The organism is Kocuria flava (assembly GCF_001482365.1).
Classification (GTDB): Bacteria; Actinomycetota; Actinomycetes; order Actinomycetales; family Micrococcaceae; genus Kocuria; species Kocuria flava.
In genome coordinates, this window is the sequence record NZ_CP013254.1 from 1,191,185 (window position 1) to 1,247,089 (window position 55,905).

51 protein-coding genes and 1 tRNA gene (2 of these 52 only partly in view) are annotated in these 55,905 nt (G+C 76.2%); 19 read left to right on the forward strand and 33 right to left on the reverse strand.

What is annotated here, in order from left to right:
• Positions 1 to 1,608, reverse strand: the 5' portion of a protein-coding gene (locus AS188_RS05385) for an NADPH-dependent 2,4-dienoyl-CoA reductase (protein ID WP_058857990.1). 432 nt of this gene lie to the left of the window's left edge; 1,608 of the gene's 2,040 nt are visible here — the first part of the coding sequence; it begins with the start codon at positions 1,606 to 1,608; the stop codon falls past the left edge of the window.
• Positions 1,609 to 1,965: 357 nt separating this feature from the next.
• Positions 1,966 to 2,205 carry a hypothetical protein gene (locus AS188_RS05390; protein ID WP_058857991.1) on the reverse strand — a complete coding sequence of 80 codons (240 nt, stop codon included), beginning with the start codon at positions 2,203 to 2,205 and terminating at the stop codon, positions 1,966 to 1,968.
• A gap of 183 nt (positions 2,206 to 2,388) precedes the next feature.
• Between AS188_RS05390 and AS188_RS05395 the strand changes: the two genes are divergently transcribed.
• Both AS188_RS05395 and AS188_RS05400 read left to right on the forward strand, forming a co-directional pair.
• A complete protein-coding gene (locus tag AS188_RS05395) occupies positions 2,389 to 2,949 on the forward strand; it encodes a Dps family protein (protein WP_058857992.1) in 561 nt (186 codons plus the stop codon).
• Between the two features lie 80 nt (positions 2,950 to 3,029).
• Positions 3,030 to 3,854 (forward strand): endonuclease/exonuclease/phosphatase family protein, encoded by an 825-nt coding sequence (locus tag AS188_RS05400; protein WP_157570913.1) that lies wholly within the window; start codon positions 3,030 to 3,032, stop codon positions 3,852 to 3,854.
• A gap of 13 nt (positions 3,855 to 3,867) precedes the next feature.
• Here the strand turns inward: AS188_RS05400 and AS188_RS05405 are convergent, their stop codons facing one another.
• The 6 genes from AS188_RS05405 to AS188_RS05430 are packed head-to-tail and all read right to left on the reverse strand — an operon-like array spanning position 3,868 to position 11,095.
• Entirely contained in the window at positions 3,868 to 5,526 is a 1,659-nt protein-coding gene (locus AS188_RS05405) for an SLC13 family permease (RefSeq protein ID WP_058857994.1), read from the reverse strand.
• Between the two features lie 47 nt (positions 5,527 to 5,573).
• The gene (locus tag AS188_RS05410; protein ID WP_058857995.1) at positions 5,574 to 6,602 is read right to left on the reverse strand and encodes an ABC transporter ATP-binding protein; all 1,029 of its coding nucleotides are present in this window, start codon (positions 6,600 to 6,602) and stop codon (positions 5,574 to 5,576) included.
• Positions 6,599 to 7,654, reverse strand: coding sequence for an ABC transporter ATP-binding protein (locus AS188_RS05415; protein WP_058857996.1), 1,056 nt, complete (start codon positions 7,652 to 7,654; stop codon positions 6,599 to 6,601). Before AS188_RS05415 ends, AS188_RS05410 begins: the two co-directional genes overlap by 4 nt.
• A complete protein-coding gene (locus AS188_RS05420; protein WP_211268318.1) occupies positions 7,654 to 8,607 on the reverse strand; it encodes an ABC transporter permease in 954 nt (317 codons plus the stop codon). Before AS188_RS05420 ends, AS188_RS05415 begins: the two co-directional genes overlap by 1 nt.
• The gene (locus tag AS188_RS05425; RefSeq protein WP_058857997.1) at positions 8,604 to 9,560 is read right to left on the reverse strand and encodes an ABC transporter permease; all 957 of its coding nucleotides are present in this window, start codon (positions 9,558 to 9,560) and stop codon (positions 8,604 to 8,606) included. Before AS188_RS05425 ends, AS188_RS05420 begins: the two co-directional genes overlap by 4 nt.
• A complete protein-coding gene (locus AS188_RS05430) occupies positions 9,557 to 11,095 on the reverse strand; it encodes an ABC transporter substrate-binding protein (RefSeq protein WP_058857998.1) in 1,539 nt (512 codons plus the stop codon). Before AS188_RS05430 ends, AS188_RS05425 begins: the two co-directional genes overlap by 4 nt.
• A gap of 215 nt (positions 11,096 to 11,310) precedes the next feature.
• Here AS188_RS05430 and AS188_RS05435 point away from each other — a divergent pair, with 215 nt between their 5' ends.
• Together AS188_RS05435 and AS188_RS05440 are read left to right on the forward strand one after the other, a co-directional pair.
• Positions 11,311 to 12,036: a DUF1028 domain-containing protein gene (locus tag AS188_RS05435; protein WP_058857999.1), complete on the forward strand. Its 726-nt coding sequence runs from the start codon at positions 11,311 to 11,313 to the stop codon at positions 12,034 to 12,036.
• Positions 12,037 to 12,070: 34 nt separating this feature from the next.
• The gene (locus AS188_RS05440; protein ID WP_083529270.1) at positions 12,071 to 13,273 is read left to right on the forward strand and encodes a CapA family protein; all 1,203 of its coding nucleotides are present in this window, start codon (positions 12,071 to 12,073) and stop codon (positions 13,271 to 13,273) included.
• A gap of 66 nt (positions 13,274 to 13,339) precedes the next feature.
• Here the strand turns inward: AS188_RS05440 and AS188_RS05445 are convergent, their stop codons facing one another.
• The 3 genes from AS188_RS05445 to serA form a co-directional block, all read right to left on the reverse strand.
• Positions 13,340 to 14,248 (reverse strand): endonuclease/exonuclease/phosphatase family protein, encoded by a 909-nt coding sequence (locus AS188_RS05445; RefSeq protein ID WP_058858000.1) that lies wholly within the window; start codon positions 14,246 to 14,248, stop codon positions 13,340 to 13,342.
• A 163-nt stretch (positions 14,249 to 14,411) separates the two neighbouring features.
• Entirely contained in the window at positions 14,412 to 17,360 is a 2,949-nt protein-coding gene (locus AS188_RS05450) for a glycosyl hydrolase family 65 domain-containing protein (protein ID WP_083529271.1), read from the reverse strand.
• A 43-nt stretch (positions 17,361 to 17,403) separates the two neighbouring features.
• Positions 17,404 to 18,600, reverse strand: a complete 1,197-nt coding sequence (gene serA, locus AS188_RS05455; protein WP_058858001.1) for a phosphoglycerate dehydrogenase — start codon at positions 18,598 to 18,600, stop codon at positions 17,404 to 17,406.
• A gap of 152 nt (positions 18,601 to 18,752) precedes the next feature.
• Here serA and AS188_RS05460 point away from each other — a divergent pair, with 152 nt between their 5' ends.
• Entirely contained in the window at positions 18,753 to 19,751 is a 999-nt protein-coding gene (locus tag AS188_RS05460) for a M14 family zinc carboxypeptidase (protein ID WP_236945062.1), read from the forward strand.
• Here the strand turns inward: AS188_RS05460 and AS188_RS05465 are convergent.
• Entirely contained in the window at positions 19,724 to 20,641 is a 918-nt protein-coding gene (locus AS188_RS05465) for a ribonuclease Z (RefSeq protein WP_058858002.1), read from the reverse strand. The two genes, AS188_RS05460 and AS188_RS05465, sit on opposite strands and share 28 nt — an antisense overlap.
• 87 nt (positions 20,642 to 20,728) lie before the next feature.
• Positions 20,729 to 20,812: transfer RNA gene (locus AS188_RS05470), tRNA-Leu, on the reverse strand.
• A 156-nt stretch (positions 20,813 to 20,968) separates the two neighbouring features.
• On the opposite strand from AS188_RS05470, the gene AS188_RS05475 reads away from it, so the two are divergent.
• Positions 20,969 to 21,850, forward strand: coding sequence for a formate/nitrite transporter family protein (locus AS188_RS05475; RefSeq protein WP_058858003.1), 882 nt, complete (start codon positions 20,969 to 20,971; stop codon positions 21,848 to 21,850).
• Here AS188_RS05475 and AS188_RS05480 read toward each other — a convergent pair.
• Together AS188_RS05480 and AS188_RS05485 are read right to left on the reverse strand one after the other, a co-directional pair.
• Positions 21,837 to 22,619, reverse strand: a complete 783-nt coding sequence (locus tag AS188_RS05480) for a metal-dependent hydrolase (protein WP_058858004.1) — start codon at positions 22,617 to 22,619, stop codon at positions 21,837 to 21,839. The two genes, AS188_RS05475 and AS188_RS05480, sit on opposite strands and share 14 nt — an antisense overlap.
• Before the next feature lie 128 nt (positions 22,620 to 22,747).
• Positions 22,748 to 23,035: a hypothetical protein gene (locus AS188_RS05485; RefSeq protein WP_058858005.1), complete on the reverse strand. Its 288-nt coding sequence runs from the start codon at positions 23,033 to 23,035 to the stop codon at positions 22,748 to 22,750.
• A gap of 46 nt (positions 23,036 to 23,081) precedes the next feature.
• Here AS188_RS05485 and AS188_RS05490 point away from each other — a divergent pair, with 46 nt between their 5' ends.
• Positions 23,082 to 23,327 carry a hypothetical protein gene (locus AS188_RS05490; protein WP_058858006.1) on the forward strand — a complete coding sequence of 82 codons (246 nt, stop codon included), beginning with the start codon at positions 23,082 to 23,084 and terminating at the stop codon, positions 23,325 to 23,327.
• Between the two features lie 23 nt (positions 23,328 to 23,350).
• Here the strand turns inward: AS188_RS05490 and AS188_RS05495 are convergent, their stop codons facing one another.
• Positions 23,351 to 24,592 carry an acyltransferase family protein gene (locus tag AS188_RS05495; RefSeq protein WP_058858007.1) on the reverse strand — a complete coding sequence of 414 codons (1,242 nt, stop codon included), beginning with the start codon at positions 24,590 to 24,592 and terminating at the stop codon, positions 23,351 to 23,353.
• 172 nt (positions 24,593 to 24,764) lie between these two features.
• Between AS188_RS05495 and AS188_RS05500 the strand changes: the two genes are divergently transcribed.
• Positions 24,765 to 25,238, forward strand: a complete 474-nt coding sequence (locus tag AS188_RS05500; protein WP_058858008.1) for an acyl-CoA thioesterase — start codon at positions 24,765 to 24,767, stop codon at positions 25,236 to 25,238.
• A 16-nt stretch (positions 25,239 to 25,254) separates the two neighbouring features.
• Here the strand turns inward: AS188_RS05500 and AS188_RS05505 are convergent, their stop codons facing one another.
• The 8 genes from AS188_RS05505 to AS188_RS05540 all read right to left on the reverse strand — a co-directional run bounded on the left by AS188_RS05505 (position 25,255) and on the right by AS188_RS05540 (position 30,808).
• Complete coding sequence (locus tag AS188_RS05505) at positions 25,255 to 26,847, reverse strand: polyamine aminopropyltransferase (protein WP_204356478.1); 1,593 nt, start codon at positions 26,845 to 26,847, stop codon at positions 25,255 to 25,257.
• Between the two features lie 3 nt (positions 26,848 to 26,850).
• Positions 26,851 to 27,273, reverse strand: a complete 423-nt coding sequence (locus AS188_RS05510) for a DUF350 domain-containing protein (RefSeq protein ID WP_058858009.1) — start codon at positions 27,271 to 27,273, stop codon at positions 26,851 to 26,853.
• Between the two features lie 53 nt (positions 27,274 to 27,326).
• Positions 27,327 to 27,671: a hypothetical protein gene (locus AS188_RS05515; RefSeq protein ID WP_058858010.1), complete on the reverse strand. Its 345-nt coding sequence runs from the start codon at positions 27,669 to 27,671 to the stop codon at positions 27,327 to 27,329.
• Positions 27,668 to 28,228 carry a DUF2617 family protein gene (locus AS188_RS05520; RefSeq protein WP_169797985.1) on the reverse strand — a complete coding sequence of 187 codons (561 nt, stop codon included), beginning with the start codon at positions 28,226 to 28,228 and terminating at the stop codon, positions 27,668 to 27,670. The genes AS188_RS05515 and AS188_RS05520 overlap by 4 nt, the downstream gene beginning before the upstream one ends.
• Positions 28,225 to 28,716, reverse strand: a complete 492-nt coding sequence (locus tag AS188_RS05525; RefSeq protein ID WP_058858012.1) for a DUF4178 domain-containing protein — start codon at positions 28,714 to 28,716, stop codon at positions 28,225 to 28,227. Before AS188_RS05525 ends, AS188_RS05520 begins: the two co-directional genes overlap by 4 nt.
• Positions 28,717 to 28,820: 104 nt before the next feature.
• Complete coding sequence (locus tag AS188_RS05530) at positions 28,821 to 29,777, reverse strand: aldo/keto reductase (protein ID WP_083529274.1); 957 nt, start codon at positions 29,775 to 29,777, stop codon at positions 28,821 to 28,823.
• Positions 29,774 to 30,508, reverse strand: a complete 735-nt coding sequence (locus tag AS188_RS05535) for a tetratricopeptide repeat protein (protein ID WP_083529275.1) — start codon at positions 30,506 to 30,508, stop codon at positions 29,774 to 29,776. The genes AS188_RS05530 and AS188_RS05535 overlap by 4 nt, the downstream gene beginning before the upstream one ends.
• Positions 30,509 to 30,559: 51 nt before the next feature.
• A complete protein-coding gene (locus AS188_RS05540; RefSeq protein WP_058858013.1) occupies positions 30,560 to 30,808 on the reverse strand; it encodes a PLDc N-terminal domain-containing protein in 249 nt (82 codons plus the stop codon).
• Positions 30,809 to 30,952: 144 nt separating this feature from the next.
• Here AS188_RS05540 and AS188_RS17200 point away from each other — a divergent pair, with 144 nt between their 5' ends.
• The gene (locus tag AS188_RS17200; RefSeq protein ID WP_083529276.1) at positions 30,953 to 32,005 is read left to right on the forward strand and encodes a YsnF/AvaK domain-containing protein; all 1,053 of its coding nucleotides are present in this window, start codon (positions 30,953 to 30,955) and stop codon (positions 32,003 to 32,005) included.
• Between the two features lie 228 nt (positions 32,006 to 32,233).
• The gene (locus AS188_RS05550) at positions 32,234 to 34,480 is read left to right on the forward strand and encodes a catalase (protein ID WP_058858014.1); all 2,247 of its coding nucleotides are present in this window, start codon (positions 32,234 to 32,236) and stop codon (positions 34,478 to 34,480) included.
• 129 nt (positions 34,481 to 34,609) lie between these two features.
• On the opposite strand, the gene AS188_RS05555 is transcribed toward AS188_RS05550, so the two are convergent.
• The gene (locus AS188_RS05555; RefSeq protein ID WP_083529550.1) at positions 34,610 to 35,989 is read right to left on the reverse strand and encodes a TIGR01777 family oxidoreductase; all 1,380 of its coding nucleotides are present in this window, start codon (positions 35,987 to 35,989) and stop codon (positions 34,610 to 34,612) included.
• A gap of 169 nt (positions 35,990 to 36,158) precedes the next feature.
• Here AS188_RS05555 and AS188_RS05560 point away from each other — a divergent pair, with 169 nt between their 5' ends.
• The 5 genes from AS188_RS05560 (at position 36,159) to AS188_RS05580 (ending at position 43,853) form a co-directional block, all read left to right on the forward strand.
• Positions 36,159 to 36,437: a hypothetical protein gene (locus AS188_RS05560; RefSeq protein WP_058858016.1), complete on the forward strand. Its 279-nt coding sequence runs from the start codon at positions 36,159 to 36,161 to the stop codon at positions 36,435 to 36,437.
• Positions 36,438 to 36,484: 47 nt separating this feature from the next.
• Entirely contained in the window at positions 36,485 to 36,706 is a 222-nt protein-coding gene (locus AS188_RS05565; RefSeq protein ID WP_058858017.1) for a hypothetical protein, read from the forward strand.
• A gap of 90 nt (positions 36,707 to 36,796) precedes the next feature.
• Positions 36,797 to 37,384: a histidine phosphatase family protein gene (locus tag AS188_RS05570; RefSeq protein ID WP_058858018.1), complete on the forward strand. Its 588-nt coding sequence runs from the start codon at positions 36,797 to 36,799 to the stop codon at positions 37,382 to 37,384.
• Between the two features lie 162 nt (positions 37,385 to 37,546).
• Positions 37,547 to 42,415 (forward strand): NAD-glutamate dehydrogenase, encoded by a 4,869-nt coding sequence (locus AS188_RS05575; RefSeq protein ID WP_058859753.1) that lies wholly within the window; start codon positions 37,547 to 37,549, stop codon positions 42,413 to 42,415.
• Between the two features lie 10 nt (positions 42,416 to 42,425).
• On the forward strand, positions 42,426 to 43,853 hold the full coding sequence (locus AS188_RS05580; protein WP_058858019.1) for a phytoene desaturase family protein: 1,428 nt from the start codon (positions 42,426 to 42,428) through the stop codon (positions 43,851 to 43,853).
• Between the two features lie 15 nt (positions 43,854 to 43,868).
• Here AS188_RS05580 and AS188_RS05585 read toward each other — a convergent pair whose 3' ends face one another.
• Positions 43,869 to 46,652, reverse strand: coding sequence for a multicopper oxidase domain-containing protein (locus tag AS188_RS05585; protein ID WP_058858020.1), 2,784 nt, complete (start codon positions 46,650 to 46,652; stop codon positions 43,869 to 43,871).
• Between the two features lie 84 nt (positions 46,653 to 46,736).
• Between AS188_RS05585 and AS188_RS05590 the strand changes: the two genes are divergently transcribed.
• Positions 46,737 to 47,237, forward strand: a complete 501-nt coding sequence (locus AS188_RS05590) for a DUF456 domain-containing protein (RefSeq protein ID WP_058858021.1) — start codon at positions 46,737 to 46,739, stop codon at positions 47,235 to 47,237.
• A 61-nt stretch (positions 47,238 to 47,298) separates the two neighbouring features.
• Here the strand turns inward: AS188_RS05590 and AS188_RS05595 are convergent, their stop codons facing one another.
• The 6 genes from AS188_RS05595 to AS188_RS05620 all read right to left on the reverse strand — a co-directional run bounded on the left by AS188_RS05595 (position 47,299) and on the right by AS188_RS05620 (position 51,499).
• Positions 47,299 to 48,666: a molybdopterin molybdotransferase MoeA gene (locus tag AS188_RS05595; protein WP_058858022.1), complete on the reverse strand. Its 1,368-nt coding sequence runs from the start codon at positions 48,664 to 48,666 to the stop codon at positions 47,299 to 47,301.
• Positions 48,667 to 48,996, reverse strand: coding sequence for a DUF6457 domain-containing protein (locus tag AS188_RS05600; RefSeq protein WP_058858023.1), 330 nt, complete (start codon positions 48,994 to 48,996; stop codon positions 48,667 to 48,669).
• A 46-nt stretch (positions 48,997 to 49,042) separates the two neighbouring features.
• Positions 49,043 to 49,624: a molybdenum cofactor guanylyltransferase gene (mobA, locus tag AS188_RS05605; RefSeq protein WP_083529277.1), complete on the reverse strand. Its 582-nt coding sequence runs from the start codon at positions 49,622 to 49,624 to the stop codon at positions 49,043 to 49,045.
• 5 nt (positions 49,625 to 49,629) lie between these two features.
• Positions 49,630 to 49,887: a MoaD/ThiS family protein gene (locus AS188_RS05610; protein WP_112254885.1), complete on the reverse strand. Its 258-nt coding sequence runs from the start codon at positions 49,885 to 49,887 to the stop codon at positions 49,630 to 49,632.
• A 75-nt stretch (positions 49,888 to 49,962) separates the two neighbouring features.
• A complete protein-coding gene (gene moaA, locus AS188_RS05615; protein ID WP_058858025.1) occupies positions 49,963 to 51,057 on the reverse strand; it encodes a GTP 3',8-cyclase MoaA in 1,095 nt (364 codons plus the stop codon).
• Between the two features lie 106 nt (positions 51,058 to 51,163).
• A complete protein-coding gene (locus tag AS188_RS05620; RefSeq protein WP_058858026.1) occupies positions 51,164 to 51,499 on the reverse strand; it encodes a hypothetical protein in 336 nt (111 codons plus the stop codon).
• Positions 51,500 to 51,578: 79 nt separating this feature from the next.
• Here AS188_RS05620 and AS188_RS05625 point away from each other — a divergent pair, with 79 nt between their 5' ends.
• Positions 51,579 to 52,823 carry a molybdopterin molybdotransferase MoeA gene (locus AS188_RS05625; protein ID WP_058858027.1) on the forward strand — a complete coding sequence of 415 codons (1,245 nt, stop codon included), beginning with the start codon at positions 51,579 to 51,581 and terminating at the stop codon, positions 52,821 to 52,823.
• 69 nt (positions 52,824 to 52,892) lie between these two features.
• Positions 52,893 to 53,273 (forward strand): hypothetical protein, encoded by a 381-nt coding sequence (locus AS188_RS05630; protein ID WP_058858028.1) that lies wholly within the window; start codon positions 52,893 to 52,895, stop codon positions 53,271 to 53,273.
• 123 nt (positions 53,274 to 53,396) lie between these two features.
• Here the strand turns inward: AS188_RS05630 and AS188_RS05635 are convergent, their stop codons facing one another.
• A complete protein-coding gene (locus AS188_RS05635) occupies positions 53,397 to 54,605 on the reverse strand; it encodes a cytochrome P450 (protein ID WP_058858029.1) in 1,209 nt (402 codons plus the stop codon).
• 178 nt (positions 54,606 to 54,783) lie between these two features.
• On the opposite strand from AS188_RS05635, the gene AS188_RS05640 reads away from it, so the two are divergent.
• Positions 54,784 to 55,905 carry the 5' portion of a nitrate reductase subunit alpha gene (locus tag AS188_RS05640; RefSeq protein WP_058858030.1) on the forward strand. It continues 2,610 nt past the right edge of the window, so the window shows 1,122 of its 3,732 coding nt (coding positions 1-1,122); its start codon is at positions 54,784 to 54,786; its stop codon lies off the right edge, out of view.

Here is a 55,905-nt window from a genome sequence, read left to right on the forward strand (position 1 = left end):
CGTCGTGTCCACGCCCCACTGCGCGTAGAAGTCCCCGGGCGGGCCGCCGGGGCCGTGCACGAGGAACTGCGCGACGTCGAAGCCGATCCCGCCCGCGCCGAGCACGGCCACGCGGCGGCCCACCGGCGCACCGTCGCGCAGGACCTCGCGGTAGCCCACCACGCAGGGGTGGTCGACGCCCTCGAGCGCGGGCACGCGCGGGACCACGCCCGTGGCGAGCACGACGCGGTCGTGGCCGGCGAGGTCCCCGGGCCCGGCCGCCGTGCCCAGCCGCACGTCCACGCCGAGCTCGGCCAGCCGGACCGACCAGTAGCGCAGCGTCTCGGCGTACTCCTCCTTGCCGGGGATCCGGTGGGCCAGCAGGAACTGCCCGCCGATGCGGTCCTCGGCCTCGAACAGCGTCACGGCGTGGCCGGCCTCGGCGGCGCCGATCGCGAAGGCGGCCCCGGCCGGCCCCGCGCCGACCACGGCGATCCGCTCCGCCCGGCGGGTGGGCCCCAGGCGCAGCAGGGTCTCGTGGCCCGCCCGGGGGTTGACCAGGCAGGAGGCGGTGCGGCCCGAGAAGGTGTGGTCGAGGCAGGCCTGGTTGCAGGCGATGCACGTGTTGACGGTCTCGGGCCGGCCCGCCGCGGCCTTGGCCACGAAGCGGGGGTCGGCCAGCAGGGGCCGGGCCAGGGAGACCATGTCGGCGTCCCCCGCGGCGAGGATCCGCTCGGCCGACTCCGGGGTGTTGATCCGGTTCGCGGCCACGACCGGGATCCCGACCTCGCCCCGCAGCCGGCGGGTCACCCACGCGAAGCCCCCGCGGGGAACGGCGGTGGCGATCGTGGGCACGCGCGCCTCGTGCCACCCGATGCCGGTGTTGAGCAGGTCCGCGCCGGCCTCCTCCACGGCCCGGGCCAGCCGGACGACCTCGTCGAGGGTGGCGCCGCCCGGGACCAGGTCGAGCATCGACAGCCGGTAGACCAGCAGGAACCCCGGGCCGGTGCGCTCGCGGACCCGGCGGACCACCTCGACCGGCAGGCGCAGGCGCCGCTCGAGGTCACCGCCCCAGGCGTCCGTGCGCCGGTTGGTCTCCTCGGCCGTGAACTGGTTGAGCAGGTAGCCCTCGGAGCCCATGACCTCCACGCCGTCGTAGCCGGCCTGCTGCGCGAGCTCCGCCGTGCGGGCGAAGTCCTCGATCGTGCGCTCGATCTCCGCGGCGGACAGCTCGTGCGGGACCACCGGGCTGATCGGGGCGCGCAGCGGGCTGGGCGCCACGGCCCGGTCGCCGCGGGCGTAGCGGCCCGCGTGCAGGATCTGCAGGGCGATCCGCCCGCCCTCGGCGTGGACCGCGTCCGTGACCGTGCGGTGCCGGGCCACGTCCTCGGGCCCGGTCAGGACCGCCCCGCCCTCGCGCACGGCGCCCTCGGGGTTCGGGCCGATCCCGCCGGTCACCACCAGGCCCACGCCGCCTCGCACCCGCTCGGCGTAGAAGGCGGCCAGCCGCTCCGGCCCGTCCTCGCGCTCCTCGAGGCCCGTGTGCATGGAGCCCATGAGCACGCGGTTGGGCAGGGTCGTGGCGCCCAGCCGCAGCGGGGACAGCAGGTGCGGGAAGGCCGCATTCATCCGATACTCCTCGTCTCAGGTACCGGGCTCACGGTAGGCGAGAAGTGACCGGAGCCACAAGCGGGGGGCCGCCCGGTGCCCGTCAGAGCCGGCGGAGCAGGTCCCTCCACACGACCCGCCAGGGCTCGACCTCCGCTGCGGCCGCGAGCCCCTGGTGGGCGACGGCGAGCGCCGGCCGCTCCGGTCCCCGCCGCCGGCCCGCGCCGGCAGCGGCGCGCGGCGGGGCGGGGGGCCGCGGTCGGGTGCGGCACCGGGCCCGGGGTCCGTGGGGCCGGTGCTCATGGGCACAGGACGGCGGCGGCACCCTTCCGGGTGCCGCCGCCGGGGCGTGCCGTGGTCGTGCCGGCGGGGCGCCGGTCAGTCGGAGGTCGGCGGCTGGTAGCCGCCCTCCGCGGGGTCCTGGTGCTTCCCGGTGATCTCGTGCTCCGGCCGGCCGGCCTCGCGCACGCCCGAGACCTGCTGGCCGGCGTTCGTCTGGCCGGTGGGCAGGGGCTCGCGGGCCATGTCCTCGGCGGGGGTGTCGGGGGCCGAGCCGATGTCCTCGGCCAGGTGCGGGTCGTCGGGGAGCTGGTCGCCGGAGGCGGGGGTCGTGTTCATGCCCTCAGCCAAGCAGTGCGCCGGGGCCGTGACAAGGGGTGCGGATATCGCGCTCAGCGAATCGGCAGGGTACTGACAGTCGGTGCCGCCCGTGCCATAGTGGGGAGGGAACGGCTCGCCCGCCGAGCCGGTGACCCCAGCTGTCGAACGTGGCCCCCGCGGGGGCCGGAAGGAGTCGGACCCATGGCCGCCCAGAACCAGAGCAGCGCCCCCTACACCGTCCCGGGGCTGACCACGGAGAACGGCCACGAGGTGGCCCGGACCCTGCAGACGCGGCTGCACGCCCTCAACGACCTGCAGCTGACCCTCAAGCACGCGCACTGGAACGTCGTGGGCCCCAACTTCATCGCCGTCCACGAGATGCTCGACCCGCAGATCGAGCTGGTCCGCGGCTTCGTCGACGAGCTCGCCGAGCGCATGGCCACGATGGGCGTGGCCCCCTCGGGCCTGCCCGGGGACCTGGTCGCCGTGCGCACCTGGGACGACTACTCGGTCGGCCGGGCCACCTCGGTCGAGCACCTCGCGGCCCTCGACGTCGTCTACAACGGGGTCGTGGCGGACCACCGCGAGGCCATCGGGAAGGTCGGCGAGCTCGACCCCGTCACCGAGGACATCCTCATCGGCCAGGTCCGCGAGCTCGAGCTGTTCCAGTGGTTCATGCGCGCCCATCTGGAGAACAGCGGCGGCGCCCTGGAGCACGGCGGCGAGACCACCGAGCAGGGTGCGGCGTCGGCCGCGCGCTGACGCGGCCGTCCGTGCACGGCACCCCCCGCCCCGGCCCCCCGGACCAGCACGGTCCGGGGGGCCGGGGCGCGTTCACGGCCATGACCTTCAACGTGCGCCGGCCGCTGCCGCGCTACCGCCGCGGCGACCCGGACGCCTGGTTCGACCGGCTCCCCGCCGTCCAGCGGGTGCTCCGGGAGCAGCGCCCCGCCGTGACGGCCCTCCAGGAGGTCCACCCCGAACAGGTGCACCCGCTGGCCGCGGCCCTGGGCCCCGGCCATCTCCTGCTCGGCGGCGGCCGCGAGGCCGGCGGGGGCGGGGAGGGCTGCCTGCTCGCGGTGGACACCGGGCGCTTCGAGGTCCTGGACTGGCGCCAGCGCTGGCTCTCGCCGACCCCGGAGGTGCCCGGCTCCCGCTGGCCCGGCGCGCCGTACCCGCGCACCGCGGTGCGGGCGGACCTGGCCGACCGCCGCACGGGCGCCGTCTGGCGCGTCGTCGCCACCCACCTGGACCCGTGGCCCGAGCGCGCCCGCCTGCGCGCGGTGGGCGCGCTGCAGACGGAGGCCCTCGACTGGGCGGGGCCCCTGCTGCTGCTGGGCGACATGAACGCCCCCGCCGGCCGGTCCCGCACGTGGGACGCCGTGCGGGCCGGCGGGCTGCGGGACGCGCTGCCGCCGGGGGCGCCCGGGACGTTCCACCGCTACCGGGGACCCGGCCCGCGGGTCCCGCGCCTGGACTGGATCCTGCACGGCGGTCCCGTCCGGGTCCTCGACGCCCGGGTGCTCGCCGACCGGCCGCGGGGCCGGTGGCCCTCCGACCACTTCCCGGTGCTGGCGCGGGTCGAGGCCGTGCCCGGCCCGCCGCACGACGGCGGCCCCGCCCCCGGGGAGGGGGCGGGGCCGCGGCGGCCGGGACGGCCCGGGTGAGGCGGGCGCGGGCTCAGTAGACGATGCCGAACACCCACACGGCCAGCGTCATCGTCACGGCGGTGATGAGCACGATGCCGATCAGGTTCAGCCACAGCCCGCCCCGGATCATCTGCCCGATGGTCACGTAGCCCGAGCCGAAGGCGATGGCGTTGGGCGGGGTGGCCACCGGCAGCATGAACGCGCACGTGGCGGCCAGCGCGACCGGGATCGCCAGGAGCATGGGGTCCAGGCCCAGCCCCAGGGCCACGCCGCCGGCCACCGGCAGGAACGTGGCCGCGGTGGCCGTGTTGCTCGTCAGCTCGGTGAGGAAGATGATCCCGGCCGTGAAGATCACGACGACGAGCAGCACCGGCACGGTCCCCAGGGCGCCGGCCTGCTCGCCGATCCAGTCGGTGAGCCCGGAGGAGGAGAACTGGGCGGACAGCGCCAGCCCGCCGCCGAAGAGCAGCAGCACCCCCCAGGGGAGCTTGACCGCGGACTCCCAGTCGAGCAGGCGCACGCCCCGCTTCGCACCGGCCGGCAGGAGGAACAGCAGCAGCCCCACGGCCATCGCGATCCCGGCGTCGCTGATCGGCGGGGAGTCGAAGACCACGGGGACGAACACCCAGCTCAGGGCCGCGAGGGCGAAGACCGCCAGCACGAGCTTCTCGCCGGTGGACATCGGCCCGAGCCGGTGCAGCTCCTCCTCGATCAGCCGCCGGCCGCCGGGGATCTCCTCGATCTCGGGCTTGAACAGCACCTTGGTGAGCAGGAACCAGGTGATCACGAGCATCACCAGCGACAGCGGCACGCCCACCAGCATCCACTGGCCGAAGCCGATGCTGATGTCGTGGCTCTCCTGCAGGTAGCCCACGAGCAGCGTGTTCGGCGGGGTCCCGATGATGGTCGACAGCGATCCGATCGAGGCGGCGTAGGCGATGCCGAGCATCAGGGCGGTGCCGAAGTTCGACTCGATGACCGCCTCCTTGACCTCGGCGCTCTGCGGGTCGGCCGAGGCCCCGGTCCGCGCGGGTGCGCGCGTGTCCGCGGCGTCCCCGGTGCCCCCGTCCGCCGGTGCGCCCGCGCCGCCCATCAGCCCCGGCAGCAGGAGCAGCACGGACACACCGATGGGCAGCATCATGACCGCGGTCGCGGTGTTGGAGACCCACATGCTCAGGAAGGCGGTGGCCACCATGAAGCCGGCGACCATCTGCGCCGGCCGGGTGCCCATCACCCGGACCGTGCGCAGCGCGATCCGCCGGTGCAGGTTCCACCGCTGCATGGCCAGGGCGAGCAGGAACCCGCCCATGAACAGGAAGATGATGTTGCTGCCGTAGGAGGCGCCGACGTCGTCGACGGCCACGTCCTCCCCCAGGACGGGGAAGACGATCAGCGGCAGCAGCGCGGTGGCCGGGATGGGCACGGCCTCGGTCATCCACCACACGCCCATCAGCACCGCGGTGGCGGCCGTGAGCTTCGCGGGGTGGGCGAGGTCGCCCGGCAGCAGGACGTAGACGAGCAGGGCCAGGGCCAGGCCCGCCAGCAGGCCCGCCCACTTGATGCGGTGGGCGCGCGGCTCCTCGGCCGGGGCGCGCTCGCCGGGGGACAGGGAGTCGATCTCCGCCCCGTCGTCCGGGCGGGCGTCGAGGTCGTCGACGCGCGGACGGGGCTCGGACGGTGGTCGTTCCATGGCTTCTCCTCGGTGGTGGGTGGACGGGACGGCGGTGTCCCGGGGGATCAGGGTCTTCCGCGGCCCGGCGGGTCCGCGGCGTGCACGGCCGGCAGCCGCAGGCACGCGGCGCGGTGGCCGGGGGAGTGCGCCCCCGGCGGCGGGACCGGGGGCGGGACCGTCCCGGCGCACTCCGGCGCGGCCCACGGGCAGCGGGTGCGGAAGACGCACCCGGAGGGCGGGTCGAGGGGGGAGGGCACCTCTCCCGCGAGCGGGGCGGTCCGGCGGCGGCGCTCCGCGACGGGGTCGGCCGACGGGGCGGAGGCCATCAGCGCCCGGGTGTACGGGTGGGCGGGGGCGCCGAAGAGGTCCCGGACGTCCCCGCTCTCCATGAGCCGGCCGAGGTACATCACGAGGACGTGGTCGCTCATGTGCTCCACGACGGCGAGGTCGTGGGCGATGAACAGGTAGGTGAGCCCCAGCTCGCCCTGCAGCCGGTTGAGCAGGTTCATGATCTGGGCCTGGACGGAGACGTCCAGGGAGGCCGTCGCCTCGTCGAGGACCACGAGGTCCGGCTCGCCCGCGAGCGCCCGGGCGATGCACACGCGCTGGCGCTGCCCGCCCGAGAGCTCGTGCGGGTACCGGTCCAGGAAGCGGCCGGAGAGGCCCACGAGCTCGAACAGCTCCGCGACCCGGCGGCGGCGCCCCTGCGCGTCCCCGCCGAGCCCGTGCACCTCGAGGGGCTCCTCGACGGCCCGCCGGACGTGCTGGCGGGGGTCCAGGGAGGCGAAGGGGTCCTGGAAGACCATGGCGATCCGCCGGCGCAGGGCCTTGAGCTCCCGCCCGCGCACCCGGGTGACGTCCCGGCCGTCGAGCAGCACGGTGCCCGCGGTGGGCTCCACCAGGTGCAGCAGCGCGTTGGCCACGGTGGACTTGCCGGAGCCGGACTCGCCGACCAGGGACACCGTCTGCCCCCGGTGGATGTCGAAGTCGATCCCGGCCACCGCCTGGACCACGCCCCGGCCGCGGCCGGTGGGAACGGGGAAGCCGACCTGCAGGTCCCGCACGCTGAGCAGCGGCCGGTGCGCACCGGTCATCGGGGGCCTCCCCGCCGGCCGGAGCCGTCGGCGGGCCCGGTGCCGCCGGTGCGGTCGCCGTAGAAGCTGCGGACCACGTGCCCGGGGCCCACCGGGGTCTGCGGCGGGCGCTCGGTCTCGCAGCGGGGGTCCCCGCGCACGGGGCAGCGGTCCCAGAACACGCAGCCGGGGGGCAGGTGCCGGGGGTCGGGCGGGCTGCCGGGGATCACGGCCAGCTCCCCCTTGTGGCGGGCCGTCTGCGGCCGGGCCGCGAGCAGGCCCCGGGTGTAGGGGTGGCGGGGGTCGGTGAAGAGCTCCTCGAGGGGCGCGGACTCCACGACCTGCCCGCCGTAGAGCACGGCCACCCGGTCCGCGATGCCCGAGACCACGCCCAGGTCGTGGCTGATCCAGATCACGCTCATCCCCCGGGACTCCTGCAGCTCCTTGACCCGCTCGAGGATCTGGGCCTGCGTCGTGACGTCGAGGGCGGTCGTGGGCTCGTCCGCCACGAGCAGGTCGGGACCGCAGGCCAGGGCCACGGCGATCATCACGCGCTGCTTCATCCCGCCCGAGAGCTGGTGCGGGTAGGCGGAGAGGCGGGACGGCGGGTCGGGGATGCCGACCGCTTCGAGCAGCTCGAGCGCCCGGCGCCGGGCGCCGCGGCGGGTGAGGCCCAGGTGGAAGCGCGGGGCCTCCGTGAGCTGCTGCTCCACGGTCAGCACCGGGTTCAGGGACGTGGAGGGGTCCTGGAAGACGAAGCCGACGCGCCGGCCGTGGACGCCGCGCAGCCGGCGGGGGTCCATCCGCACGATGTCCTGCCCGTCCAGCAGGGACCGCCCGCTCACCCGGGCGGGCGGGGAGCCGATCAGACCGGTGGCCGCGAGCACCGTCATGGACTTGCCGGACCCGGACTCGCCCACGATGCCCAGGGTCCCGCCCCGGGGCACGGAGAAGGACACGCCGTTGACGATCTCCGCGGGGCCGATCCGGACGGCGAGGTCCTGGACGTCGAGCAGCACGTCCCCGTCGGAGGACGCCGGGGCAGCGGGGCGGGGGTGCTCGGTCGTGCGCATCAGGCGCTCCTGCGGATCTCGTCGGCGGTGCGCTGGCGCGGGTCGAGGACGTCGCGCATGCCGTCGCCCACCAGGTTGAAGGCCAGCACGGTGAGGAAGATGGCCAGGCCGGGGAACACGCTCATCCACCAGGCGTCGTAGATGAAGGCCTGGGCGTCGTAGAGCATCCGCCCCCACGAGGGCTCGGGCGGCTGGACGCCCAGCCCCAGGAAGGACAGCGCGGCCTCGGAGAGGATCGCGAAGGCCAGGGACAGGGAGGTCTGGACCGTGACGGGGCCCATGATGTTGGGCAGCACGTGCCGGCGCAGGATGAGCCCGTCGGAGGCCCCGACGGCCCGGGAGGCCTTGACGTAGAGCTCCTCGCGCACGGCGAGCGTGGAGGCCCGCGTGATGCGGGCGAAGACGGGGGTGTAGACGACCCCGATCGCGATCATCGCCGTGCCCAGCCCGGGCCCCAGGACGGCGACGATCGCCATGGCCAGCAGCAGGATGGGGAACGCGAAGAGCACGTCGGCGCTGCGCATCACGACCGTGTCGAGCCAGCCGCCGAAGAAGCCGGCCACGAGCCCCAGGCCCACGCCGACCACCAGGGCGAGGCCCACGGCCACGAACCCCACGGTCAGGGAGATCCGGGCGGAGAACACCACGCGGGAGAACACGTCCCGGCCCAGCTCGTCGGTGCCGAACAGGTGCGCGCCCGAGGGCGGCTGCAGGGCGTTGACCACGTCGATGTCGTTGGCCCCGTACGGGGCGATCCAGCGGCCGAGCACGGCGAGCAGGACCACGACGACGAGGACGGCCAGCCCCGCGGCCGTGACCCTGTTCGACAGGAGCATCCGCAGGGTGCCGGTGCGGGCGGGCTCTCCCGGGGTCTCCGCCGGTCCGGCGGGCCGCGGGGCGGGGCCGCCGGCGCCCGGGGTGCGGTCGGGCGGGGGCTTCGCGTGGCTGCTCATGACGCACGGATCCTCGGGTCGACGACGGCGTACAGGATGTCCACCAGCAGGTTGATCAGCAGGAAGACCAGGGCGATCAGCAGCACGGCGCCCTGGACCACCGGGTAGTCGCGGGCCGCGACGGCGTCGAAGACCAGCCGGCCCAGCCCCGGCCACGCGAAGACCACCTCGATGACGATCAGCCCGCCGAGCATCGTGGCGGCCTGGACGCCGGCCACGGTGAGGATCGGGACGAGGGCGTTGCGCAGCACGTGCCGGCCGACCACCGTGCGCCGGGGCAGGCCCTTGGACCGGGCGGTGCGCACGTAGTCGGAGCCGACGACGTCGAGCACCGCCGAGCGCACGTAGCGGGTCAGGATCGACCCGGAGACCACGCCCACGGCCAGGCCCGGCAGGACCACCCGCTGGAGCCAGCCCCAGGGGTCCTCGGTGAAGGGCACGTACCCGGACGGGGGCAGCAGCCCCAGCACCGTGGAGAAGACGATGATCAGCAGCAGCCCGAGCCAGAAGTCGGGGACCGAGACGCCGAACTGGCTCACGGCGCGGATCCCGCCGTCGGCCGCGGAGCCACGGCGCAGGGCGGCCCAGGTGCCGAGCGGGAACGTGATGAGCAGCGCGACCGTGATGCCGGTGAGGCCGAGGGAGACGGTGGCCGGCAGCCGGTCCAGCAGGATCAGGGTGACCGGCTCGCCGCTGCGGAAGCTGACCCCGAGGTCGCCGGTCAGGGCGTTGCCGAGATAGGCGAGGAACTGCACGGGCAGCGGCCGGTCCAGCCCGGAGGCCTCCCGCAGGGCGTCGTAGGACTCCTGGGTGTAGCGGGTGCCGAGGGCCACCCGGACGGGGTCCCCGGGGACGAGCTGGAGGAGGGCGAAGACCACGACCAGGACCCCGAGGAGCACCACCGCGGTGTGCAGCAGCCGTCGGGCGAGGAACCTCAGCAGCGGGCTGCTCATCCCGTGCCCTCCTCGAGCCGGACGTCCTTGAACCGCACGGCGCGGTCCGGGCGGGGCTCGTAGCCCTCCAGCTCGGGCGCCCACGCCTGGACCACGTCGGGGTTGTAGAGGTAGACGTAGCTGGCGTCGTCCACGATCCGCTCCGCCGCCCGGTCGTAGAGCTCCTTGCGGGCCTCCGGGTCGGTCTCGGTGCGCCCCGCGTCCAGGAGCCGGTCGACCTCCGGGCTGCTGTAGCCCTGGGCGTTGTTCGAGCCCTCGGAGTGGTGCTGGTTGTAGTAGTAGTCGTTGACGTCGACGTTGCCGAGCCAGCCCAGGAGCAGCATGTCGAAGTTCCCGCGGGCCTGCTCGTCGAGCCAGGTGGCGAAGTCGAGGGTGCGGATCTCCGTGGCGACCCCGATCTCGGCGAGGTTCGCGGCGACCACCTGGGCGGCCGTGACCGTCTCGGGGTGCTCGTTGGTGACCATGAGGCCGACGGTCCGCCCGGTCAGGCCCGAGCTCTCGGCGAGCTCGCGGGCCCGGTCGAGGTCCTGCTCGAAGGGCGCGTACTCGTGGTACCACACGGAGGTCTCGGGGACCGCGGTCTGGTTGACGGTGGCGCTGCCGTACCAGGTGACCTGGGCGAGGGCCTCCCGGTCGAGGGCCTGCGCCACGGCCCGGCGCGCGTCGCGGGAGTCGAAGGGCGGGCGGGCCTGGTTCATGGTGAGGTACCAGTAGTCGGTCGAGGGCACGGAGGCGACCTCGACGTCGGGGTTGCGCCGCAACGACTCCACCCGCTGCGGCGGGATGGAGTCGGTCCAGTGCACCTCCCCGGCGGTGAGGTCCGCGAGCGCCGTGGTGCCCTCCGAGATGAACCGGTAGACGACCCCCGGCACGTGGGGACCCTCGCCCCAGTAGTCCTCGTTGGCGCGCAGGGTCACGGCCGTGCTCGCGGCGTTGCCCACCACCTCGAACGGGCCCGTGCCCACCGGGTCGAGCTGGACGTCCCCGCTCTCCACGTTCCCCCGCTCGACGATGGCCATGCCCTTGTACCCGCCGATCGCGGCCAGCAGCGCGGGGGTCGGCTGGGACACGTCGATGCGCACGGTGTGCTCGTCCACCGCGACGACGTCCTCGACCGCGGCGAGGCGGTAGGCGTTGGCCAGCTGCTCGTCGATGATCCGGTCGTAGGAGTAGACGACGTCCTCGGCGGTGAACGCGGAGCCGTCGTGGAAGGTCACGCCCTCGCGCAGGTGGAAGGTCCAGGACAGCTGGTCCTCGCTGACCTCCCAGGACTCGGCCAGGGCCGGCTGCATCTCGAGCTCCGCGTCCGGCTCGACGAGCGTGTCGTAGACGTTCTCGAGGATCTGGAAGGAGAAGTAGGCGCTGGTGCTGTGGGGGTCCAGCTGGTCGGGCTCCCCGGCGATGGCGACCTCGAGGTAGTCCTCGGTGTCGACCTCGCCCGCCCCGGCGAGGTCCACGCCCTCACCGGCCGAGCAGCCGGCCAGCACCAGCCCGAGGGCGGAGGCCAGGGCGGCGGTCCGTGCTCCGCGTGCCATCCGCGCCTCCCGGTGGTAGGAATGTCCCGTCGTCCCGGTCGCGGCACGGGGTCCCCCGAGCGTGCGTCCCGGAACACCGGTCCCTTCCACCCTACGCACGGGCCGGTGGGCCGGGCCACACCCCGGCCCGCCCGCGCGTGCCGCGCCGACCGCGGCGCCGGACCCGGACCGCGACGTCCAGGGGTGCCGCGACCGCGGCGCCCGGAAGGAGCCCGTTGACCTACACCGTCATCGCCCGCACCGCGGACTCCCGCCTGCTGGGGGCCGCCACCGCGAGCTGCTCGCTGGCCGTGGGCAACGCCGTGCCCGCCCTCGTGCCCACCGCCGGTGTCGTGGCCTCGCAGGCGTGGACCAACCGCCGGCTGCGCTTCGAGATGCTGCGCGGTCTGCACCGGGGGCGCACGGCCGAGGAGGCGATCGCGGGCCTGGCCGACGTCGACGCCGACCTCGCGCTGCGCCAGGTCGCGGCCCTGCCGGTGCAGGGCCCCGGCGCCCACCAGACCGGCGGGCTGTGCACGCCGTGGGCCGGGGGCACGGCCGGGCAGGACTTCGTGGTGATCGGCAACTACCTGGCCGGCCCGGAGGTCGTGGACGCCATGGGCGAGGCCGCGGCCCGGGCGCTGGCCGTCCCCGCGCTGACGAGCCTCGAGCTGGGCCGCGCGCTCGTGGCGTGCCTGCGGGCGGGCCAGGACGCCGGCGGGGACAGCCGCGGTCAGCAGAGCGCGGCCGTGGTCGTGGCCGACACCCTCGCGGGCTTCCAGTACCCGGTGCTGCTCGACGTCGACCTGCGCGCCGACGACTCGGCCGCGCCCCTCGACGACCTCGACCGGATGCTCGAGCTCAAGGCGCGCGCCCACCCGGCCCCGGCCGAGGTCGTGCCCCGCACCCAGGTGCCGCCGCGGCCGGAGGACGAGCAGCTGTGGTCGACGGTGCTCTCCTGAGCCGGCCGGGACGGCGGTGGCCTACCCTCGTCCCATGACCTCCCCCGCCCGCGGCCCCCGGCCCCTGCGCGTGCTCGCGCCGCTGCTCGTCCTGCTCGCCCTGCCCGGCGTGGGCGGCTGCGCCGGCGGGGACCCCGCGCCGTCGTCGTCCCCGGGCACGACGACGGCGCCCGCCCCCGCCGGCGCGACCGCCGGCGAGGAGGCGGACGGGAGCCCGCCCCCGGACGAGGTGGAGGTCGTCGTCACCGGGGACGTGCTCCTGCACCCCGGGCTGTGGGCGCAGGCCGGGGCGGACGGCGCCGGCGAGCTCGACTTCGGCCCGCTCGTGGAGGGGCTGCGGCCGTTCACCGAGGACGCGGACCTCGCGATCTGCGACATGGAGACCCCGCTCGCCCCGCCGGAGGGGCCGTTCACCGGCTACCCCGCCTTCGAGGTGCCCCCGCAGATCGTGCCGGCGCTCGCCGGGATCGGCTACGACGCGTGCACGACCGCGACCAACCACGCCCTCGACGCCGGCACGGCCGGGCTCGAGCGCACCCTCGCGACCCTCGAGGACGGCGGGCTCGCGGCCACGGGCACCGCCCGCTCCGCCGCCGAGGCGGCGCAGCCGCTGCTGCTCGACGCGGACGGGGTGACGGTCGGGCTCGTCACGGGCACCTACGGGCTCAACGGCAACGTCCCGGACGAGCCGTGGCGGGTGGACCTGCTGGAGGTGCCGGCGATGGTCGAGAAGGCCCGGCGGGCGCGCGAGCAGGGCGCCGAGATCGTCCTGGCCGCCGTCCACGCCGGGGAGGAGTACTCCTCCCGGCCCAGCCCCCAGCAGCTGCAGGTGAACCGGGCGCTGGCCGACAGCGGGCAGTTCGACCTCGTCTACGGCCACCACACCCACTCCGTGCTGCCCGTCGAGAAGCACGGGGACACCTGGATCGTGCACGGGCTGGGCAACAGCCTCTCCGAGCACGCGACGCGCGTGCCGGTGAACAACGAGGGCCTGACGGTCCGCGCGACCTTCGTCCGCGCGGACGGGCGGTGGACGGCCCGGCCCCCGGTGTGGGTCCCGCACGTGCTCACCGTGGACCCGATCCGGTGGTGCGCGCTGCCGGCCGAGGAGGGCTGCCGCTCGCCGGAGGAGGACGCCGCGTCCCTGGCGCGCACGGCCGCGACCGTGGACGCGATGGGCGCCGCGGAGGCCGGCGCCCGCCCGTGGCGGCCCCTGCCGGGCCCCGCGGCGCCGTAGCCGGCGCAGGCCCCGGCCGCGTCCCCGGGTGCTGGCGGGTGCCGCCGTGGCCCCGGGACGCCGGGCTCAGGCGGGGTCCAGGCGCACCAGCGCCTGGACGGGGGCGTGGTCGCTGGGCCAGCGCCCGCCGAAGCGGGCCGGGTTGACCGCCCCCGCCAGCACCTGCACCCCCGGGTCGGCGAGGACCCAGTCGATCCGCGGGCCGTCCTCGACGGGATCGAGGTAGCCCGGGAACGTGCCCCAGGCCGGGGTGAGCCGCTGCCGGGCCGCCGCCCAGGTGTCCACGAGCAGCCCGGAGTCCACGAGCCGGGTCCACGGACCGGAGGCGCCGGCCACGGCGTTGAAGTCCCCGGTCACGAGCACGGGGGTGCCCGGGGGGAAGCCGGTCACGAGCTCGGCCACCGCGGCGGCGGCGGCGTCCCGCGCGGGCTCCGAGTGGTGGTCGAGGTGGGTGTTGACCAGCACGAGCTCCGCGCCGGTGGCCCGGTCGAGGAAGCGGCCCCAGACCACGATGCGCGGGACGTCGTTGCCCCAGGTCGCCGAGCCGATGAGCTCCGGGGTGTCGGAGAGCCAGAACTGGTCCCACTCGGCGAGGTCGAGGCGGCGGGCGTCGTAGAGGACGGGGGAGTACTCGCCCTTGCTGCCGCCGGCGCGGCCGTAGCCGATCATGTCGTAGCCCTCCGGCAGGGCCCGGCGCAGCACGGGCAGCTGGTGGAACAGGGCCTCCTGCACCCCGAGCAGGGTCGGCTGCTCCTGCCGCAGCAGCCGCGCGAGCAGCGGGGCGCGGGCGGGCCAGTGGTCGGGGTCCCCCGGTGCGGTGGCGCGGTGGTGGAAGCGGATGTTGTAGCTCATCACGTGCAGCTCCGGTGCCGCGGCGGGCCCCAGGAGGGGGCCGGCTGTCCCCGCGGGGGCGGCGGGCGCCGGGGCGGGGGCACCCGCGGCGGGGCGGTCGAGCAGGACGGTCTCCGGCGGCATGGCGGCTCCCGGGGTCGGTCGGGCGGTCGGCTGCCCCCATGGTGGGCCTGCGGTGCCGAACACCGTCTTGCGCGGGGCGAACGGCGGGGGAGCGGCGGGTGAACTCCCGGCGCCGGGGTCGGGGTCGTCCGCGGGGACGGGCTGCGCGGCGGGGGCGCGGTGCTCAGGCATGGGGGGTCGGCTCCGGGTCGGGGGCGGTCGCGGCCGGGGCCGCGCGGGCGTCGGTCCGCGGGGTCCCGGGGGAGCGGATCGGGAACTCGTGCAACCGGCCCGGGGCGAGCTCGTGCACGCGGTCGTCGAGGCGCAGCCGCAGGGGCCCGGCCGGGCCGGGGCCGAGGTAGAGCCGCAGCGCGTCACCGGTGAGCTCGAGCTGGACGGGCCGGCCCCGGTACAGGAGCGAGAACGAGACCTCGGGCAGCTCGGGCGGGATCACCGGGTGCAGCCACAGCATGCCCTCGCGCAGCTCCAGACCGGTGTAGCAGCGGGTGAGGATGTCCACGGACCCCGCCATGGCCCCCAGGTGCACGCCCTCCCGGGTGGTGCCGCCCTGCACGTCCGCGAGGTCGCTGTCCAGGGCGTGGGTGAGGTAGGCCCAGGAGCTGCGGCGGTCCCGGCGGGCCTCGACCCACGAGTGGACCACGCCGGACAGCGTCGAGCCGTGGGCGGAGCGGGCGGTGTAGTGCTCGACGGTCGCCCGCACGGCCTCGGCCGGGAAGGCGTAGCCCATCCGGGCCAGCAGCTCGCGCAGCTCCTCGGCGGAGAAGAGGTAGAGCAGCATGAGGACGTCGGCCTGCTTGGTGAGGCGGTGGTCGTTGGGGGAGCGGCCCTCGGCCTCGAGGATGAGGTCGAGCCGGCCGATGTTGCCGTAGCGGGCGCGGTAGCCCTCCCAGTCGAACTCCGCCAGCTGCTCGTAGCCCTCGAACTGGGCGATCACGCCGTCGGTGAGGAAGGGCACGCGCAGGCGGGTGCGGATCCGGTCCCAGCGGGCCACCTCGTCCTCGCCGAGGTCCAGCCGCTGCCACAGCGGCCCGCAGTAGTGCTCCTCGAGGCGGGCGACCATCTCCACGGCCCGGGTGAGCAGCCAGGCGGTCATCACGTTGGTGTAGGCGTTGTTGCGCAGCCCGCTGCCGGGCGCCCCGGGGCGGCCGTCGTGGTACTCGTCCGGGCCCATCACGCCGTCGATGTCCCAGCGGTCGGCCTCGGGGTCGTAGGTCGTGAGACTGGTGAAGAACCGGGCGATCTCCACCACCAGCTCGGCGCCCTGCTCGATCAGGAAGCGGGTGTCGCCGGTGGCCTCGTAGTACTGCCACACGCTGTGGGCGATCGCGAGGCCCACGTGGCGCTGCAGCCGGGAGTTGTCCGGCATCCAGTGCCCGCTGCGCGGGTTGAACAGGACCGAGGGGGTCTCCTCCCGGCCGTCGCTGCCGCTGCGCCACGGGAACATCGCTCCCTCGTGGCCGGCGGCGCGGGCCGCCGCCCGGGCCGCCGGCAGCCGCCGGTAGCGGTAGGCCAGCAGCGCCCGCGTCCACTCGGGCCGGCGCAGGGTCAGCATGGGGTAGACGAACATCTCGTCCCAGAAGACGTGCCCCCGGTAGCCCTCCCCGTGCAGGCCGCGGGCGGGCACCCCTGCGTCGAGGTCGGGGTCGGCGGCGGCCACCGTCTGCAGGACGTGGAAGGTGTTGAGGTTCACGGCGAGGGACTGCCGGCCGCGGGCCCCGGTGGAGACGGCGAACGCGGCCCACAGCGACTGCCAGGCGGTGCGGTGCTCGGCCAGCAGCTCGTCGACGCCGCCCGCGCGCCCCAGCTCGGCGAGCGCGGCGAGCGCCGGGGTGGAGATGGCCCGGTCGTGCGAGGTGGTCACGGCCACGACCGTCCCGACGCGCGCGGGGCGGCCCGGGGCGAGCCGCAGCCGCAGCTCGTGGCCGGCCGCGCGCGGTCCGGGCCGCACGGGATCCGGCCGCGGGCCCGCGCGACCCTCGGGCACGGTGGTCGTGCGGGCGGCGACCGCGATGCCCACGCCGGACTGGCCGGTGCGGACCTCGGCGAGCAGCACGCCCGGGGCGGGGCGGGTGAAGTGCGGGTCCCCGAGGTGGTGGTGGGCCAGTGCGGCGTCGTCGCGGACGTTGCGGTTGGCGACCCCGGCGTCGACCAGGGTCCGCACCGTCAGGGCGCCCGACCAGTCCTCCGCCTCGAACTCGGCGTCCTGGGCGGCCACGTGCCGCCGCTCCATGGACACGAACCGCCGGGTCGTCACCCGGGTGGTGCGCCCGGCGCCGTCGCGGAAGCGCAGCCGGCGGGTCAGCACCCCGGTGCGCAGGTCCAGGTCCTGCTCCCAGGACAGGACGTTGCCCGGTGCGGGGGCGAACCAGGGGCCGTCCCCGGTCCGGTACTGCAGGCGCGTCCAGTCGGGGGCGTTGACCAGGTGCTCGTGCTCGAGGGTGCGGCCGTCCACGGTGGTGCGCAGCCGGTTGTAGACGCCCGCGAGGTAGGTCCCGGGACAGTGCGTGCCGTCGGCGGGGAACTCGCACGCCGAGCCGCGGGTGGCCAGGTAGCCGTTGGCGAGGGTGCACAGCGCCTCGCGCGTGCCCTCCCGGGCGGGGTCCAGGCCGTCGTGGCGCAGGTTCCAGGCGCTGTGCCCGCCGTGGCCCCCGCCCCACGGCGGGCCGCCGGGGGTGGACGGCAGGGGCACCTCGAGGGCGTCGAGACGGTCGATGACCAGGTGCGCCCCGGCGGCGCGCAGCCGGCCCCCGGAGGCGCCGTCGAGCCCGGCGACCAGGCCGAAGCCGCAGGCCGCCGCGGCGCGCACCAGGCGGGGACTGTCGGTGACGACCGCGATGTGCTCGGGCTCCACGCACAGCAGCCGGGCGGCGGTCAGCAGGTCGGCGCCGTCCGCGGCCCCGGTGGGCACCACGACGTCGGCGGGCCCCGGGAACCCCGTTCCCGGGGCGACCAGCCCGGTCAGCACCCCGTCGGCGCGCAGCCGGGCGAACAGGGCCGCGGCCTCGCGGGCGTGCCGCCGTGCGGAGACCCCGCCGGGCGCGGCCGGGGCCAGCACGACCGCGCCGTAGGCGCCGGCGCCGTGGGTGGGCGGGTGCTCGGGGACGCCGCTCATGCCGTCATTGTGCCACCGGCCTCCGACGGGGGGCCGGGACCGCTCAGTCGATCGTGGACAGCCGGATCGTGGCGGGCAGGGCGAGGATCTCCTCGATGACCTCGGCGGTCACGCCGTTGGCGGCGTCGGTGACGAGGTAGCCGGTGTCCCCGCGGGTGGACAGCTGCTGGCCGTCGATGTTGATCCCGTGGTCGCCCAGGACGCTGTTGACGGTCGCGAGCACGCCGGGGACGTTGCGGTGCAGGTGCAGCAGGCGGGTGCCGCGCACGGCCGAGGCGAGCTGGACCTGCGGCATGTTCACGGACAGGGTGGTCGACCCGGCGGCCACGAACGAGGCGAGCTTGCCGGCGACGAACCGGCCGATGTCGACCTGGGCCTCCTGGGTCGAGCCGCCGATGTGCGGGGTGAGGATGACGTTGGGCAGCCCCTGCAGGACGGACTCGAAGGGGTCCCCGGCGGCCTTGGGCTCGTTGGGGAAGACGTCGACGGAGGCCCCGGCGACGTGCCCGGAGACCAGGGCGTCGCGCAGCGCGTTGTAGTCCACGACCATCCCGCGGCACAGGTTCAGGAACAGCGAGCGCGGGCGCATCCGCTCGAACTGCTCCCGTCCGAAGAGGTTGTTGTTGCTCGTGCGCCCGTCCACGTGCAGGGAGACGGTCTCGACCTTCTCGAGCAGCTCCTCGAGGGAGTCGCAGCGCTGGGCGTTGCCCAGGGGCAGGCGGTCGACGACGTCGTAGTAGTGGACGTGCATGCCCAGCTGCTCGGCGAGCACGGACAGCTGGGAGCCGATGTTGCCGTAGCCCACGATGCCCAGGGTGCGGCCGCGGACCTCGTGGGCGCCCTTGGCGGACTTGTCCCACACGCCCTCGTGCATCGCCGCGTTCTTGTCCGTGAGGTGGCGGGCCATCGAGATGATCTCGGCGATCGCCAGCTCCACCACCGAGCGGGTGTTGGAGTACGGGGCGTTGAAGCAGGTCACCGCGTGCTCCGTGGCGGCGGCGAGGTCGATCTGGTTGGTGCCGATGCAGAACGCCCCGACCGCCAGCAGCTGCGGGTGGGCGGCGAGCACCTCCCGGGTCACGTGCGTCTTCGACCGGATGCCCAGCAGCTCGACGCCCTCGAGGGCGTCGATCAGCTCCGCGGTGTCCAGTGCGCCCTTGCGGGTCTCGACCTCGATCCCCTTCTCGCGCAGGATCCGTTCGGCTTCGGGGTGGATGTTCTCCAGCAGCAGTGCTCTCACAGTCCACCAGTCTATGACCGCCGGCAGGGCGACGACGACCGCACCGTGCCGCCGCCCTTCCCCTCGGCGCGGCGGCCCCCGCCGCCGCGGACGCGAACTTCCCCTCCACGGAGGGGCGGACCAGCACCTCGAGCATCCTGACCCCCGACGACGTGGTGCAGGAGCTGCAGAAGCTCGAGCGGACCAGCCGCCACGGCGTGGACGCCTTCACCCTCGCGGAGGCCGGCATGGAGGTGAGCACCTCCGAGCAGGGCCGGGACCTGTGGGTCGCGACCGTGGGCTCCGGGGAGGAGCACGTGTGGCTGCAGGGCCGCATCCACGGCAACGAGCCCTACGGCACGGACGCCCTGCTGAGCCTGCTCAAGGACCTGGGCACCAACGGCTCGGCCGAGTACGAGCTGCTGCGCTCGACGTTCACCTTCCACATCATCCCCGTGTACAACCCGGACGGCGCCGAGGCCAACATCCGGCACACCGTCCTGTGGGACCGGGTCTCCGGCGCGCCGGAGGGCGGGACGCCGCAGCGCATCGACCTCAACCGCGACTGGACGGCCGAGGGCTTCGCGGCCGACGAGTCCCGCGCGTTCTACGAGTACTGGACCACCGTCGACCCGGCCTGGGGCGTGGACATCCACCACCAGGGCCTCAAGCAGGAGCACGGCACCGGCGACGACGTCACCCTGTCCCTGGGCATCTCCCTCGCCCCCGGCGGGCCGACCCTGCCCGGGCTCGAGGGCGGGGCCTACGACCGGCTCACCCGGCAGATGAACGTGCACGTCTACGACGAGCTCTCGAAGTACGGCTTCGTCAACGTCGACCGCTACCAGGTCGGCGGCAGCCTCGAGATCGACATCAAGGGCGGCGTCGTCTCGGCGATGATGCTCGGCCTGGACCACGGCGGGCTCAACCCCGAGGAGCACTCCCACCCGGTGGTGTTCTTCGAGACCTCGGGCAACTCCTCGGACGGCAGCCTCGGCCAGAAGGCCCGCGGCAAGAGCGTGCAGCAGAACGTGCTGGCGCTGAAGGAGCTGCTGCTCGGCCTGGCCACCGGCGAGGTCCAGCAGGAGGACCCGGAGCGCTGGGACGAGATCCCGCACGCCCCGGTCACCGGCTACCAGACCGACTACGCCGGGGTGGTCCCGGCCGGCTGATCCCGGGGCGCGCGCCGCCGGGGCAGGGCGAACCGGTCCAGGTCCTCGGCGGCGTGCACCGCGGCGCCCCCGGCCGCCGCCCGCGCCTGCGCGGCCAGCGGGGCGAGGTCCTCGTAGCGGGCCGAGAAGTGGGTGAGCACGAGCGTGCGGGCCCCGCCGGCGGCGGCCAGCGCCCCGGCCTGGCCCGCCGTGAGGTGGCGGTGGCGCGCGGCGAGGCCGGCGTCGTCGTCGGCGTAGGTGCACTCGGCCACCAGCAGGTCCGCGTCCTCGGCGAGCTCCTCCGCGCCCGCGCACGGGGCGGTGTCCATGACGAGGGCGAAGCGCTGGCCGGGCCGGGGGACGCTGACGTCGGCCAGCGCCGTGCCGCGCAGGCTCCCCTCCCGCTGCAGCCGCCGGACGTCCGGGCCCGCGATCCCGGCCGCGGCGAGCCGGTCGGGCAGCAGCGTGCGGCCCGCCGGCTCGGCCAGGCGGTAGCCGTAGGTCTCGACCCGGTGGTCCAGGGGGCGCACCTCGAGGTCCTCGGCGACCTGGCCGGGCCCGCCGTGGGGGTGCAGCCGCAGGTCGAGGCCGGGCGTGGCGACCGAGACCAGCGCGCGCACCACGTCCTCGCCGGTCGCGGGGTAGTGCAGGTGCACGGGGTGCTCCACGCCGTCGAGCACCATCCGGGAGAGCACCCCGGGCAGTCCGTAGCAGTGGTCGCCGTGCACGTGGGTGAGGCAGATGCGCCCGATCCGCGAGGCCGCGACGCCGGCGTGGACGAGCTGGCGCTGCGTGCCCTCGCCGGGGTCGAACAGCAGGCCGCGCCCGTCCCACAGCAGCAGGTGGCCGTTGTGGTTGCGGGTCCGGGTGGGGGCCTGGGACGCGGTGCCCAGCACGACGAGCTCTCGCACGGGACCAGTCTGCCACCGGCGCCCGTCGCCGGATGCGCGGAAGGCCGGCCCCGGATTCCTCCGGGGCCGGCCTTCCGTCCTTCGCGGTGCGCGAGGGGGGAGTTGAACCCCCACGCCCTCTCGGGCACACGGACCTGAACCGTGCGCGTCTGCCTATTCCGCCACTCGCGCTCGTCGTCCCCGGCGGGCTCGCCGCGGGCAACGACGACAATCCTAACCGCATCCGGCCCGGATTGGCCAATCGCCTGCCGGCGGGGGTTCGGTGCGGCGGTCAGTAGGCTTGCCGCACCCCCGCAGCGGGGGCACGCCACGAGCAGGGGAGCGGGCATGGAACCGGACCACCGGCAGACCGAGGACAAGCGCAAGGAGCTGGGCCGCTCCGACGAGCCGGTCGAGGACGAGCTCGTCGAGGAGTTCGAGAACACCGTCACGGAGGGCGCCGACCGGCTCAACCGCACGTGGCGGGCCCTGGTCATCACCGGCCTGTTCGGCGGCATCGACGTGGGGCTCGGCATCATGGCGATGCTGGCCGTCAAGGAGGCCACCGGCTCCGAGCTGCTGGCCGGGACGGCGTTCGGCATCGGCCTGTTCGCCCTGCGCCTGGCCCACTCCGAGCTGTTCACCGAGGACTTCCTCATCCCCATCAACGCCGTGGTCGCCCGCCACGGCACGTGGCCGCAGCTGGTCCGGCTGTGGGCGGTGACGCTCGTGACGAACCTCGCCGGCGGCTGGCTGTTCATGTGGGTGGTCGCCGCGGCCTTCCCCCAGTTCGAGCAGCTGCTCCTCGAGGTCTCCCTCGGCTACCTCGAGGACGGGCTGACCCTCGAGACCGCCGCGCTCGCGGTGCTGGCCGGCAGCACGATCACGCTGAGCACCCGGATGAGCCAGGGCACCGGCAACGACGTCGTGACCGCCCTGATCTCGCTGATCAGCGGCCTGCTCGTGGTGGGCCTCGGGATGCTCCACGGCGCCCTGAACTCGATCGTGGTCTTCGGCGCCATGCACCAGGGGGCGGCGATCTCCTACACGGACTGGTTCGTGTGGTTCCTGTGGGTGATCCCGCTGAACATGCTGGGCGGGCTGGTCATCATCACCCTGCCGCGGCTGGTCCGGACCCTCGAGCTGATCCGCAAGGAGCGCGCGGAGCAGGGGGAGAAGATCCGCCGGCAGGAGCAGGAGCGCGCGGGAGGGTCCCTCAGGCGACCGTGAACCCGGTCGCGAGGGCGAGCGCGGCGACGAGCCCGCCGAGGGCGAACAGCGTCACCGGCGCCAGCAGCAGCAGCTCGGGCAGGGAGCCCGCGTTGCCGAGCAGGGGCACGGCCACGAACTCCCGGTTGCGGTAGAGGATCCGGGGCAGCGGCAGGGGCGCGCGCAGCGGGTAGAGCAGGTGGATCCCGCGCGTGGTCAGCAGGTCGCCGAGCAGGTGCACGACCACCCCCGTGCCCACCGCCAGCGGGAACCACCACTCGTGCGCCGGCGGCCAGAGCCCGACGACGACGCCGAGCCCGATGCCCACCGCCCAGTTCAGCTTCGCGACCCGGTCCGGGACGAAGGCGAGGACCTTCACGGCGAACGCGATGAGCAGCACGGACATGACCGCCGCGAGCGGCCAGACCCAGCCCAGTCCCTCCACGGGGATCCCGACCTTCTGGGCCGCGGCCGCCAGGCCGGTGAACGCGGCGACGCCCAGCAGCGAGTGGGTCCCGCGCCGGTGGCCGCCGGAGATCCGGCACACGAGGCGGGCCAGGCCGGTCGTGACCGGCGGGAGGGAGCGGGACACGGTCCCTCCCGGGTGGTCGAGGTCGGGCAGCAGCGCCGCCCCGGCGGTGACCAGGGCGCCGGTGAGCACCCCGGCGTGGCCGACGTCGACGAGCCCCCAGCCGATGGGCAGCACGAGCCCGTGCAGGCCCACCTGGTAGTCGGCGGTCAGCGCCACCCACGCGGCCGCCCCGCAGGCCGCGTGGCTCGGTCCCATCATCTCGGCGCCTTCTCCTTCGCACATCCGGGCACGGCGGAGCCCGGACGGGCGCCACCTGCGGGAACACTAGGCGGCGGCTCGGACAGCACAAGCCGCACCGGCCGCGGAGGGCCGGTGCGGGCCTCCGGTCAGGGGGCGGGGACCCGGCGCCACCCGGAGGAGTCGACCTCGACGACGACGGGCGCCGCGCCGGCCATCCCGCGCCGCCGCAGCGCCGCCGCGATCTCGGCGGCGGGGGCCGCGACCACGAACGTCTCGCCGCGGAAGAGGTCGGCGCCGTCCTCGACGAGGGCGCTCACCTGCCCGGCCTCCCGGGCCGTGAAGCGCTCCGCGACGCGCAGCCGCTCCAGCCAGGGCGGGGCGGGCCCGTCGTCGTCGAGGAGGACGGCCACGGCGGGGCACTGGAGGTCGGGCACGCCCCCAGTCTTCCCGAGGGGGGTGCCGCCGGGGAAGACTGGGACCATGACCGATCCCGTGGACCCGCTGACCGAGGCCGCCGCCCGCGCCCGGCTGGCGGCGGACGCCCACCGCGGCGTGGAGCCCGAGCCGTGGATCGCCGAGCTGGCCCAGCCGCACCGGCCGCGCCGGCCCGGGGAGCCCCGGCCCTCCGCCGCCGACGTGCTCTCGGGCCGCGACGACGCCCACACCGCGCCCGCCGCGCGGGCGGCCCTCGAGTGGGCCCGCGACCTCGCCGGCCGCGGGGGCTGAGCGCCCCGCGCGGGCGGGATGCCTCAGGGCGCGAGCGGCGACCAGCCCGCGGCGGCGCCCAGGGCCAGGCACACCGCCACGGGCACGGCGGTGAGCGCCGCGGCGACGGCCGCCGCCCGGGCGGGCCGGGTCCGCGGCGCGTGCCACCGGGTGCCGGGCAGCTCCACCCACCGGCGGGTGGCGGCGGCGAGCAGCAGCACTCCGAGCACGAGCAGCGCCCGCTCCGCGTGGCCCGGCTCACGGCCCAGCGCGTGGGGCAGGACCAGCACGAGCGGCCAGTGCCACAGGTAGACCGAGTAGGAGGCGTTGCCGATGCCCTGGACCACCCGCCGGTCGGTGAGGAGCTCGAGGCCGGTCCGGTCCGCGGCCTGCCCGCCGGCGAGGATCGCCGCGGCCGCGAGCACCGGCACGAGCGCCCCCACGCCGGGGAACTCCACCCCGCGGTAGAGCACCGCGCAGGCGGCCACGCCCGCCCAGCCCGCCGCCACGGCGGCACGGGCCGTGCGCGGCCCCCGGGGCACCCCGGCGCCCAGGGCCACGAGGGCTCCCACCCCGAACTCCCACACCCGCGTCCACGTGGCGAAGTACGCCGTCTGGCTCGAGAGCTCGGTGTGCACCACGCCCACGGCGAAGCTCACGGCGCCGACCGCGGCCACGGCCGCGAGCAGGCGCCGGCGCGGGTCGCCGCGGCCGGTGCGCACCGCGCCGGCGGCCACGGCCAGCAGCAGGCCCGGCCACAGCAGGTAGAACTGCTCCTCGACCGACAGCGACCAGTAGTGCTGGAACGGGGTGGGCCCCGCCGCGGCGGCGGCCTCGGAGAGGGTGCTCAGCGCCATGAGCCAGTTCTGGACGTAGAGGGCGCTGCCCGCCCCCTCGACCGCGGTGCGCGTCCAGGCCCCCTGCGGCAGCCACAGGGCCACGAGGGCCGCGGAGACGACCGTGACCAGCGCCGCCGCGGGCAGCAGGCGCAGGGCGCGGCGGGCGTAGAAGCGGCCCAGCGCGACCCGGCCCGTGCCGGTCAGCTCCCGGACGAGGTGGCCCGTGATCAGGTAGCCGGAGACGACGAAGAACAGGTCGACCCCCACGTAGCCGCCGGCCAGCAGGCCCGAGGGCCAGAAGTGGTCGACCACCACGAGCAGCACCGCGACCGCCCGCAGGGCCTGGATGTCGCGGCGCAGCACGGGGGAGCTGCCCGGGCCCCCGGTGCGGTCCGGGAGGGCCGCGGGGGCCGTGGCGGTCGGGGTGCGCGGGGCGGTCGGTTCCACGGGCGACGAGGGTAGCAGGCGCCCCCGCAGGGCTCCGGGGGTGGCGGGCCGGCCACGGGGCGCCCCGCGCGCGGGAGCTCGCCCGCCCGCGGCGCGGAACGGCACTAGGCTGGGCGCGACCGGGCCGCCCGCCGGGGGCGTCCCGGTCGCGGACGGGTGGGAGGAGCGTGCCATGACGAGGACCGACGGAGCGGGCGTGCTGTGCCGGGTGCCGATGCGCTGGGGGGACATGGACCCGTACGGCCACGTCAACAACGTGGAGGTCGTGCGGCTGCTCGAGGAGGCCCGGATCGCGGCCCTCGGCGTGCCCGTGGGCACGGGCGACCAGGTCGAGCCGCCGCTGATCCCGTTCTTCTCGGAGCTGCCCGAGGGCACCCAGGCGCTGATCAGCGAGCACCGGATCAAGTACCTGCGGGCCCTGGAGTACCGCAACACCCCCGTCGAGGTGCGGGTGTGGGTCGTCGCGGCCCGCGGCGGGGCGCTCGTGCTGGGCTTCGAGATCACCGACGTCGTGACCCGCCGGGCGTGCGTGCGCGCCGAGACCTCCCTGGCGTTCTTCGTCCCCGCCACCGGCACGGTCCTGCGGATCTCCCCCGAGCAGCAGGCGGTGCTGGCCCCCTACGCCGGGGACCCGGTCTTCCGCTGAGCCGCACCCGCGCGGCTCAGTAGCTCTTCCACCCCTGCCGCTGGTAGTCCATGACCACGGGCTCCAGCAGCGTCGAGACCTCCGTGGGCCGCGGGCCGCGGTCCGGCGGGAACACCGCGGCGGCCGCGAGCACCTCGTCCGTGAGGAAGCGCAGCGGCGGGGCCGCCCCGGCCAGGCGGGGCCGGGGCGCCTCCCCGCCCGCCACGGCCAGGAAGAAGCCCCAGTCGCCGAAGCTGGGCACGTCCACGTGGTACGGCGTCGCGGCCAGGCCCGCGGCCCCGACCGTCGCACCCACGCACCAGAAGGCGTCCGGGGCGAAGTACGGGGACCCGGCCTGGACCACGAGCCGCCCGCCCGGGGCCAGCGCCCGCTCGGCGAGCCCGTACATCTCCTGCGAGTACAGCTTCGCGGTGGCCTCCGAGTCGGGGTCGGGCAGGTCCGCGACGACGACGTCGTAGGCCCCCGCCGCGGCCCGGTCCCGCAGCCACGCGAACGCGTCGGCGTGCACGAGCTCCACCCGCGGGTCCTCCAGGGAGCCGCCGTTGAGCCGGGTCAGCCGCGGCTCCGTGCGGGCCAGCTCCGTGACGGCCGGGTCGAGGTCCACGAGGGTGACGGAGCCGACGTCGTCGTAGCGCAGAATCTCCCGCACGGCCAGCCCGTCCCCGCCGCCGAGCACGAGCACCCGCTCGCGGGGCCCGGCCATCGCCGGGTGGACGAGGGCCTCGTGGTAGCGGTGCTCGTCGGCGGAGGAGAACTGCAGGTTGCCGTCCAGGTAGAGCCGCTCGTCGTCGTAGGAGACCGCGCTGGTGAGCACGATCTCCTGGTAGTCGCTGCGCTGCTGGAGCACGATCGGCTCCGCGTAGAGCTGCTGGCGGGCCGTGACCTCGAAGCGGTCCGCCAGCCAGAACGCGCCCCCGAGCACCGCGAGCAGGACGGCCAGGACCCCGGCCAGGACCGCCCGGGCCCGCCGGGGGAGCGAGGCCCGGAACAGCCACACGGTCACGGCCACGCCCACGAGGGCGTTGACGGCCCCCACCGCCACGGTCCCGCGCAGCAGCCCCAGCGTCGGCAGGAGCAGGAACGGGAACGCGAGCCCGCCCAGCAGCGCCCCGACGTAGTCCGCGGCGAACATGTCCGCGACCGCGTCCGGGGCGGCCTGGCGCCGGATCTGCTGCAGCAGGCTCATCAGCAGCGGGATCTCCGCGCCGATCAGCAGCCCGATCACGAAGGCCGTGCCGGCGCTCGCGGCGAGCCCGGCCCGCAGCCACGCGAACGCCGCGTAGAGCACCAGCACCGACAGCCCGCCCAGCAGGGACAGCGCCGCCTCGACGGCGGCGAAGGACAGCGCCGGCCACCGGTTCAGCGGCTTGGAGGCCAGCGCCCCGAGGCCCATGGCGAAGACCATCACGGAGAGCACCACCGAGGCCTGCACCACGGTGCTGCCCATGAGGTAGCTGCCCAGCGCCACGAGGGCGAGCTCGTAGACCATGCCGCACGCCGCGCACACGAACACGCCCAGGAGCACGAGGAACCGGGCCGGTCCGGGGCGCACCGGCAGGGACAGGGCGGGGCCGGCGGCCCCGGCGGTCGTGCCGAGGGGGACGGCCACCGGTCAGGAGATCGCGGCGGCGACCACGAGGCCCACCGACAGGTGCACGGCCGCGGTCACCCACACCGCCGGGTGCAGCCGCTCGTCGGTCACCAGCTCGCCCAGCCTCCCGGGGGTCAGCGCGTCGAGGACCAGGAAGGACAGCGCCATGAGCGCCAGGCCCACGAGCCCGTACAGCCCGGTCGAGACGAGGCCCGCCGCGAGCCCGTCCTCGCTGGCCAGGATGGCCTGGCGCACCACGACCGCGACCGCGAGCACGGAGGAGGACAGCACCACCACCGACCCCCGGTTGCGGTCGGTCCAGATCAGGGAGTGCAGCTTCCCCGGCGTCAGCAGGTCCACCACCAGGTAGCCCAGCGCCATCAGGGCCAGGCCCACCAGCCCGTAGGCGGCGGCCGCGCCGACCTCGTAGATCACCGTGTCCATGCTCGTCTCCGTCGTGTGCGTCGTCGGTCGGGGGGAGGGGAAGGGGGCCGCGGTCACTTGCCGGTGCCGAAGGACCCGCCGCGGTAGTCGCTGCCGCTGCTGCGGGAGCCGCCGCCCAGGAAGAACCAGCCGCCCCCGGCGCCGGAGCGCCCGCACGCGGAGTCCACCTGTGCCCGGGTCGGCTCCGCGGCGTGCTTGGCGCGGTAGTCCTCCCGGTAGTCCTCGCGGCAGCCGGTGCGGCTGCCGCCGGCGCACGCGGCCAGCAGCGCGAGCACCATCACGACCCCGGCGACGGCCAGCAGGACCCGCCGGCCCCACCGCTTGCGGGGCGAGGAGCCCGGGTCGGGGACGTGGCCGTAGCCGGAGGGGTCCGGGCGGAAGCCGGGCGGGGAGCTCATGCGGGGTCCTCCGGGAGCAGGCGCAGCGCGGAGCGGGTGCGCACCACGCGCCCGCACTGCGGGTAGACGTGCCAGGTCCGCCAGCGCAGGGTCCCGCCGTCGTCGTCGGCGCACACCCCCGTGAGGGCCAGGGGGTCCCCGGCGAAGCGGACCACGAGCCCGTGGGGCGCCGCGGCGCAGTCCGCGAGCAGGTCCTCGACCGCCGCGGCGAGCCCGCCGCGGTCGTGGACCGTGACCGTGCAGGCGGCCTCGTAGTCGCGGGCGAAGGGGGCGGGGGCCGGCGCGCGGTGCCGGCCGGGCAGGTGCGGGCGGCGGCCCGGGCGGCAGGCCAGCGTCTCGATCCAGGGGGTGCCCGCGCGCTCGAGCACGAGCTGGTGGGAGGCCCCGAGCACGCGCAGCTCCAGCGCCGTGCCCGGGTGCCCGGCGGGCCGGGACCGGTGCACCGCGAGGGCCGGCAGCCGGGGCGCGTCGGTGCCGAAGACCAGGTCGTCGGGGGAGGTGTCGAGGAACGGGGCCCCGGAGAGCAGGACGGGCTCCGCGGGTGCGGCGGTGCTCACCACCGGCGCTCCCCGCGCTCGACGCGCACCTCGGAGGGGTGCAGCCGCTCGCCCGTGGAGGCCTCCCAGCCGCCGCCGGGGAACCGCTCGAAGGAGAGCAGGGCGCCGTCCGCGGCCGCGTAGTCGACGTACTCGCAGATCCCGTGCGCGGGCAGCCCGGGGATCCCGGTCGCGCGGAAGCCGGCGCTGCCCTGCTCCCGGCGGCGGTAGCGCCGCCCGCCGAGATCGATATCGCGGGCGCCGGGGACGACGCCCGGCAGGTCGGCGGCGGTCCACAGGGTCAGCTCGGGCTCGGGGTCCCAGACCACGCCGAGGTAGCGCTCCGGGGTGCCGGCCAGGTGCAGCTCCTGCCACGAGTCCCCGCCCTCCCGCAGCAGGATCTCGCCCTCGTGCACGCGGGTCTCGCCGCGCACGGTCACGAGGTCGCCGGGGGCGATCGTCGCCAGGGACGGCCCGCGCCCGGGAACGGCGTGGTCGTGTCCGGGCATCGCTGGCCTCCGAGGTCCTCCGGGCGGGCCCGGGGCGGGCCGCGCGTCCGGGACCGAAGCTACGGTGCGGGCGTGCCCGGCGCAACGGACACGCCCGGGGCGGCTCAGGGCACGGGCTCCCCGCGGGCGGCGGTGAGCAGCGCGTACCACTGCTCGTGGTCCATCCGGGTTGCGAGCTCCTCCGCCGCCGCGCACGCCGCGATCCGGCCGGGGTCGGTCGTGCCGACCACGGGGCGGATCCCGCCGGGGTGGCGCATCAGCCAGGCCAGCACGACCGCCTCGCCGGAGACCCCGAGCTCCGCCGCCATCGCGTGCACCAGCTCCGCGGTGGCCGCGGCGCGGTGGTCCTCGGCAGGGACGGGCGCGCCCGTGTAGAGCCCCCGGGCCAGGGCGCCCCAGGCCTGGACCTCGATGCCGTTGCCCGTGCAGTACTCGAGGGTTCCCTCCGGGAACGGGTGCTCGGAGGCCTCGTCCTGGTTGACGAGGATCTGCTGCTCCACGAAGCCCCGGTGGCGCAGGCTCAGCTCCAGCTGCAGGGCGGTGACGGGGGTCGAGAGCAGCTGCTGGTAGAGGCAGACCTGGCGCAGCGACATGTTGGACAGGCCCACCGAGCGGATCAGCCCCTCCCGCCGCAGCTCGTCGAGGGCCGCGGCGACCTCCTGCGGGTCGGCCAGCGGGTCCGGGCGGTGCAGCACGAACCGCTCCACCGAGTCCGTGCGCAGCCGGTGCAGGGAGCCCTCGAGGCTGCGGCGGAGCGTGTCCCGGTCCAGCCGGTAGTGCACCGGCGCCCCGGGGGCAGCGGTGTTGCCCGGCAGGCGCACCCCGCACTTGGTCTGCACCACCGCCGTGCGGCGCAGCTCGGGGTCCTCCTCCAGGAGCAGGCCGAAGACCTCCTCGGACTTGCCGTGGGCGTAGATGTCGGCGTGGTCGAAGTCGGTGATCCCGGCCTCGAGGGCGGCCCGCACGGCCCGGCGGGCGCGCTCGACCGTCGCGGCGTCCAGCGGGTCCGCGTCCCAGGACCCGCCGATGGTCATGCAGCCGTAGATCAGGCGCGAGCTCACGGGCGGTCCTCCCCCTCGACGAGGCCTGTGCCCCGGGCGGCGTCCGCCCCGCCGGGCGGCTCCCGGTCCGCCGGGCGCTCCTCGTCCTCCGCGGGGTCCTCGTTCAGGGGCGGGCGGCCCGCCGCCCGGCGCAGGCGCGCCGCGGCGGCGTAGGCGGAGCCGGACTCCAGCATCCGGCCGGCCGCCTCGTGCAGGCGGCCCAGGGCCGTGAAGCACTCGGCCTGCTCGGCGGCGGTGTCCTCGACCTCCTGGTAGAAGTCCAGCGCGCGGTTGTACGCGGTCACCGCCTGCGAGGCCCGCGCGCCCTGCTCGTAGACGCGGGCGAGGTTGACGTGGCACTGGGCCTGGTCCACGGGCTCGTGCGGTGCGTCCAGGTACTGGCCCAGGGCGTCGAGCAGGTGCTCCTCGGCCTCGCGGTGGCGCTCCATCTCGAGCAGCAGGCTGCCGAGGATCAGGTGCGTGCGGGCCTGGTGGCGGCCGCTGCCGGAGGAGCGGCGGAACAGCTGCAACGCCCGCTCGTAGGCGGTCACCGCGCGCCCGGGGCGGTTCATCCCCAGGTACAGGTGCCCGAGGTTGTAGTGGCAGGCCGCCTGCTCCTGCTCGGCGTCCCCCTCCTCCTCGAAGAGCACGATGGCCTGCTGGTAGGCGGTCTCCGCCTCGTCCAGCCGGCCGCGGTCCTCGGCGTCCAGGGCCCGGGTGAAGAAACCGTGCCCGTCCTGCGGGTAGCTCATGCGGGTCTCCTTGTCTCGGCCGGGGCCTCCGCCGGGTGCGGCGGTGCCGTGCTAGGCGGGGCGGGGCGCGCGCCGGCCGAGCGCGAACCACAGGGCCGCGCCGACCACCGGGAACGCCAGGACGACCAGCAGCCACAGCAGGCGCAGGACCGGGTCCTGGCCCGGGGTGCGCAGCAGCGAGACGGCCGCCGCGATCATGAGCACGACGACCACGGCGCCGGCGGCGGTGACCCCGTGCTCCCACGCCTCGGCGGTGGCCCGGGCCGTGCCGGCCGCCGCGCTGATCGTCCACGTTCCCATGCATCGATACTGGCACCGCCGGTGGGGTCCGACAAGGGCGCGCGCCGGGGGCCGCACCCGCCCGTCCCCCGGAGAGCGGCTGTCGGAGCGCTCAGCAGGCTGATAGCGTTCGCGGCACCACCGTCGACCCGAGGGGAGCCCACGATGTCCACCTCCGAGGACCGCCCGTACGACCAGGAGTCCGCCGGCCGGGAGACCGCCGGCCGGGAGACCGCCGGCGGGGAGCCCGCGGACCGCGCGTCCGGTCCCCGCGCCGACGCCGACGACACCGGGGTGGAGCGCCACGCGCCCAGCTCGGCCACCGAGCTGTGGGACCACAACGCCTACGGCCGCGAGGACGGCGACGTCGGCGGCGACCCCACCACCGGGGCCACCGACACCCGCGACCCCCGCGGCGGGGCCCCGGCCTACAACATCGACGCGGGCGACGACGACGCCGCCCGCCACGGCGACGCCGCCGGCGGGACCTCGGACCTCCGCGCGCCGGGGGAGTCCCTCTCCGGCCCCGACGCCACGGCCGGGGACCGGCACGAGAGCGTCGGCGGGCGCCGCGACCGGGCCGTGCCGGGGCGCGGGGCCGACGAGGCGTTCGACCAGGAGTCCGCCGCGCGGGAGACCGCCGGCGGGACCGGCCGGGACGCCGCCGTCACCGGGCACGCCCCTGCCGGGCGCGAGCAGGAGGCGCGCGGGCGGGACCTGACGGGTCACGGAGCGGACGGGCAGGACGCGGGCGGGCCCACGTCCGCAGAGCGCGGGCCCGCCGCGGCGGGGGAGGACACCGCGGCCGTGGTCCGTCACGAGGAGCGCCTGGACGTGGGCACCGAGCGGGTGGAGACCGGCAGGGCCCGGCTGCGCAAGTACGTGGCCGAGGAGCCCGTGCGCGCGGAGCAGTCGCTGGCCGTGGAGGACGTCGAGGAGGTGCGCACCCCGATCACCGAGGAGGAGCGCCAGGCGTTCCTGGACGGCCAGGAGCTGCCCGTCGGCGAGGACGAGGTGATCCTCTACCGGGAGGTGCCGGTGGTCCGCACCGTGCGCGTGCCCTACGAGCGGGTCCGTCTCGTGGTGCGCAGCACCGAGCGCACCGAGGTCGTCGAGGAGACCGTGCGCAAGGAGCGGGTCGAGGTGGAGGGACCGATCGACGGCGTCGACGGCACCGAGCGCACCGGCACCGGCCCGGAGGACCCCCGCCGCGGCTGAGCCCCGCACCGGCCCCACCGGCCGCGGTCCCGCCCCGGCGGACCGCGGCCGGTGCCGTCGTCCGCCGGTGCCGTCGTCCGCCGGTGCTGTTCGCCGGTGGCGCAGTCCTGCGCGGCGGCTTGTGCAGGCCGTCACGCCGGTGCGGTAATGGTCAGGGTGCTGGCGTTCTCCGGCCGGACGGTCCGGGAGCCCGGCTCGCACGAGTTCCGAACGACCGGGAGGACGACCATGCGCAAGAGGATCCTGAGGAAGACCAGGGGAGCGGACCGCGGCGAGCAGGCGCCCCTGCCGCCCGGCGTGCCGGGCAGCGAGCCGGCGTCGGTCGCCGAGCCGACCGGCCCCCGCCCGCCGCTGCCGCCCAAGCCGGACCAGGGCACGCCCGAGCCCGTGAGCCCCACCGGCCAGGACACCGGTGCCGACCCGCTGCGCGACGCCCAGGGCGGTGAGCACCTCACCACCGCCCACGGCGCCCGGCGCTCCGACACCGACCACTCCCTCAAGGCCGGCCGGCGCGGGCCCGTGCTGCTGCAGGACCACCACTTCCGCGAGAAGGTCAGCCACTTCGACCACGAGCGCATCCCCGAGCGCGTCGTGCACGCCCGCGGCGCCGGCGCCCACGGCGTGTTCCGCGGCTACGGCACGGCCGAGCGGATCAGCGCCGCGCACGTGTTCAAGAAGGACGTGGAGACCCCGGTCTTCGTGCGCTTCTCCACCGTGCTGGGCTCGCGCGGCTCGGCCGACCTGGCCCGCGACACCCGCGGGTTCGCCACGAAGTTCTACACGGCCGAGGGCACCTGGGACCTCGTGGGCAACAACATCCCCGTGTTCTTCATCCAGGACGCCATCAAGTTCCCCGACGTCGTCCACGCCGCCAAGCCCCACCCCGACCGGGAGATCCCGCAGGCCCAGTCCGCCCACGACACGTTCTGGGACTTCGTCTCCCTGCACACCGAGGCCCAGCACCACACGATCTGGAACATGTCGGACCGCGGCATCCCGCGCTCCTACCGCACGATGGAGGGCTTCGGGGTCCACACCTTCCGGCTGGTCGACGACGACGGGCGCAGCGTGCTCGTGAAGTTCCACTGGAAGCCGAAGCTCGGGGTGCACTCGGTGCTGTGGGAGGAGGCGCTGCTGGCCAACGGCGCCGATCCCGACGTGCACCGGCGCGACCTCGCCGACGCCATCGAGGCCGGGGCCTTCCCCGAGTGGGAGCTCGGGGTGCAGGTCTTCGAGGACAACGAGGAGCAGATGTTCCGGGGGATCGACCTGCTGGACCCGACCAAGATCGTCCCCGAGGAGCTCGCCCCGGTGGAGCCGATCGGGCTGATGACCCTCAACCGCAACCCGTCCAACTACTTCGCCGAGACGGAGCAGGTGGCCTTCAACCCCAACAACCTCGTCCGGGGCATCGACGTCACCAACGACCCGCTGCTGCAGGGCCGGCTGTTCTCCTACCTCGACACCCAGCTCTCCCGCCTCGGCGGGCCCAACTGGACGCAGCTGCCGATCAACCGCCCCCACGCCCCGGTCAACGACATGCTCCGCGACGGGATGCACCAGACCGCGGTGCACACCGGGGTGGCGCCGTACCACCCGAACTCCCTCGACGGGAACAACCCCTTCCCCGCGGACGAGCCGGCCCGCCCGTTCATCGACGTCCCGGCCCCGGTGGCCGGGTCGGTCAAGGAGCGCGGCGCGCCGGTCTCCTTCGAGGACCACTTCACCCAGGCCCGGCTGTTCTGGCTGTCGATGAGCGACGTCGAGAAGGAGCACATCGCCCGCGCCTACGCCTTCGAGCTCGGCAAGTGCTGGGAACAGGCCGTCAAGGAGCGGCAGCTGCAGGCCCTCGCGAACATCGACGAGAAGCTGTGCGCCGCCGTCGCCCAGAGCCTCGGGCTGCCCGCCCCGAAGCCGACCGTCAAGCACGGGAGGATCGCGCCCAGCCCGGCCCTGTCCCAGGTCGGCGGGCAGTGGCCGCTGGACGGCCGTCTCGTGGGCATCGTGGTCGGCCCCGACCCGGACGAGAAGGACCTGCTGGCGGTGACCGGGGCGATCGACGCCGCCGGGATGGTGCCCCTCGTGGTCGCGCCCCACGGCGGCCCGGTCGGCCGCGGCGGGCTCGTGGCCCAGCGGACCTACCTCACGGCCCGCTCCGTGGAGTTCGACGCCGTGCTCGTGGCGGGGGCGGTGCCGCCGGCCTCGGACGCGCAGCCGTCCTTCGACGCGAAGGCCGGCGCCCGCTCCGGCCCCGGGATCGACCCGCGGGTGCAGCTGCTGCTCGACGAGACGTTCCGCCAGGCCAAGGCGATCGGCACCTGGGGCCGCTCCGGGGCGCTCGCGGCCGCGGGCCTGCCCGAGGGGGCCCCGGGCGTGGTCGCGGGACGGGACGCGGCGGCGGTCGTCGAGCAGGTCGTGGAGCTGATGCGCAGCCACCGGGCCTGGGAGCGCTTCCCGGTCCCCGGGCGCCTCTGACCCGCCGCCCGAGGACCCGCGAGACCCCACCGGCGCGCCGAGCCCCCACACCCCATCCTGCGGTGGTGTGGGGGCTCGATGCTGTCGTGGGGGCTCGGCGCTGCCGGGGGCCCCGCGGAGGAGGGGGCGTCAGAAGCGGCCCAGCTCCTCCCGCAGCGCCGAGCCGAGGTCGGGGTGGCGGAAGCGGTAGCCGCGGTCGATCGCCCGGTCGGCGGAGACCCGCTGGTCGGCGAGCGCCATGAGCTGGGCCCCCTCCGCGCCCAGCACGAGCCGCGGCCCCAGGCCCGGGGTGGGCAGCAGCGCCGGGCGGCCCAGGACCTTGCCGAGCACCCGGGCGTGCTCCCGGCCCGTCACGGGCAGGGGCGCCACCGCGTTGACCGGGCCGTGCAGCCCGGGGCTGAGCACGGCGTGGGCGAGCAGCCCCACGGCGTCGTCGAGCGAGATCCAGCTCAGCCACTGCCGGCCCGAGCCGAGCCGCCCGCCCAGGCCCGCGAGGAACAGCGGCAGCTGGGCCCGCAGCGCCCCTCCGGCCGGGGTCTGCACGACCCCGGTGCGCACCAGCACCACCCGGGTGACGGGGGCGGCCTCCATCGCGGCCTGCTCCCAGGCCCGGCAGACGCGGGCCAGGAAGTCGTCGCCGGGCGGGGACTTCTCCGTGACCTCCTCCCCGTGGGTGTCGGCGCCGTAGTAGCCGATCGCCGAGCCGCTGACCAGGGCCGCGGGCGCGTCCGCGCCCAGCTGCACGAAGGCGCGGGCGAGCAGACGGGTGCCGAGCACCCGGGAGTCGTGGATCTCCTGCTTGGCGCGCTCGCCGAGCCGGCCGGCGATGCTGCGCCCGGCCAGGTTCACGACGACGTCGACGCCGCGCAGCGACTCCGGGTCCAGCTGCCCGCCCTGCGGGTCCCAGCCGATCTCGTGCGGGCCGCGGGGCGCGCGGCGCACCAGGCGCAGCACGGTGTGCCCGCCGGTGCTCAGGAGCGCGGCCAGCTGCGTGCCGATCGTCCCCGACGCGCCCGTGAGCGCGACCGTCAGCGGCCGGCCGGGGTGGCCGGCGTGGAACTCCAGGTCGGCCAGCAGGCGCCGGGCGCGGGCCTCGAACTGCCGCTCCAGGGTGGGACCCATCAGCCGGTCGCCGAAGCGGCGGTCGCCGGGCAGCGCCGCGTACTCCACCGTGTCCGTGACCACGGTCCCGCCCTGCCCGTCGTCGTCGAAGCGGTGCCGGTGCTCCCACGCGGCCAGCGGGCCGCGCACCATCCGGTCCCGGAACTCCCGGCCCGGCACGAGACCGTGGTGCTCGGCCGTCCACGGCACCGTGACCAGCCCGCAGCTGCCCGGCACGGCGACCCGCAGCCGCGACCGGGTGCCCTCGCCCAGGGGCGGGGAGGACTCCTCGACCACCGACCCCGCCCAGGCGGGGGTCAGCCGCGTGAGCGCCCCGGGGCGGGCGTGCCACCCGAAGACGTCCTCGACGGGATGGGGCACACGGGTGGTCCTGCTGAACTCGGTCATGGCGTTCACTCAACCCCCATCCGCCCCGCGCGTCCAGGAACCGGCCGCCCCGGGCCCGCCGTGTCCTGCCGGTTCCTGGACGCGCGGGACCGGACGGGAGGCCCGCAGCGGTTCCCCCGTGTGGCCCCGGTCACTAGGCTGGGGGCACGTCCGACCGAAGGAGGTTCCCATGACCGCTCCGCGCCCCGACGACGACCCCCGCCTCGACGACGTCCTCGAACCCGGGGACGACGCCCTGCCGCAGCCCATCGCCCAGGGCCACGCCGGGCAGCCCGAGCACCTCGACGACGACGCCCTCGCGGCCGCGACCGAGCAGGAGCGCGTGGCCGCCGGCCTGGCCGACTTCGCCCCGAGCCAGGTGCCCCCGGCCACGGACCCGCTGCCCGAGGGCTCGGCCGAGGCCGCGGACCGGGCCCAGCGCGGCCTGGCCGAGGAGGACGAGGGCTGAGACGCGGCCCGCAGGACACCCACCGCAGCACACCCGAGGAGGCCGACGTGGTCGAACGAGGCAGCACCAAGCACGGTGCCGAGCTGGACGAGCAGATGAAGCACGAGGTGCAGAGCGAGGTGGACGGCGTCCAGCCGGACCACGTCGAGGAGCACCGGCAGACGGAGGCGTGGGTCGACGAGACCGACGACCCCGAGGTCCGCGCCGCCGTCGAGGAGCGCGAGCGCGCGCCCCGTCCCGACGCAGGACGGGCACCGGGCGAGCCGTAGGCCCGGACGAGCGGCGGGCGCCGCCGGCGCCGGGACCCTCCCGGCGCCGGCGGGCTTGCCCTCGCGCCCGGCGTCGCCCACAGTGAACGGGTGACGAACCCCGGACGCATCGTGCTCATCCGCCACGGCCAGACCGACTGGAACCTCGCCGAGAGGCTGCAGGGCGCCGTGGACGTGCCCCTCAACGACACCGGCCGGCACCAGGCCCGCGAGGCCGGCCGGCTGCTGCGCGAGCAGGCCCTCGCGTGGGACGTGGTCGTCTCCTCCCCGCTGGGCCGGGCCGTGGAGACCGCCCGGCTCATCGGCGAGGCCCTCGGCCTCGAGCCGGCCGGCACCTACCCCGAGCTCACCGAGCGCGGCTTCGGCCGCCACGAGGGCGCCAGCTACGCGGGCCTGGGCCCGGCCGAGCGCGAGGCGCTCATGGGCGCGGGCGAGCCGGCCGGAGCCGTGGCCCGCCGGGGGCTGGCCGCCCTGCACAGGATCCGCCGGGAGCACCCCGGACGCCACGTGCTGGTCGTGGCCCACGGCTCCCTCATCCGCCTGACCCTCTCGCACCTGCACGGGCGGGCCCACCCGCGGATCGGCAACTGCGAGGTGGTGCCCGTGGGCGTCGAGGCCCTCGCCGCCGCCCACGAGGCCGCCGCCGACACCCCTGACACGGCGCTCCCCGTTCAATAAGCTGGGGGGCACCAGGGACGGCCCCACGAGGGACCGTCCACCTCCCGAGGCGGCGACGACGGCGCACAGGACGTGCTGCTCGCGCCGCCCAGGCACCGAAGGCGTGATGCGGCTGTGGCCCCTGACCAGTACACGATCCCCGACGAGGACCGCACCGAGGCGATGCCCGTGCTCGCGCAGCCCCCGCGGTGGAGCGGCGAGCTCGAGTGGGTCAACGAGTACTACCGGCACGCGCCGCCCGGGGACCTGCTGGCGCACACCGAGGAGGAGCTGCGGCTGCGCGCCGAGCACCACCGGGAGGTCGGGCGCGTGCGGGCACCGGGGGACAGCGCCGTGGGCGTGCGCCGGGAGGACTCGGCCTCCGTGGTCTTCGTGGTCACCGAGGACGTCCCCTACCTCGTGAGCACGGTCACCGCCGAGATCGCGGCCCGGTGGGGCGGGGCGCGGCTGGTGATCCACCCGGTCCTGGTCGCCGACCGGGACCGGGAGGGCCACGAGCTGCGGGACCTGCAGCCGCTGGCCGACGTGGCCACGAGCTCCAGCGGCGACACGACCGCCCTGCCGGTCCTGCCCGGGGCGGGCGACGGGGTGCGGCGCAGCGTCGAGTCGTGGATCTCCGTGGAGCTGCTGGACCCGCTGTCCGAGGAGACGGCCGGGCAGCTCGTCGAGCGGCTCACCGGCCTGCTGGCGGACGTGCACCGGATCGGGCGCGACCAGTCGAAGCTGCGGCACCGGGTGAAGGTCCTGGCCCTGGACCTCGAGGAGCTCGAGGACCTGGAGCTGCCCGGCGGCGGGCGCCCGCCGCGGGTGCGGGAGTCGCAGGAGTTCCTGCGCTGGCTGCTCGAGGGCAACTTCATCCTCATGGGCTTCAAGGAGTACGACCTCGAGGACTCCGACGAGGGCCTGTCCCTGGTCTCCCGCCCCGGCACGGGGCTGGGCCTGCTGCAGGAGCGCGACGAGCGCCCGCACCGCCAGCTGCTGACGGGCCTGGGCCGGGAGCACGCCCGCGAGGCCGGCACGCTGTTCATCACCAAGGCCAACCGCCGCTCCTCGATCCACCGCCGCGAGTACCTCGACTACATCGGCGTCGCCAAGTACGACGACGACGGGCGGATCGTCGGCGAGTACCTCGTGCTCGGGCTGTTCTCCCGCCGCGCCTACAACACCCCGGTGCGCGAGACCCCGCTGATCAAGGAGAAGATGGCCGAGGTCGCCGCGCGCTTCGGCTTCCTCGAGGACTCCCACTCCGCCCGCGACCTCATGGGCAACATCGAGGACTACCCGCGCGACGAGCTCTTCCACATGACCGCCGACGAGCTCTACGACATCATGCGCGGGGTCATGGGCCTGGACGAGCGCCGCCAGACCCGGCTGTTCCTGCGCCAGGACCACTTCGGGCGGTTCATGTCCGCGGTCGTGTTCCTGCCGCGCGACCGCTACAACACCTCCGTGCGCGGGCGGATCGAGGCGGAGCTGGCGAAGACCTTCGACGCCGAGGAGATCGACTTCGACGCGCGGCTGACCTCCTCGACCCTCGCCCGGCTGTTCTTCCGGATCCGCCTGCCCTACACCGGCGAGGTGCAGTCCTTCGACCGCGAGGCCCTCGAGGCCCGGCTGCGCGCCGCCGTGCGGTCCTGGCCCGAGGCGCTGGCGCGGACCATCCACCGCACCTTCCCCGAGGAGCTGGCCCGCCGGCACGCCCGCAACTGGGCCGGGGCGTTCCCGGAGGCCTACCGCGCCGACTACGAGATCGAGGAGGCCGTCGAGGACCTGCAGCGCTGCGAGGAGCTGTGGGGCCGCGACCCGGACCTGCCCGCGGAGGTGCGGGTCGTCGACGGGCCGGAGGGGGTGCGGCTGAACATCTACCTCACCCGCTCCCTGTCGCTGACCGAGCTGCTGCCGATGCTGCAGAACCTCGGGCTGACCGTCCTGGACCAGAAGCCCTACGAGGTCGCCCCCGCGGACGGGCGCCACTTCCAGCTCTACGACTTCGGGGTGCGCCTGCCCGAGGGCGTGGACGCGACCGGCCCGGAGGACGCCAAGACCGAGGACCTCATCGAGGACACCCTGTGCGCGGTGCTCTCCGGGCGCTCGGAGTCCGACGCCCTGAACCGGCTCGTGCTCGCCGAGCGGATGACGTGGCGGCCGGTCGCGGTGCTGCGCTCCTACGTGCGCTACCTGCTGCAGCTGGGCCACCCCAACTCGTTCGAGTACATCGCCGACACCCTGCTGGCCTTCCCCGCCGTCACCCGCGGGCTCAGCGAGTTCTTCGACGCCAGCTTCAACCCCGCCCACGACGACGACGTGCGCGAGTCCCTGCGCGAGGGCGCCGACCGGCGGCTGCGGGAGGCGCTCGAGGAGGTCCCGACCCTCGACGCCGACAAGCTGCTGCGGGCCCTGGCCGAGATCATGGCCGCGACCCTGCGCACCAACGTCTACCGGCACCGCCCGACCATGGCCTTCAAGCTCAGCCCGCGCCGGATCCCCGCCGCCCCGCTGCCGCACCCGATGTTCGAGATCTGGGTGTGGTCCCCGCGGGTCGAGGGCACGCACCTGCGCTTCGGGCCCGTGGCCCGCGGCGGGCTGCGCTGGTCGGACCGCCGCGAGGACTTCCGCACCGAGGTCCTCGGGCTCGTGAAGGCCCAGATGGTCAAGAACGCGGTGATCGTCCCCAACGGCGCCAAGGGCGGGTTCTTCCCCAAGCAGCTGCCGGACCCGGCCGCGGACCGGGACGCGTGGCTGGCCGAGGGCCGGGAGGCCTACAAGCTGTTCATCTCCTCCCTGCTCGAGGTCACCGACAACCTGGTCCGGGACGAGGACGGCAACGACGTCGTCGTCCACCCCGAGAACGTGGTGCGCCGCGACGGCCAGGACTCCTACCTCGTGGTGGCCGCGGACAAGGGCACCGCGTCCTTCTCGGACACCGCCAACGCGATCGCCCTCGAGCAGGGCTTCTGGCTCGGGGACGCGTTCGCCTCCGGCGGGTCGGTCGGCTACGACCACAAGGCCATGGGCATCACCGCCCGCGGCGCGTGGGAGTCGGTCAGGCGCCACTTCTTCGAGCTCGGGGTGGACACCCAGAGCGAGGACTTCACGGTCGTGGGCGTGGGCGACATGTCCGGGGACGTGTTCGGCAACGGCATGCTGCTCTCCGAGCACATCAAGCTCGTGGCCGCGTTCGACCACCGGGACGTCTTCCTCGACCCGGACCCCGACCCGGCCGTCTCCTACGCCGAGCGCGAGCGGCTGTTCGCCATGCCCCGGTCCTCCTGGAAGGACTACGACCGGCAGAAGATCTCCGAGGGCGGCGGCGTGCACCCGCGCACGGCCAAGTCCGTGCCGGTCTCCCCGCAGGTGCGCCGGGCCCTGGACCTGCCGGAGGGCACGGAGGAGCTGACGCCGATCGAGCTGATCCAGGCGATCCTCAGGGCCCCCGCCGACCTGCTCTACAACGGCGGGATCGGCACCTACGTGAAGTCCGCCGAGGAGCCGCACACGGCCGTGGGGGACAAGGCCAACGACGCCATCCGCGTCGACGGCCGGGACCTGCGCGTGCGCGTGGTCGGGGAGGGCGGCAACCTGGGCTGCACCCAGCTGGGCCGCGTCGAGGCCGCCCTGAACGGCGTGCTCATCAACACCGACGCGATCGACAACTCCGGCGGCGTGGAGTCCTCCGACCGCGAGGTGAACATCAAGATCCTCGTGGACCGCATGGTCGAGGCGGGGGAGCTGGGCACCGAGGAGCGGGCCGGGTTCATCGAGTCGATGACCGACGAGGTCGCCGAGCTGGTGCTGGACACCAACGAGGCCCAGAACGTGCTGCTGACCACCGAGCGGGCCCGCGTCACCGACCTCAACGAGGCGTACCTGCGCTTCGTGCACTGGCTCGAGGAGCACGCCGACCTGGACCGGTCGATCGAGTTCCTGCCCACGGACGAGCAGCTGCGCGAACGGGTGCGGGCGGGCCAGGGCCTGACCTCCCCGGAGCTGTCGGTGCTCGCCGCCTACGCCAAGATCCAGCTCTCCGAGGCACTGGTGGACTCCGACCTCGCCGAGGACCCGTGGCTGGGCACGGTGCTGGAGCGCTACTTCCCCGCGCAGATCACCGAGCGCTTCGGGGAGCTCGTCGGCACCCACCCGCTGCGCAAGGAGATCATCGGCACGATGGTCGCCAACCAGATGATCAACTACGGCGGGATCCCCTACGTCTACCGGGTCGTGGAGGAGACCGGGTGCGCCCCGGTCGACGTCGCGCGCGCGTTCGTGGCCGCCGTGCAGATCTACGAGATCGACCGCTACGCCCACGCCCACCGGGAGCTGCCGGCGGACGTGCCCACCGAGCTGTGGGACCGGATGTTCCTGGACATGCGCCGGCTGCTCGACCGGGTGGTCCGCTGGCTGATCCACCGCCAGGAGATCCGGCGCCCGATCGGCGAGGTGATCGAGCGCTACAAGCCGACCGTGGACATCCGCTTCATCGAGGAGCGGCTGCTCGGGGAGGACTCCCGCGAGCGGGTGGACGCCCTGGCCGAGGCGGCCCAGCGGCAGGGGGTGCCCGCGGAGCTGGCCACGGAGTGGTCGCAGTTGCTGGACGCCTTCGCGCTGCTCGACGTCGCCCGCCTCGCCCACGCCACGGGCGAGGCCGTGGCCGAGGACGGGACGCCGGACGAGGAGCGGATCAAGACCATCGCCAAGGTCTACTTCCGGCTCTACGACCGGTACCGGATCGAGAGCCTGCTCAACCGGATCACCGCCCTGCCGCAGGGCACCCGGTGGGAGAACCTGGCGCGGATGTCGATGCGCGAGGACGTCTACTCGACCCTCGTCCAGCTCGCCGACCAGGCGCTGCGCGCCCCCGGCGAGGACGACCGGGCGAAGGTCGAGGCGTGGGAGCGGGCCAACGAGTCCCGCCTCGTCCGGCTGCGGGAGGTGCTCGCGCAGATCGAGGAGGAGTCCACGGGCGAGCCCGCGACCGAGCTCGCGTCCCTGTCCGTGGCCCTGCGCACGATGCGCGCGGCGCTGGCGGAGTAGGCGCACGCCGGTGCGGGCCACCGCGGCGGTCGTCGGCTCCGGCCCCAACGGGCTGGGCGCCGCCGTGGTGCTCGCCCGCGCCGGGCTCGAGGTCGTCGTCCACGAGGCGGCCCCGACCCCGGGCGGGGCCGCCCGGTCGGCGCCGCTGCTGGGGCCCGGCACCGTGGTCGACCTCGGCGCCGCCGTGCACCCCTTCGGCGCCGCCAGCCCGCTGCTGCGCGCCCTGGACCTGGGCCGCCACGGCCTGGAGTGGCTGCACCCGCCGGTCGTCGCCGCGCACCCGCTCGACGACGGCCCGGCGGGGCTGCTGCACCGCTCCCTGGCGCGCACCGCGGAGGAGCTGGGGCCCGACGGCCGGGCCTGGACCGCCCTGCACCGGGGCGTGGCCGAGCGGTGGGAGGACGTGGCCGAGACCGCCCTGGGCCCGCTCCTGCGCCGGCCCCGGCACCCGGCGGCGCTGGCCTCTTTCGGGCTGCGGGCCCCGTGGCCGGCCGCGGCCACGGCCCGGGCGCTGTTCCGCACCGAGCGCGCCCGCGGCCTGTTCGCCGGCTCGGCCGCCCACGCGGTGCTGCCGCCGGGGCACGTGCTCACCTCGGCGTTCGGGACGCTCTTCGGCGCGGCCGCCCACACCACGGGCTGGCCGGTGGCCCGCGGCGGCTCGCAGGCGGTCGCCGACGCCCTCGTGGCGGAGCTCGCCGCCCACGGCGGGCGGGTGGTCACGGACTCGCCCGTGACGGACCTGCGGCAGGTGCGACCGGCCGACGTCGTGCTCCTGGACCTGGCCCCGCGGCAGGTGCTGGCCCTGGGCGGGCTCGACCTGCCGCCGCGCTACCGGCGGGCGCTGGCGCGGTGGCGCCACGGGCCGGGCGCCCACAAGGTCGACCTCCTGCTCGACGGACCCGTGCCGTGGCGCGACCCGCGGGTGGGCCGGGCCGGGACGGTGCACCTCGGCGGGACGCTCGCCGAGATCGGTGCCGCCGCCGCACAGGTGCGCGCCGGCCGGCTGCCCGAGCGGCCCTTCGTCCTCGTGGCCCAGCAGGGGGTCGCCGACCCCTCCCGGGCGCCGGCGGGCCGGCACGTGCTGTGGGCCTACGCGCACGTCCCGCACGGGTGCGCGGACCCGGCGGCGGGGGAGCGGGTGCTCGGCCAGCTCGAGCGCTTCGCCCCCGGGGTGCGCGACCGGGTCCTCGCCCGGGTGGACACCCCGCCGGCGCGGCTGGAGGAGTGGAACCCGAACCTCGTGGGCGGGGACGTCGGCGGCGGGGCGCTCGACGGGCTCCAGCAGGTCTTCCGCCCGGCCGTGCAGGCCGACCCCTACGCCACGGGCGTGCCGGGGGTGTGGCTGTGCTCGTCCTCGACGCCCCCGGGCGGCGGGGTGCACGCGATGGCCGGGGCGCACGCGGCGGCGCGGGCCCTGCGGGAGCTCGCCCGCCGCTGACGGCGTCCGCCCGGCTCAGCCCTCGACGCGGATCAGGCCGCGGGCCCCGCGCTCGGCCGCCGCGAGGTCGTGGTCGAGGAACGGGTAGGTGCCCGGCTCGGCGAACGTGAGCTCGACGAACCCGCCCTGCGCCGGGGCGAGGTCGAGCGCCTGCGCCCCGCCCTGCTCGGGCCCGCCGGGGCGCAGGAGGTAGGCGCCCTCCTTGTGGACGGTGTCGAACTGCCCGCCCACCACGTGGAAGCTCAGGCCCCCGGAGGGTCCGGCCGCGAGCAGCCGGATCCGCACCCGCTCGCCCACCCGGGCGCGCAGCGGCTCGTGCAGGTACTGGGTGGCGTGGCCGTTGAAGACCGTCAGGGACGGGGTGCCGGCGCGCACCCGCTCCGGGGAGACGACCGCGGTGCCGGGCCCGTCCCCCGGGGCCAGGTAGGCCTCGCTGTGCACGAGCAGGTACTCGCGGTCGACGGGCGGCAGGCCCGGCGGGTCGACCACCACGGCGCCGAACATGCCGGCGGCCACGTGGCTGCTCATCGGGGCGGTCGCGCAGTGGTAGAGCCAGGTCCCCGACCGGACCGCCTCGAAGCGGTAGGTCAGCGACTCCCCGGGCGGGACGGTGCGCATCGGCCCGTCGGGGGCCACGACCCCGGCGTGGAAGTCCACGGAGTGGCCCGTCGTCCCGCCGTTGCGCAGCTCGACCTCGAAGACGTCGCCGACCTCCCCGTGCAGGGTCGGGCCCGTGTACCGCCCGCCGTAGGTCCACGAGCGCAGCCGCACGCCGGGGGCGAGCTCCTGGTCGAGCTCCTCGACCTCGAGCCGCACCCGGTGGACGCGCCGCCCGTCCTCGACGGGGCCCGCGACCGGTTCCAGCACCGGGGAGCGGGTCGTGTGCTCCGGACCCGGGGCCGCGGCCAGGTCCGCGGCGGCGGCCGGGTCCGGGGCGGCCGCGGGCCCGCCGGCGCTGGTGCCGGCCGTGCCGCCGGCCACCGGCCGCCCGTCCGGCCCGAGGACGACGACCTCGAGGGTCATGCCCGCGGACCGGTGCCCGACGACGGAGCACCACCCCGCCAGGGACGCCCCGACCACGCCCGCCTCGACGGTCGCGGACTGCCCCGGGGCCAGGCGCCCGCTGCCGGCCCCGGAGTCCAGGACCAGGTCGTGGACGCCGCTCGGGTCCTCGTTGACCAGCTCGATCACCAGCTCGTCCCCGGCGGGGACCTCCACGACGGCTGGCTCGAAGCGCATCCCCTCCCGGGCGGCCACGCGCACGACCGTGGTCTCCCCGGTGGGGGCCGTCCCGGCGCCGTCCGCGGCGGGCGCGCCCAGCCCCGCCGCCGCAGGGTCCGCGGCGATACCGGCGGCCACGGCCAGGACCACGGCGAGCACCCCCGCCAGTGCCCCGCGGGCCTGGCGGGCCGGCCGGTCGGGTCCGGCTGCGCCCGGCGGGGCGGCCACGGCGGTGCCCGCACCGCCTGCTGCCGGGCGGTCCGCTGCCGCGGCGCCGCCGCCCGGCCCGGCCGCCGCGGTGCTGGTGCCGCCCGGCCCGGCCGCCGCGGCGGCCGGGCCACCGGCCGCGGCCCGGGCCGCCCGCCGTCCTGCGACCGAGATCCGCGCCGCGGAGACCGTCAGCGGCACGACCGCGAACAGCACGGCCGCGCCGAGGGCGGAGACGCTCACCCGCACCCACGAGGGCAGCGTGCCCGGGGGCAGGGCGAAGAGCAGCACGCACAGGTTGACGACGACCACGCGGAAGGCCGCCCCGCGCCCGAGGGCCCGGTGGGCGGCGCGCACGACGGCCGGGCCGCCGCCCATCGTCACGGGCAGCAGGTAGCTCATGGCCCCCAGCAGCACCTGCACGAGGAACCCGGCCACGAGCGGGACCGTCAGCCGCCCCAGTGCGGCGGCGTCGAAGCCCCCGCGCACGAGCAGCACCGCCAGGGCCACGACCGTTGCGGCCCACCAGGCGGTGCCGGCGGCCAGGCAGAGACCGGCGTGGTCGACCGGCGGCCGGGCCCGGGCCGTGCGGACCATGACGACCAGCACGGCGCCCAGGCCCAGCCCGTAGCCGGCGAGCCCGGCCAGGGCGAGGACCTCGCTGCCCAGCAGCGCGCCGGTGCCGGTGAGCACCACCCCACCGGCCAGCGCCCCCAGCGCGCGGGTGGCGACCCGCACGGCCTCCTCGCGCATCCGGGTGCGCAGGACCGTGGGCCACAGCGTCAGCAGCGTCCCCGCGACGGTCAGGCCCACGAAGCCCAGGACGTTGACGGTCTCGTGGGCGAGCAGCACCCGGGCGTGCACCCGGTCCGGCAGGCCCGCGGCGAGGACCGCGCCCAGCACAGCGCCCACGGGCAGCAGCAGCGCCGCGGCCGCGTAGTAGCGCACCGTCACGGCGAAGCGGGAGGGCAGGGCGGTGCGCAGCTGGGCCAGCAGCGCCGCGCCGTGCCAGGCGACCGCCGCGCCCACGGCGCTCGCCCCCGCGGGGCTCGCCCACCACCACCCGGTCAGCGCACCGGCCACCAGCAGCACGATCCCGGCGTTGAGCACCCCGAGACGGGCCAGCTGCCGCGACCGGGCGGTCCCGGGCAGCCGGTGGCGCAGCAGGGACTCCGTGAAGTGCTGGGACCACACGAGCACCGAGTTGGTGACCAGCCCGAGGGTGGTCAGGTGGACCAGCAGCCAGCGGGCCTCCGGGATCCAGCGGTGGAGCAGGACCACGGCCAGCAGGGCGGCCGTCCACACGCGCACCGGGCGGCCCGCCCGCCGGTGCCAGGAGCTGCGGCGCGCCGGCCGCTGCGGGTCGTGCACGTCGACCTCCCCGTCCCGATAATAAGCATTTCATCCGCAAGTATACCGGTCCCGCGGTGCCGGCCCGGACCGTACGATGAGCGGATGACCGCCGAGATCATCGCGACCGTCGTCGCCGCCGTCCTGCTCTGCGTGGGCTGCCTGGGCATCATCGTGCCCGTGCTGCCCGGCTCGATCCTGGTGGTCGTGGCCCTGGCGGTGTGGGCGTTCACCGTCCAGACGACCGTGGGGTGGGTCGTCCTGGGGGTGGGCGGGGTCCTCGCGATCGCGGGGATGTCCGCGAGCGCCGTGCTCACCGGCACCCGCCTCAAGCGGCGGCAGATCCCCAACCGGTCGCTGCTCTACGCGGCGGTCGGCGCCGTGGTGGGGCTGTTCGTCATCCCGGTCGTGGGGCTGTTCGTGGGCTTCGTGGTGGGCCTGCTGCTGAGCGAGACGGCGCGCCGGCGGGACCTGCGCGCCGCGCTGGCCGCCAGCTGGGCCGCGCTCAAGGCCCTGGGCCTGGGGATCGTCGTGGAGTTCGGGTGCGCGCTGGCGGCCTCGACCGTCTTCGTGCTCGGGGCCGTCGTGCTGTTCACGACCGCCTGAGCCGGACGCCGCACGGCCGGGGCCCGGGCGTGTGCCCGGGCCCCGGCCGCGCGGGCCGTCCTCAGCGCCAGGGCAGCGGCAGCACCTCGACGTCCGCCCCGGCGGCCACGCCGGCGGGCGGGACGACGGCCACGACGTCGGCGTGGGCGAGACCGCGCAGCATGGCGGAGCCGACCTTGTCGCGCGGGTGCACGGCGCCGTCGACCAGGTGGGCGGGCACCAGGGCGGTGACCTTCTGCCCGGGCAGCTCCTCGCCGGCGGGCAGGGTGCGGGGGACCGGTGCGGGGGTGCCGTGCAGCTTCGCGAGCAGCGGCTCCGCGACCGTGAGCATGCTCGACATCGCGGCCAGCGGGTTGCCGGGCAGGCCCACCACGAACGGCCCGCCCTCGGGCAGCCGCGCCAGGAACGTGGGGTGGCCGGGGCGCTGGGCGAGGCCGTCGAGGAGGAACACCGCGCCGAGCTCCTCGAGCGCGGACCGGACGTGGTCGACGCGGGAGTGCCCGGTCCCGCCGGTGGTGATGACGACCTCGCAGCGGGCGTCGAGCACCGAGCCCATCCCGGAGGGCGCCTCGGTGAGCGCGGCCAGCATGGCCCGGGCGGTGTCCTCGACGCGCCGGACCTGGTCGACCGACCCGCCCAGCAGCTCCACGAACGTGGGCAGCTGCGGGCCGAAGGCGTCCCGGACCTGCCCCGGCTCGGGGATCCCGTCCTCCACGACCTCGCTGCCCGTGAGCAGCACGGTCACGCGGGGCCGGCGGCGCACCGGGAGCATGTCGTGGCCGCAGACCGCGGCGAAGGCGATGTGGGCGGGGTTGAGCACGCAGGGGGCGCGCAGGATGACGTCCCCGGCGGCGACCTCCTCGCCGGTGCGGCGGATGTTCTGCCCGTAGGGGATGTCCTCCGCCGAGGGCGCGTGCGCGGCGATCCGCAGCGTCGCCCCGTCCTCGCTCGGCTCGGCGTACTCGTCGCGCAGCACCGCACGGGTCCCCGCGGGGACGAGGCCGCCGGTGACGATGCGCGTGGCCTCGCCCGGCTCGAGGTTGAGCACCGGCCGGTAGAGCTCCCCGGGCGGGATGGTGAGCATCTTGCGGGGGTCGGTCTCGACGGGCTCCGGGTGGCGCACCGTCCACGGCGGCGGGCCGGCCACGGCGAAGCCGTCCATCGCGGAGGACGCGTAGTGCGGCACGGGGATCGGGGCGGTGACGTCCTCGGCGAGGACCTCGCCCAGCGCCTCGCGCAGGGGCAGCCAGTGGTGGGGCAGCGCCTCGGCGGCGTCGTGGGCGAACGCGCGGGCGCGGTGCCACTCGACGTCGTGCAGGGTCTCGACCGGGGCCGGCTCGGGGGCGGGCGCGTCGTCCTCGTCGACGATCACGGGCAGGGCGTGGGTGTACGGGCTGTTGGAGTCCGGGGGCGGTGGCAGGCCGGGCATTCAGTGCTCCTGGGTGTCGGGGACGGTCGAGGGTCGGTGGTCCGGGGCGGGGCCGGTCCCGCCGGGCAGGGCGGCCGCGACGGCGGCGAGGGCCTCGCGCAGCGCGGTCTCCTGGTCCGCGCCGGCGGCGACGGCCCGGCCCACGGCGAAGCCCATGAGGTAGGCGGTCGGCGGCACGGCCGGGCGCACGGCCTCGCGCGCGACCCGGCCGGTGAGCCCGAGCAGCTCCCCCACGGGCAGCCGGGCGTCGGGGACGCCGAGGGCCTCGCGCACCGCGGTGGCCCAGCGCTCGAGGGCCTCCCGCTCGGCGGGGCTCAGCTCCTTGGGCATGGTGTGCTCCTCCCGGGCGGCCGGGGCCGCCCGCTCGTGACGTCGGTCAGCTCAGGCGGTGCCTGCGCACATCGTCCCACGTGTCGACGTCCGCGGTGGCGTCCTCCGGGACCGCGACCTCCTGGAGCACCAGGCCCCGGAGCATCGAGAACACCGAGCGGCCGCTCGGCCGCGCACCGGCGTAGGCGGCGCGCAGGGCCGGGGTGCGGCAGAGGGCGGCCAGGGGCTGGCGGTGCCCGGCGGCGTCGACGGCGACGAGCCCGTCGGCCGCGGGCCCGGCCGCGGCGGCGGCGCGCAGCCCCGCCACGGCGGCGGCGACCCCGGGCATGTCGCAGGCCAGGGTCATGGTCCACGGGACGGGCGGCAGGGGCGCGAGGGCGGCCAGGCCCGCCGCGATGCCGGCGGCGGGGCCCGCGAAGGGAGGGTCCTCCCGGGTGCGCAGCACCCCGCCGGGCAGGTCCAGGTCCTCGGGGCCGACGACGACGACGGCCGCCGCCGCGTCCACGGCGTCCACGGTGATCCGCACGAGGCTGCGCCCGTCCCGGGACAGCCGGGCCTTCGGGGTCCCGCCCAGCCGGGCGGAGCGCCCGCCGGCGAGGACGACCGCGTGGAACCCGGTCCCCGGCACGCCCCTCAGCCGCCCGAGAACGGCGGGAGGACGTCGAGCACGGCCCCGGCCGGCACCGGGGCCTGCGGGTCGGGGCAGGCCACGCCGTCGAGCAGGAAGCTCGAGCGGGCCAGGACCTCGGCCAGCGGCGGGTGCCCGTCCGGGTGGCGGTCCGCCAGCATCCGCTCCACCTCGGCGCGCGCTGCGGGGGCGGCGGGCAGGGCCAGGACCTCCTCGTCGGTGCCGGCGGCGGCGCGGGCGGCGGCGAAGAAGCGCACGCGCAGCGTGCCGGTCGTCGTGGCGGGCACGGCCGCAGCGGGGCGGGTCTCGGTCACGGTCTCCTCCTGGGACAGGGCTGCTCAGCCTCCGATCGCGCTCATCGTCCGGTCGGGCTGGACGTAGTCGGGGGAGTCCAGCCCGGGACGGTCCATGCCGTGGGCGGCCGGCTTGCCCCACATCGCGGCCCGCCAGCGCTCGGCCAGCTGCTCGTCGTCGGCCCCGGCGCGCAGCAGGCCCAGCAGGTCGGACTCCTCGTGGGAGAACAGGCAGGAGCGGATCCGGCCCTCGGCCGTGATGCGGGTGCGCTTGCAGTCGGCGCAGAACGGCTCGGTGACCGAGGCGATGATCCCCACGGTCCCGGCCGGTCCGGGCGCGGCACCGCGCAGCGGGCGGACGTCCCACAGCTCGGCCGGGGCCCCGGCCCGCGGCGCGGGGTGGGGGTCGAGCCGGAACCGCGCCGCGAGCCGGTCCCGGATCTCCGCGGCCGTCACCAGGTTCTGGCGGGTCCAGCCGTGGTCGGCGTCCAGCGGCATCTGCTCGATGAACCGCAGGGCGAAGCCGCGCTCCAGCGCCCAGGCCAGCAGGTCGGGGGCCTCGTGGTCGTTGATCCCGCGCATCAGCACCGCGTTGATCTTCACCGGGGCCAGCCCGGCAGCGGCCGCGGCCTCGGCCCCGGCGAGCACGTCCGCGAGCCGGTCGCGGCGGGCCAGCCGGGCGAAGGTCTGCGCGTCGAGGCTGTCCAGGGAGACGTTGATGCGGCTCAGCCCGGCCGCGGCCAGCCCCTCGGCCCGGGCCGTGAGCCCGATCGCGTTGGTGGTCATCGAGACCGGCAGGTCGGGGTGGGCGGCGCGCACGGCGGCCACGATCTCCTCCAGGTCCCGGCGCACCAGCGGCTCCCCGCCGGTCAGGCGCAGCTCCGTGACGCCCAGCCGGTCCACGCCCACGCCCACGATCCGGGCGATCTCCGCCGGGGACATCAGCGTGGCGGCCGGCAGCCAGGGCAGCCCGCCGGCGGGCATGCAGTAGGTGCAGCGCAGGTTGCACTTGTCGATCACCGACAGCCGCAGGTCGGTGGCGCGGCGGCCGTGGCGGTCGAGCAGCCCGGACCCGGCCGGCGCCCCGGACGGGACCGGGTCCGCGGGCCGGACGCGCGGGATGCCCAGGGAAACGCTCATGCCACCACCTCCTCGGCCGGCGCCCGGGCGGGCGCGGGGTCTGCGCCCAGTCTAAGCAGGGGCCCCCGCCCCGGGAACTGCCGCGCCGGGCCGCGCCCCGCCGGTCTCACGCGCCCCGGTCCGCCGGCGGGGCGAGCTCGTCCAGCCGGGCGAGGGCCCGCCGCCACCGCGCCTCCCGCTCGGCCGGGGTCTGCTCCCACCACGGCGTGCCGCGCTCGCCCAGCCCCGTCTTCGCCAGGCCCACCCGGTCCCGGGCCGCCCGCACGCGCTCCTCCGGGCCCTCGCGCCGGGCCGTGCGCACCGCGGCGCGGGCCCGGCCCAGGTGCGAGCGCAGCCGGGCGGCGGCCTCCTCGGGCAGGTGCGGGTCCTCGCGGCGCCATCGGCGGCCGTCGACCACGAGCCACCGGCCGTCCTCGGTGGGCTGCACGTCACGGGGCGTCATGCCCGCAGTCTGCCAGGCCCGCCGGCGGACCGGCACGCGCCCCGGCCCGGGGGCGGGTTCGCCCGCCTACGCTGGGAGGATGAGCAGGCACGCCCACCCCCCGGCCCGTCCCGTCGACGAGCACCTGCGGGCGGTGACCGCCGCCCTCCGCGACCTGCACCCGCCGGCCCGCACCGTTCCACTGGGGGAGGCGCTGGGCCGCGTCCTGGCGGAGGACCTCGTGGCCCCCCTGGACCTGCAGCCCTTCGACAACGCGCAGATGGACGGGTTCGCGGTCCGGGCCGCCGACACCGCGGGGAACGGCGGGAGGGGCCGGGCCGCCCTCGCCGTCGTCGCCCCCGTGCCCGCCGGGCACCTGCCGCCGCCCCTGGGGCCCGGGGAGGCCGCCCCGGTGATGACCGGTGCGCCGCTGCCGCCCGGCGCGGACGCGGTCGTGCCCGTCGAGGAGGCCGAGCCCCGCGGGTTCCCCGCCGCCGGCGCGACGGTGCGGCTGCCCGCGGACCAGCCCCCCGGGCGCTTCGTGCGCCGCGTGGGCGAGGACGTGCGCGCCGGGACGACCGTCCTGCCCGCCGGGCGGCGCCTGACCCCGGCCCGGATCGGGTTGGCCGCGGCCCTGGGCCTGGACCGGCTGCCGGTGTGCGGGCGGGCCCGGGCGCTCGTGTACACGACCGGCGACGAGCTCGTGCCCCCCGGTGCGCCCCGCGGGCCCGCGCAGGTCTACGACGCCAACGCCGCGATCCTGCGTGCCCAGCTCGAGGAGGCCGGGGTCGAGGTGCTCGCCGCCGGTCTCGTGCCCGACGACCCGGCCGCCTTCGCCGCCCGGCTGGCCGCGGACGTCAGGACCGGCCCCGATCTCGTCGTCACCTCCGGCGGGGTGAGCGAGGGCGCCTACGAGGTGGTCCGCCAGGTGCTGGGCGGGGCCGGGCAGTTCCTCCACGTGGCGGTCCAGCCCGGCGGGCCGCAGGGACTGGCCCGCGTCCACGGCGTGCCGGTCGTGTGCCTGCCCGGCAACCCGGTGAGCACCCTCGTGTCCTTCGAGCTGTTCCTGCGCCCGGCGCTCACCGCCGTCCTGGGCTCCCCCGCGCCCCGGGCCCGCCGCACCGCCCCCCTCGCGGAGCCGGTGCGGCCGCTGCCCGGGCGCACCCAGGTCCGCCGCGCGGTCCTCGAGGCCGGCGCCGTGCGCATGGCCGGCGGGCCCGGCTCCCACCTGCTCGCGGCCGCCGCCCGCGCCGACGCGCTCGCCGTGCTCCCCCCGGGGGCGGACGAGCTGCCCGCGGGGACCCCCGTGGAGGTGCTCGTGCTGGACCCGCCCGAGGGCGGCTAGACTGTCCGGGCCCGCCTCCCGGCTGCCCGCCGGAGGGCCCCGACCCCCGCACAGAACAGGACCGTCCGCGTGAAGTCCCTGCCCGCGCCCCTGCTGCTCGCCGCCGCCGCCGTGATCCAGGCGCTCGGCCGCTGGGAGTACCACCAGAACGCGATCACCGTGGTCGGGCAGCTGCTGTTCCCCATCTTCTTCGCCGGGCTCGCCGTGCTCCTGGCCCGCCGCGGGATCCCCGGCGCCTTCGGCACCGTCCACCTCGCCGTGCTGGCCGCGGCCGCGGTGCTGTTCGTGCTCACCCTCGTGGGCCTCGGCGGGGTCGTGCCCGCCCTCTACCCGGCCGTGTGGGTCTACTACGCCGCGTTCGCGCTGCTGGTCCTCGAGGCCGGGCTGCGGATCGCCGGCACGCCCCGCCGCCCGCGCGAGGACGCCGGGCGCCCGGACGCGGCGCAGTAGCCCCCGGCGCCCCGTCCCCGCGAGGTCCCGCGCGCGCCGCGAGGCCGCGCACCGCTGCGGCGTGGGGCCGCGCGCTCACCGTGGGACCTCGCGGGGCCGGGACGCCGCACGGGGGCCGGAGCCTCAGCGCAGCAGCAGCGGGACGGCCGCGTACCCGCCGCCCGGCGGGACCTCCCGCTCCCGCGGCTGCCGCGGGTCCGGCACGAGCGCCGTCGTCGCCGCGAGCACCGCGCGGGTGAGCTCCCGCAGCTCGAGGGTCGCCAGCGGGCGGCCGGGGCACACGTGCTTGCCGATCCCCCAGACGAGGTTGTACGGGGCGTGCCCCACCGGGTCGAAGTCCCCGGGCTCCCCGAAGACCCGGGGGTCCCGGTTGGCGGCGGTCCAGTTGAGGAAGACCCGCTCGCCCGCGGCGAGCTCGCGGCCGCCGGCCGTGACGGGACGCGTGGTCACCCGCCGGTTCTGCACGAACGGGTCGTCCAGGCGCAGGATCTCGTCGAGCACCTGCCCGAGCTCGCGGTCGGGCACCCCGCGGCGCAGCCGCTCCTGCCGCTGCGGGTGGTCGGCGAGGTGGGCCAGGACCACCCCGGCGCACAGCGCCATCGACCCGAGGTCCCCGCCCGTCCAGTTGCGCAGCACCGAGACGACCTCCTCCTCGGTCAGCGGCCGGCCCTCGACCCGCTCGCGCAGCAGCTCGGTGGTCACGTCGTCGGGCGCGTGCGCGCCCGCGGCGCGGCGGGGTGCGGTCTGGGAGCGGACCAGGGCGTCGAAGCGGCGGGCGGCCGCCGCGGTGCGCTCCGGGCGCCGGGAGCGGGTGGCGGCGCGGTGCTCGGCCGTCCACCGCAGCAGCTCCTCCTCGAGCCCGGGGTCCCAGCCCAGCCACGCGAGCTGGGCCCGCACGGCGAAGCGGGCGCCCAGCGCCACGGCGTCCACGGCCCCGGGGACGGGCAGGTCCGCGACCAGCTCCTCCGCCGTCCGCCGGACCACCGGCCCGAGCGCGGCCGTGCGCTGCGGGGTGAAGAACCGCTCGACCACCGCGCGGAAGGCGGTGTGGGCGGGGCCGTCGAGCCCGTTGGGGACCTGCAGGTGCCGGGAGACCGCGTTGGCGAACGTCTCGTGGTCCAGGGCTGCCGCCACGACCTCGGCGTGCGAGAACAGCGTCCACGCCCCGCCCGCGCCGCGGGCCACGGGGCAGCGCTCGCGCAGTTCGTCGTAGGCGGCCACCGGGTCGCGGCGCACCCGTGGACCGCGCGGGTTCCAGTCGGCGGGCACCGGTCCGGGAGCGGGGACGCCCTCCTCCGGGCCGAACTCGTCGCCGGGCTCGTGCTCGCCCACGGGCTGCTCCTTCCCCGGGCGGCCCCGCCGCGGCGGGAGCGGGGGAGGGCCGGCCCAACTTCCCCAGCCTAGACCCGCGGGGGGCTCTGCGGGCGGACCCAGGGCGACACGCCCCCGCCGCCGCGTAATGTGCGGGGACCCCCCTGACGGGCCCGGGGAACGGGTCTACGTTGGCGCCATGGCAACCGACTCCGTTCCCCCGCGCATCGACGGCCCCGCCTCGGACGCGCTGCTCAGGCTCGGGAAGTTCTTCACCCGCTGGGAGGAGAGCCCCGACCGGCGGGCCGTGTTCCGGGAGGGCGGGCGGGCCGGCGACGCCTTCTACCGCAACCGCTGGAGCCACGACAAGGTGGTGCGCTCCACCCACGGCGTGAACTGCACGGGCTCGTGCTCGTGGAAGGTCTACGTCAAGGACGGGATCATCACCTGGGAGGCCCAGGAGACCGACTACCCCTCCGTGGGCCCGGACCGGCCCGAGTACGAGCCCCGCGGCTGCCCCCGCGGGGCCGCGTTCTCCTGGTACACCTACTCGCCCACGCGGGTGCGCTACCCCTACGTGCGCGGCGTGCTGCTGGAGATGTACCGGGCGGCCAAGCAGGAGACCGGCGGGGACCCCGTGCTCGCCTGGGAGTCGATCGTCTCGGACCCCGCCAAGCGGCGGGCGTTCCAGCGGGCCCGGGGCAAGGGCGGGCTCGTGCGCTCGAGCTGGCAGGAGGCCCTCGAGCTCACCGCCGCCGCCCACGTGCACACGGTCAAGGCCTACGGGCCGGACCGCGTCACCGGCTTCTCCCCGATCCCGGCGATGTCGATGGTCTCCCACGCCGCCGGGGCCCGGTTCATCAACCTCGTCGGCGGGGTGATGAACAGCTTCTACGACTGGTACGCGGACCTGCCCGTGGCCAGCCCCCAGGTCTTCGGCGACCAGACGGACGTCCCCGAGTCCGGCGACTGGTGGGACGCGACCTACCTGATGATGTGGGGCTCCAACATCCCCGTCACCCGCACCCCGGACGCGCACTGGATGGTCGAGGCGCGCTACCGCGGCACCAAGGTCGTCTCGGTCAGCCCCGACTACGCGGACAACACGAAGTTCGCCGATGAGTGGCTGCCCGCCCAGGCCGGCACGGACGCGGCCCTGGCGATGGCGATGGGCCACGTGATCCTCAAGGAGAACTTCCTGGACCGCCGCGTGCCGTTCTTCGAGGACTACGTCGTCCAGTACACCGACCTGCCGTTCCTCGTCACCCTCGACGAGCGCGCCGACGGGACCGTGGTGCCGGGGAAGTTCCTCACCGCCCAG

What these genes read in the sequence shown, in the direction of transcription:
- AS188_RS05595 (WP_058858022.1), bottom strand. Translation starts at nt 48,666, where the DNA reads ATGCCCGGCCTGCCACCGCCCCCGGACTCCAACAGCCCGTACACCCAC.
- AS188_RS05540 (WP_058858013.1), bottom strand. Translation starts at nt 30,808, where the DNA reads ATGGGAACGTGGACGATCAGCGCGGCGGCCGGCACGGCCCGGGCCACC.
- AS188_RS05430 (WP_058857998.1), bottom strand. Translation starts at nt 11,095, where the DNA reads ATGGCACGCGGAGCACGGACCGCCGCCCTGGCCTCCGCCCTCGGGCTG.
- AS188_RS05425 (WP_058857997.1), bottom strand. Translation starts at nt 9,560, where the DNA reads ATGAGCAGCCCGCTGCTGAGGTTCCTCGCCCGACGGCTGCTGCACACC.
- AS188_RS05410 (WP_058857995.1), bottom strand. Translation starts at nt 6,602, where the DNA reads ATGACCGGTGCGCACCGGCCGCTGCTCAGCGTGCGGGACCTGCAGGTC.
- AS188_RS05555 (WP_083529550.1), bottom strand. Translation starts at nt 35,989, where the DNA reads ATGACCGAGTTCAGCAGGACCACCCGTGTGCCCCATCCCGTCGAGGAC.
- AS188_RS05395 (WP_058857992.1), top strand. Translation starts at nt 2,389, where the DNA reads ATGGCCGCCCAGAACCAGAGCAGCGCCCCCTACACCGTCCCGGGGCTG.
- AS188_RS05625 (WP_058858027.1), top strand. Translation starts at nt 51,579, where the DNA reads ATGAGCAGGCACGCCCACCCCCCGGCCCGTCCCGTCGACGAGCACCTG.
- AS188_RS17200 (WP_083529276.1), top strand. Translation starts at nt 30,953, where the DNA reads ATGTCCACCTCCGAGGACCGCCCGTACGACCAGGAGTCCGCCGGCCGG.
- AS188_RS05440 (WP_083529270.1), top strand. Translation starts at nt 12,071, where the DNA reads ATGACCTCCCCCGCCCGCGGCCCCCGGCCCCTGCGCGTGCTCGCGCCG.
- AS188_RS05420 (WP_211268318.1), bottom strand. Translation starts at nt 8,607, where the DNA reads ATGAGCAGCCACGCGAAGCCCCCGCCCGACCGCACCCCGGGCGCCGGC.
- moaA (WP_058858025.1), bottom strand. Translation starts at nt 51,057, where the DNA reads ATGAGCGTTTCCCTGGGCATCCCGCGCGTCCGGCCCGCGGACCCGGTC.
- AS188_RS05450 (WP_083529271.1), bottom strand. Translation starts at nt 17,360, where the DNA reads ATGAGCGGCGTCCCCGAGCACCCGCCCACCCACGGCGCCGGCGCCTAC.
- AS188_RS05475 (WP_058858003.1), top strand. Translation starts at nt 20,969, where the DNA reads ATGGAACCGGACCACCGGCAGACCGAGGACAAGCGCAAGGAGCTGGGC.
- AS188_RS05560 (WP_058858016.1), top strand. Translation starts at nt 36,159, where the DNA reads ATGACCGCTCCGCGCCCCGACGACGACCCCCGCCTCGACGACGTCCTC.
- AS188_RS05590 (WP_058858021.1), top strand. Translation starts at nt 46,737, where the DNA reads ATGACCGCCGAGATCATCGCGACCGTCGTCGCCGCCGTCCTGCTCTGC.
- AS188_RS05480 (WP_058858004.1), bottom strand. Translation starts at nt 22,619, where the DNA reads ATGATGGGACCGAGCCACGCGGCCTGCGGGGCGGCCGCGTGGGTGGCG.
- AS188_RS05510 (WP_058858009.1), bottom strand. Translation starts at nt 27,273, where the DNA reads ATGGACACGGTGATCTACGAGGTCGGCGCGGCCGCCGCCTACGGGCTG.
- AS188_RS05535 (WP_083529275.1), bottom strand. Translation starts at nt 30,508, where the DNA reads ATGAGCTACCCGCAGGACGGGCACGGTTTCTTCACCCGGGCCCTGGAC.
- AS188_RS05515 (WP_058858010.1), bottom strand. Translation starts at nt 27,671, where the DNA reads ATGAGCTCCCCGCCCGGCTTCCGCCCGGACCCCTCCGGCTACGGCCAC.
- AS188_RS05500 (WP_058858008.1), top strand. Translation starts at nt 24,765, where the DNA reads ATGACGAGGACCGACGGAGCGGGCGTGCTGTGCCGGGTGCCGATGCGC.
- AS188_RS05550 (WP_058858014.1), top strand. Translation starts at nt 32,234, where the DNA reads ATGCGCAAGAGGATCCTGAGGAAGACCAGGGGAGCGGACCGCGGCGAG.
- AS188_RS05445 (WP_058858000.1), bottom strand. Translation starts at nt 14,248, where the DNA reads ATGCCGCCGGAGACCGTCCTGCTCGACCGCCCCGCCGCGGGTGCCCCC.
- AS188_RS05525 (WP_058858012.1), bottom strand. Translation starts at nt 28,716, where the DNA reads ATGCCCGGACACGACCACGCCGTTCCCGGGCGCGGGCCGTCCCTGGCG.
- AS188_RS05415 (WP_058857996.1), bottom strand. Translation starts at nt 7,654, where the DNA reads ATGCGCACGACCGAGCACCCCCGCCCCGCTGCCCCGGCGTCCTCCGAC.
- AS188_RS05390 (WP_058857991.1), bottom strand. Translation starts at nt 2,205, where the DNA reads ATGAACACGACCCCCGCCTCCGGCGACCAGCTCCCCGACGACCCGCAC.
- AS188_RS05405 (WP_058857994.1), bottom strand. Translation starts at nt 5,526, where the DNA reads ATGGAACGACCACCGTCCGAGCCCCGTCCGCGCGTCGACGACCTCGAC.
- AS188_RS05600 (WP_058858023.1), bottom strand. Translation starts at nt 48,996, where the DNA reads ATGCCCAAGGAGCTGAGCCCCGCCGAGCGGGAGGCCCTCGAGCGCTGG.
- AS188_RS05575 (WP_058859753.1), top strand. Translation starts at nt 37,547, where the DNA reads ATGCCCGTGCTCGCGCAGCCCCCGCGGTGGAGCGGCGAGCTCGAGTGG.
- AS188_RS05400 (WP_157570913.1), top strand. Translation starts at nt 3,030, where the DNA reads ATGACCTTCAACGTGCGCCGGCCGCTGCCGCGCTACCGCCGCGGCGAC.
- AS188_RS05490 (WP_058858006.1), top strand. Translation starts at nt 23,082, where the DNA reads ATGACCGATCCCGTGGACCCGCTGACCGAGGCCGCCGCCCGCGCCCGG.
- AS188_RS05620 (WP_058858026.1), bottom strand. Translation starts at nt 51,499, where the DNA reads ATGACGCCCCGTGACGTGCAGCCCACCGAGGACGGCCGGTGGCTCGTG.